Below are 53,468 nucleotides of genomic sequence, written 5' to 3' on the forward strand. Positions count from 1 at the left end.
GGCTGATCGCGGCGACGGCGCCCTCAGGACCCGCCTCGCCGCCCGGACACGGCTGACCCCTGTCACGGCCCCAGCGCGGCAGAAACGTTTCTTCGGCGTACCCGAACGCCGCCCCACGCCGCACGCGCCGCACCCTGCGGCCCGTGCCCCGCGGCCCGTGCCCGCGACCCCTCAGCGGGCGGCCGCCAGCGACAGCTGGTCCAGCGTGGCCGCCACCGCCGGGACCTGCGCCAGGTCGGGCAGGGTCAGCGCGACGATCTCGCGCTCGATGGCCGGCTCCACGGTGACGGTCAGGGCGCCCCTCGGGCGTACCGACTCGATCGCCAGCGCCGGCAGCACGGCCACCCCGAGGCCGGCGCCGACCAGGCCGATCACGGCGGGGTAGTCATCGGTGGCGAAGTCGATCCGGGGGGTGAAGCCGGACTCCTCGCAGACCTCCACCAGTTGCCTGCGACAGCGCGGGCAGCCCGCGATCCACGGTTCATCGGCGAGTTCGGCGATGCCCACCGCCGGCCGGCCCGCCAGGTGGTGGCCGGCGGGCAGCAGGCCGACCAGGCGGTCGGTGAGCAGCGGACGCACCACCAGGTCGTCCCACTCGGCGCCCTGCGTGCCGTACCGGAAGGCGAGGGCGATGTCGCAGTCGCCGTCACGCAGCATCTCCACCGAGCGGGGCGGCTCGGCCTCGACCAGGGAGACCCGGGTGCCGGGGTGGGCGGCCCGCAGCGCCGCGAGGGCGCCGGGGACCAGGGTGGAGCTGCCGCTCGGGAAGGACACCAGCCGGACCCGGCCGGCCCGCAGACCGGCGATCGCGGCGACCTCCTCCTCGGCGGCGGTGAGCCCGGCGAGGATGCCCGAGGCGTGCCGTACGAGCGCCTGACCGGCCTGCGTCAGCCGCATCTCGCGTCCGGTCCGGATGAGCAGCGTGGTCCCGGCGGAGGACTCCAGTGCCTTCATCTGCTGACTCACCGCAGGCTGCGTACAGCCCAGCTCGCGGGCGGCGGCGGAGAAGGAGCCGGTGGTGGACACGGCTCGCAGGACGCGGAGATGACGGGCTTCGATCACCCTTTGACTATAAGCGGCTCTTGGGTCAGGTGCGAATTGTTCGCGTGTGACTTTGGGCCGGAATGCGTTCGGCAGCCGCTCGGGGCGTCGGTAGCGTGCGGGGATGAGTGCGATGAGGGTGCTGACCGTGAACACGGGCCGGCCCGTGGCGGTGCCGTACACCGACTCCCCGGACGGGGTGACCGGGATCGACAAGCGTCCGGCCGACGGCCCGGTGCGGGTCACCGACCCCGGCCCCGAGGGCACCGGCGGCAGCGGTCTGGCCGGGGACGCGGTCTGCGACCTGCGCTTCCACGGCGGCTCCGACCAGGCGGTGTACGCCTTCGCCCGCGAGGAGCTGGACCGCTGGGAGGAGGCGCTGGGGCGCCCGCTGCCCAACGGGGCCTTCGGCGAGAACCTGACCACGGACGGCGTCGACGTCAGGGGCGCGCTGATCGGCGAGCGCTGGCGGGTCGGCCCCGATCTGCTCCTGGAGATCACCTCGGGCCGCATCCCGTGCCGTACGTTCGCCGGTCACCTCGACGAGCGGCAGTGGGTCAGGCGCTACACCCGGGCGGCCACCCCCGGCGCGTATCTGCGGGTGCTCACGCCCGGCTCGATCCGGGCCGGCGACCCGGTGGAGATCGTGCACCGGCCGGACCACGACGTCACGGTGGAGCTCCAGTTCCGGGCCGTGACGACCCGGCGGGAGCTGCTGCCGCTGCTGCTCCCGGCCGCGGAGGCGCTGCACCCCGAGCCGCTGAGGCAGGCGCGGGAGTACGCGGCCCGGCAGCGGTGAGCGCAGGGCGCCGGGCGGCGCGTCAGGGGGCCCGCGCGGGGCACTAACGTGCCGCGTATGACGACTGCACTGATTACGGGCGCCACCGCGGGCATCGGGGCCGCGTTCGCGCGGCGGCTCGCGGCCGAGGGGCACAACCTGGTCCTGGTGGCCCGCGACACCGAGCGGCTGCGCGAGCAGGCCACCGAGTTGCACGACCGGCACGGCATCGAGGCCGAGGTGCTGCCCGCCGACCTGTCGGCGGACGAGGGGATCGCGGCGGTCGAGGCCCGCCTGGGCGACCGCCTGCAGTCCGTCGATCTGCTGGTCAACAACGCCGGGTTCGGCAACAAGGGCAGCTATCTGGATGTCCCCATGGCCGACGAGCTGGCCATGCTGAAGGTGCACTGCGAGGCGGTCCTGCGGCTGACCTCGGCGGCCGCGGCCGGGATGCGGGAGCGCGGCAGGGGCGGAGTCGTCAACGTGGCCTCGGTGGCGGCGTTCGTGCCGCGCGGTACGTACGGGGCGTCCAAGGCGTGGGTCGTGCAGTTCACCCAGGGCGCGGCCAAGGACCTGGCGGGCTCGGGAGTGCGGCTGATGGCGCTCTGCCCCGGCTTCGTACGGACGGAGTTCCACCAGCGGGCCGGCATGGGCACCGGCAACATCCCGGGCTGGATGTGGCTGGACGCCGACAAGCTGGTGGCCTCGGCCCTGGCCGACCTGGCGCGCGGCAAGTCGGTCTCGATCCCCGATCCCCGGTACAAGGCGCTCATGGGGCTGGTGAAGGTGACCCCGCGCAGCCTGCTCGGGGGCGTCACCTCCAGGACGGGCCGGAAGTACGGACCCCGCTGACGGCCGGTCCCCCGGCACCGTGACGCCCCCGGCCGATTGTGATCGAATGATCAGAACAGCACATCGTTCGATCATCCACTATCGCCTGAGGGGCTGCCACCGTGCGCGAAGGTGCCACTGAACGTCATGACCGACTGCTGAACCTGGTACGCGAACGAGGCACCGCCCGGGTCTCGGACCTCGCGGACCGGCTCGGCGTCTCCCCGGTGACGGCACGCCGCGATGTCGAGGCACTGGCGGCACGGGGACTGCTCGACCGGGTGCACGGTTCGGTCTCCTGGCCCGCCGAACGCGGACCGGCCGGCACCCCGGCGGGCGGCGGCCCGGTCATCGGGATGCTGGCCCCGGCCGCCGTCTACTACTTCGCCGAGGTGATCCGGGGCGCCCACGAGGCCGCGGCCCGGCTCGGCGCGCGGCTGATCCTGCGGGTCACCGACTACCACCCCGAGGACGACGCGGCGCATGCCGCCGGGCTCCTCGCGGCCGGGGCGCAGGGGCTGCTGCTGGCCCCGAGCTGGACGGAGCCGGGCCACCCGGCCGCCTACAGCGGCTGGCTCGCCCAGCTGCCGGTGGAGCGGGTCCTGGTGGAGCGGACCGGGGTGCCGGGCGGGCCGCTGGACGGCCTCGACCGGGTCGGCTCGGACCACGCGCACGGGGTGCTGCTCGCCGTCCGGCACCTGCTGGAGCTGGGCCACGGCGCGGCGTTGCTGGTCGCGCGGGCGGACAGCCCGACGGCGCAGGCGGTCCGGGCGGGGTACGCGCGGGCTCTGTCGGTGCTGGGGCTGCGCGCGCCGGGCCCGGTGATCGAGTCGTCTTCGGACGAGCGCGATCCGGTGCTGTTCGAGCAGGCCGCGCTCCAGCTGCGGGACGCGGTGCGGCGCGGGCGGGCGACCGCGGCCCTGATGCACAACGACGAGGACGCCATCCGGATGATGCGGCGGCTGGCCGAGCTCGGCGTCCGGGTGCCCGACGATCTGTCGCTGGTCACGTACGACGACGAGGTGGCGGCGCTGGCCGACACCCCGCTCACCGCGGTCGCGCCGCCCAAGCGGGAGGTCGGACGCAGTGCGGCGGAACTGCTGGTCGAGCGGTTGTCGGGGGACCGTTACGGGGTCCCGTCCGAGCTGGCGCCGAGGCGCCACATCGCCCTGCTGCCGACCCTCCGGGTGCGGGACTCGTGCGCCCGGCCGTCGAACCGGCCGGTGGACCCGGAACCGTCCGGCACCTGACCCGGGCGGCCCGGGGCCCGTAGCCCGTAGCCGTAGCCCGTGGTCGTAGAAGGTATCCACCGCAGAAGGCACCCACCGCACGTCCCGTTCGCGGCAATTCAGCCCATTCACCGCCTCCCCGTTCGATCATTTTTCGATCATTCAATCTTTCGCTCTTGACTTCGCTCACCGCAGATCGAAACATCACGGCGAATGCCTGTTCCCGCACGTACAGGAGCTGTTCCCGTGAGCCGCAGTTGGTCCCGTCCCATCCATGCACTGGTCGGCGCTGCCACCGCCCTCGCCGTCCTGACGGCGTGCGGCAGCGCCGACGACTCCCCCGCCCGTGGCACCGCCGAGCACCCCGTGACCGTCTCCTTCTGGGCATGGACCAAGGGCTCGCAGGAGGTCGTGGACGCGTTCAACGCGACCCACGACACGATCAAGGTCGAGTTCGAGGAGATACCGTCCGGCGGTCTCGGCGGCTATCCGAAGATCGCCAACGCGGTGAAGGCGGGCATCGCCCCCGACCTGCTCTCGATCGAGTACCCGCAGCTCTCCGCGTTCGTCAGCCAGGGCTCGCTGCAGGACATCAGCGGCTACCTCACCGACGACATCAAGAAGAAGTTCCTGCCGCAGACCATCGAGATGACGACGCTCGGCGGCAAGAACTGGGCGGTGCCGTTCGACGCGGCGCCCCAGGTCTTCTACTACCGCAAGGACTTCTTCACCGAGCACCACATCGCGCTGCCGAAGACCTGGGACGACTTCCGGGCCGCGGCCGCCGACGTCAAGAAGGCCTCGCCGAAGACCAGGATCGCCACGTTCTTCCCGGACGACCCGACGTTCTTCCAGGCGATGGCCTGGCAGGCCGGCGCCCAGTGGTTCAGCGCCGGCAAGGACGCCTGGAAGATCGACACCACCGACCCCGCGTCGAAGCGGACCGCCGAGTACTGGCAGGGGCTCATCGACGACGGCCTGGTGAGCACCGCCTCCTCGTTCAGCCCGGAGTGGACCAGCTCCCTGAAGCAGGGCAACACGGTCGGCTACCTCGGCGCCTCCTGGAGCGCCGGCGTGCTCGCGGGCATCGTCCCCGAGGAGAAGGGCAAGTGGGCGGCCCTGCCGCTGCCCAGCTGGGAGGCCGACAAGCCCGCCAGCGGGATGATCGGCGGCTCCACCTTCGCCGTGAGCAAGAACAGTCACAAGGCGGCGGCCGCCGTCGAGTTCGCGCTGTGGATGTCCACCCACGAGGACGCCATCAGGGCCCGGATCGGCGCGAGCACGTCGAGCGCGCTGCCCGCGTCCCCGGCCATGGTGCCGATCGCCCGCAAGGCCTTCGACACCAGCTTCTACGGGGGCCAGGACCTGTACGGCCTGTTCACCGAGGCGGGTGCCTCGATCGGGCCCGACTGGGTGTGGGGCCCCAGCCCCGGTGCCACCAACTCCGCACTCGGCGACGAACTCGGTGAGGTCGTCGGCGGCAGCTCCACCCTGCCGCAAGCGATCAAGACCGCCCATGACGCCACTGTCGCCGATCTCAAGAAGCGCGGCCTGAAGGTCGAGGAGCCCTCATGAGCACGCCTCCCACGTCCGGTGCCCGCCCCGGCGGGCTGAGCGCGAAGGCCCGTACCCGGATCGCGGCCGGTACCTTCCTCACGCCGTTCTTCGTCCTGTTCACCGCCGCGATGATCATCCCGGTCTGTTACGCGCTCTGGCTGAGCCTGTTCACCGAGAAGCAGTCCGGGCTCGGCTTCGACGGCCCCCGCACGGTCTTCGACGGGCTCGGCAACTACGCCTCCGCCCTCGGGGACCAGGCGTTCCGCGACGGCTTCTGGGTGCTCCTGGGCTACTGCGCCTTCTACATCCCGCTGATGGCCGGCGGCGCGATCGTGCTGGCGCTGCTGCTGGACACCGCGCTGGCCCGCGCCCGGCGCTTCTTCCAGCTGGCGTTCTTCCTGCCGCACGCCATCCCCGGGCTGATCGCCGCGCTGATCTGGATCTACCTGTACACGCCGCAGCTCAGCCCCGTCGTCAAGGCGATGGAGTCGGGCGGCATCGGCTTCGACTTCTTCTCGTCCCAGGGCACGCTGCCCTCCATCGTCAACATCGCGCTGTGGGAGTGGCTCGGCTACAACGTGGTGATCTTCTACGCCGCGCTGCAGGCCGTCGACCGCTCCCTGCTGGAGGCCGCGACCGTGGACGGCGCGGGGAACTGGCGGATCGCCTTCTCCATCAAGCTCCCGCTGATCCGCTCCTCGCTGGTGATGGTGCTCCTCTTCACGATCATCGGCTCGCTCCAGCTGTTCACCGAGCCGCTGATCCTCAACCGGGGCTCCGGCTCGGCCGTCACCAGCACCTGGACCCCGAACATGTACGCCTACAGCGCCGCGTTCGAGCGCAACGACTACGGCCTCGCCGCGGCGGCCTCCGTGCTCATCGCCCTCGTCGCCGCCGTCCTCTCCTTCGTCGTCACCCGCTTCACCAACAACCGCAAGGAGGCACGGGCATGACCTCCCCCGTCATGGTCGATCCGGCCGCCCCGACCCGCACCCCCGCTCGCGCCGAGGGCCGTGCCCCCGTCGCCGCGGGCGGGGCCCGGTCCAGCCGCTGGCTGTCGAAGGGCGCGGTCAACGGCGTGCTGGTCATCGCCGCCGTGTACACGCTGTTCCCGCTGATCTGGCTGGTCACCGCGGCCACCAAGGACGCCGGGAACCTGCTGGGCGGTGACGTCTTCTCCTTCGAGGGCTTCAACCTCGGCGGCAACCTCTCCGCCCTTTCCACCTACCAGGACGGCGTCTACTTCCGCTGGTACGGCAACTCCCTGCTGTACGCGGGGATCGGGGCGCTCGGCTGCTCGCTGATCAGCGTCGCCGCGGGGTACGCCTTCGACAAGTACCGCTTCCGCGGCAAGGAGAAGCTGTTCGCGCTCGTCCTGCTGGGCGTGCTGCTGCCCTCGACCGCGCTCTCCCTGCCGCTCTACCTGCTGGCCGTGAAGACCGGGACCGTCAACACCTACTGGGCGGTGCTGATCCCGTCCCTGGTCAACCCCTTCGGTGTCTATCTCGCCCGGATCTTCAGCGCGGGCTACATACCGGACGAGGTCCTGGAGGCCGCCCGGATCGACGGGGCGGGCGAGATGCGCACCTTCTGGTCGGTGGGTCTGCGCATGGTCATGCCGGGGTTCGTGACCGTGTTCCTCTTCCAGTTCACCGCGATCTGGAACAACTTCTTCCTCCCCCTGGTCATGCTCTCGGACAAGAAGCTCTATCCGCTGAGCCTCGGCCTCTACAACTGGCACAGCACCGCCAACGCCGACCCCACCTTCTATCCGATGGTCGTCACCGGATCCCTCCTCGCCGTCGCTCCGCTGATCATCGCCTTCATCACCCTGCAACGTCACTGGAAGGCCGGTCTCACCGCCGGCAGCGTCAAGTGACATCCGAGGAGCCCGAGTTCCACCATGCACCACACCACTGACACCCGGCCCGCCGCACTCCTGGCGATGGGGTCCGGCATCGTCGAACGGCTGCTCACGCCCGGTCAGCGGGACCGGCTGACCGGCCTCGTCCGCATCGATCCGGATCTCGTCGCCCACCAGCTGCCCGACGCCTCCCCGCAGGTCGCCGCCGCGCTGGCCGAGGCCGAGGTCCTGTTCACCTGCTGGGGCGCGCCCCGGCTCACCGAGGAGGTCCTGGCGGCCGCGCCCCGGCTGCGCGCGGTCGTCCACGCCGCCGGCAGCGTCAAGCACCACATCACCGACGCGTGCTGGGAGCGCGGCATCCAGGTCACCTCGGTGGCGGCCGCGAACGCCCGGCCGGTGGCCGAGTACACGCTGGCCGCGATCCTCTTCGCGGGCAAGAACGTGCTGGGCAGCGCCCGCCGCTACCGGGAGCTGCGGGCCGCGCACGACTGGCGCGAGGAGCTCGACGGCTGGGGCAACCACGGCCGCACGGTGGGCATCGTCGGCGCGTCCCGGACCGGGCGCCGCGTCATCGAGCTGCTGCGGCCGTTCGACTTCGAGGTCCTGCTGTACGACCCGTACCTGGAACCGGCGGCGGCCACCCGGCTCGGCGTGGAGCCGGTCCCGCTCGACGAGCTCTGCGCCCGCAGCGGGATCGTCTCCGTCCACGCGCCGGAGCTCCCGGCCACCCGCAGGCTGATCGGCGCCGCCCAGCTGGCGGCCATGCCGGACGGCTCGACCCTGATCAACACCGCACGCGGTTCGCTCATCGACGAGCCCGCGCTGGTGACGGAACTGGTACGGGGACGGCTGCACGCCGTCCTGGATGTGACGGCCCCCGACCTGCCGCCGGAGACCTCGCCGCTCTACGACCTGCCGAACGTGCTGCTGACCCCGCACATCGCGGGCTCGCTCGGCAATGAGCTGCACCGGATGGCGGACCAGGCCCTGGACGAGCTGGAACGCTTCGCCGCCGGCCGCCCGTTCGCGGACCCGGTCCACGGGGACGCGCTCCCGCGCTCGGCGTAGTCGACCACGCTCGGGCCCCTCCGACGCGTTCGGGATCGCCGGGCAAGATCCAGCCCCTCCGGCGATTGAGGAGCGGGGGGCCGGGGGCAGCGTCCCCGGGGCTCCGCCCCGGACCCCGCGCCTCAAACGCCGGCGAGGCTGGATCTTGCCCGCCCGAGAGGCCGGTTTCGCCGACCCGAGCCGGAAGAAGCCACCGGCAGTGCCGGTTTCGCCGACCGGGGCCGGGCACGCAGCCGCAAGGCTGGATCTTGCCCCGGACACGCGAAAGGCCCGGCCCCCTCAGGGGACCGGGCCTCACCGCTTGCGCGGAGAGCTACGCGCTAGTGCGAGTGACCGTGGCCGTGACCGGCCTCGGCCTCTTCCTCGGCCGGCTTCTCGACGACCAGGGTCTCGGTCGTGAGCAGCAGCGACGCGATGGACGCGGCGTTCTCCAGGGCGGAGCGGGTGACCTTGACCGGGTCGATGACGCCGGCCTTGACCAGGTCGCCGTACTCGCCGGTCGCGGCGTTGAAGCCCTGGCCCTTGTCGAGCTCGGCGACCTTCGAGGTGATGACGTAGCCCTCGAGGCCCGCGTTCTCCGCGATCCAGCGGAGCGGCTCGACGGCGGCGCGGCGCACGACCGCGACACCAGTGGCCTCGTCGCCGGTCTTGTCGAGGTTGCCCTCGAGGACCTTGACGGCGTGGACGAGAGCGGAGCCACCACCGGAGACGATGCCCTCCTCGACCGCGGCGCGGGTCGCGGAGATGGCGTCCTCCAGACGGTGCTTCTTCTCCTTGAGCTCCACCTCGGTGGCCGCACCGACGCGGATCACGCAGACCCCGCCGGCCAGCTTCGCCAGGCGCTCCTGGAGCTTCTCGCGGTCCCAGTCCGAGTCCGTGGACTCGATCTCGGCCTTGATCTGGTTGACGCGGCCGGTGACCTCGTCGGACTTGCCGCCACCGTCGACGATGGTGGTGTCGTCCTTGGAGACGGTCACGCGGCGGGCGGTGCCCAGCACGTCCAGACCGGCCTGGTCGAGCTTGAGGCCGACCTCCTCGGCGATGACGGTCGCACCGGTGAGGGTGGCGATGTCGCCGAGCATGGCCTTGCGGCGGTCACCGAAGCCCGGGGCCTTCACCGCGACGGCGTTGAAGGTGCCGCGGATCTTGTTGACGACCAGGGTCGACAGGGCCTCGCCCTCGACGTCCTCGGCGATGATCAGCAGCGGCTTGGAGGCACCGGCCTGGATGACCTTCTCCAGGAGCGGCAGCAGCTCCTGGATCGAGCCGATCTTGCCCTGGTGGATCAGGATGTACGGGTCGTCGAGGACGGCCTCCATACGCTCCTGGTCGGTCACCATGTACGGGGACAGGTAGCCCTTGTCGAAGGCCATGCCCTCGGTGAACTCAAGGTCCAGACCGAAGGTGTTGGACTCCTCGACGGTGATGACACCGTCCTTGCCGACCTTGTCCATCGCGTCCGCGATGAGGTCGCCGACCTGGCTGTCCTGCGCGGAGAGCGCGGCCACGGCGGCGATGTCGGACTTGTCGTCGATCGGGCGGGCGGTCGCGAGGAGCTCCTCGGACACGGCCTTGACCGCGGCGTCGATGCCCTTCTTCAGGGCGGCCGGGGACGCGCCCGCGGCCACGTTGCGCAGGCCCTCGCGGACGAGCGCCTGGGCGAGGACGGTGGCGGTGGTCGTACCGTCACCCGCTACGTCGTTGGTCTTGGTCGCCACCTCCTTCACCAGCTGGGCACCGAGGTTCTCGTACGGGTCGTCCAGCTCGACCTCGCGCGCGATGGTGACACCGTCGTTGGTGATGGTGGGCGCACCGAACTTCTTGTCGATGACGACGTTGCGGCCCTTGGGGCCGATCGTCACCTTCACCGTGTCGGCAAGCTTGTTGACGCCGCGCTCGAGGGCGCGACGGGCGTCCTCGTCGAACTTCAGGATCTTCGCCATGGAGCTGAACTGTCCTCTCAAAAACACGAACTGCGCCCCTCGCCGCCCGGCTAGTTATTTCGCAGGGGGCCAGGGGCGCAGAACATAAGCAAACGTCGGGTGAATTACTTCTCGATGATCGCGAGCACGTCGCGGGCCGAGAGGACGAGGTACTCCTCGCCGTTGTACTTCACCTCGGTGCCGCCGTACTTGCTGTACAGAACGACATCGCCGGTCTTGACGTCGAGCGGAAGACGCTCGCCGTTCTCGAAGCGGCCCGGCCCCACGGCCAGGACGACGCCCTCCTGGGGCTTCTCCTTGGCGGTGTCCGGGATGACCAGGCCGGAGGCCGTGGTCTGCTCGGCATCGAGCGGCTGGACCACAATGCGGTCCTCGAGCGGCTTGATCGCAACCTTGGTGCTGGTCGACACGATCCGGTCTCCCCCTTCGGAGATCTCACGGGGTTAACAGTCTTTGGGTGGCGACCAGATGGGCCCGTCGTCGCGGGTGCCGGACCTGCCGGTCGCACAGTACTGCTGGCACTCTCCAGTGGGGAGTGCCAGCACTGAGACTATGGCCGCGATTAGCACTCGGTCAAGCGGAGTGCCAATTCACGCCCCTCGTGGCGTCCATGACGGACGACGCCGCGCCCCGGACCGGCCGGAACCGCGCCCTCCCGCAGGACAACGCTCCGCCCGCCCGTACCGTTCCGGCCCTCTCCCCCGGGCGGCCCCGCCGCCCGCCCGCAGGAGACGACGACCAGCGCCCCGGGCGCCCCGTGGTCGCCCCGCACCGCCGCGGCGCGCGACCCCGCCGGTCGCGCGGCCGGCCGGCTCGGCGGCGGGTTCACCCGCTGCGCGGCCTTGCGGCCGAGCCGTTCGATCGGGTCCACCGACTGCGCACAGCCGGTGGAGGCGGTCAGGAGCGCACCGGCGGCCAGCAGTCCGGCCAGCAGCCGGTGCGCCCCTCTCATACGTAGTCCTCCAGCCGGGCCACGGCGTATCCCTTGTCCGTGATGACCTTCATGACGGCCCTGACCAGGTCGGGCATGGAGCCCTTCCAGTCCTTCTCGCCGCGGAAGTGCGTGAGGATGATGTCTCCGGGGTGCAGGTCCTGGTCCTCCTCCCGCCACTCCATGTGGTCGGGGAAGGCCTCCTCCGACCACAGGGGCACGGCGGTGATGCCGCAGGACTTGGCGATCCGCAGGGTGTCGCCGTTGTAGTTGCCGTACGGCGGCCGGAAGAGCCGGGGGCGCTCGCCGAACTGCTTCTCGATGATGTCCTGCTGGTCGCAGATCTCCTGCTTCTGCTCGTCGTAGGAGAGACCGGGCAGATAGCGGTGGTTGAGCGTGTGGTTGCTGAGGGTGACGCCACGGGCCTGCGCGTCCTTGAAGTACCCGTAGTCGTCGCGCACCAGGTAGTCGCTGAGGAAGGCGCTGTACGGGATGTTCAGGTCCGACATCATCCGCAGCAGCTCGGGGTCCTTGTCGTCCCCGTCGTCCATCGTCAGGAAGACGATCTTCTCCTTGGTCGGGACGTTGGTGAAGACCGGCGGCAGCGAGTCGTCACCGCCCTCGACCTCGAAGCCCTTGCGGGTGGTGATGTGCGGCTTCACCGCGGGCGGGAGGGGCGCAGCCAGCGGAGTGCCCGCCAGGCCCCACTTCTTGGCGGCGACCGCGCGGGCCGCCTGGGCGAGGCGCGCCTTCTCGGCCTGGGCGGCGCGGGTGCCCGCCGCGCCCGCGTTGCCGGCCGGGCCGCCCGGCTGCCCGGCGAGGGCCTTGGTCCCCTGCTCCGGGGCCCCGGCGGTGGTGCGGCTGTCGGTGCCGGCCGCGCAGCCGGAGCCGACCGCGGCGACCAGGAGTGCGGCCAGGACCGCGTAGCCGGGCCGGCGCCGCAGGTATCCCCGCCCGCGCCCGGCCGCGCCCCGTCGCTGCTCCTGCTGACCCTGCGTCGCCTGTACCGGTCTGCGCCTGTTCATAGTAGATTCTTCCTTTTGTCGTACAAGCTGCATGGCGCCGCATACTGCCAGTACGTGATCGGGCTCCCGGGCCGACACCGCCGCCGGACCCGCCCGGTCCCCCGGCTGGCTCACAATGGGGCAGGTGAACGCTCTCGCCCCGACCGGCCCGCCCGACGACCCCGGCCAGCCCGACGCGTCCGGCACGTCCGGCGCCCCCGACCCGTCCGGCCCCCTCGCCGGCTTCCTGGCCCTGCGCACCCCCGAGGGCGCCGAGCTGCTGGCCGGGCTGCGCGCGTACGACCCCGCCACCGAACTCGCCACCGCCACCCGGCTGCGCCGCACCCACCCGGCCGGCCTCGTCTCGGCGGCGCTGGGGCAGGCCCGGCTGCGGCAGCGGGCCGTGGCGAAGTTCGGCGCCGAGGACGCGCACCGGATGTTCTTCACGCCCGACGGGGTGGAGCAGGCGACCCGCTCCTCGGTGGCGGCCCACCGCGCCGCACGGTTCGCGGGCACCGGCGTGCGCAGCGTCGCCGACCTCTGCTGCGGGATCGGCAGCGACGCCATCGCGCTGGCCCGTGCCGGGATCCGCGTCCTCGCCGTGGACCGCGACCCGCTGACCGCCGAGGTGGCGAGGGCCAACGCGGCCGCGCTCGGCCTGGGCGCGCTGATCGAGGTGCGGTGCGCCGATGTCACGGAGATCGACGCCTCGCCCTACGACGCGGTGTTCGTCGACCCGGCCCGCCGGGGCGGCCGGGGCCGGATCTTCGACCCGGAGGCCTACTCCCCGCCGCTGTCCTGGGCGACCGCCGCCGCGCTGAGGGCCCCGAGGGCGGCGCTGAAGATCGCCCCCGGCGTTCCGCACGAGGCGATCGGCCCGCAGGCGGAGGCCGAGTGGATCTCGGACGGCGGCGACGTGAAGGAGACGGTGCTCTGGTTCGGCGAGGGCTTCGAGGCCGGCTCGTACCGCGCCACCCTGCTCCCGTCGGGCGCCACCCTGTCGGCCCCGGCCGCACTGCCCGCCCCGCCGGTCGGGCCGGTGGGCCGGTACCTGTACGAGCCGGACGGCGCGGTGATCCGGGCCCATCTGGTCGCGGACATCGTGCAACGGTGCGGCGGCCGGCTGATCGACGGGATGATCGCGTACGTCACGAGCGACGAGCTGTACGACTCCCCGTACACCGCCGGGTACGAGATCACCGATCAGCTGCCGTTCAACATGAAGCGGCTGAAGGCGCTGCTGCGGGAGCGGAAGGTCGGCGTCCTGACGGTCAAGAAGCGCGGCTCGCCGGTCGAACCGGAGGAGCTGCGAAAGAAGATGAAGCTCCAGGGCCCGAACCGGGCCACCGTCTTCCTGACCCGGGTCGCGGACGCCCCGACGATGCTGATCGGCCACCCCGTGACCGGCCCGGAGGCAGGCCTGGCCTGACGGCGGGTGCCGCCGGCGGCCCCCCGCCAGGCGGCCCTATCCGAGGTCGGTCAGCTCGTCGGCGTACACCTGCGAAAGCGGCTGCGGGCCCACGTACTGCTGGCAGTTGCACTGCCCCGACTCGAAGCGGACCGGCTTCTTCTGCTCGTCCCAGGCGGTCGGCACCTCGACCAGCTCATGGCACTTGCCCTGCTTGTCGTGCTTGGCGAGGTGGTGCGTGCAGCCGCAGACCGGCTCCGGCGGCTTGTGCGCCGCCTCGACGGCCAGCCGTTCCCGCTTGCCGGCCTCCAGCAGTTCCAGCCTGCGCTCGTGCCGATTGCGCAGCGCCGTACGGGCGTTGTCGGCCAGCCAGCCGAATCCGCCCGTCCAGAAGATGATCAGCAGCCACCAGTACCACTCCATGACACGCCCTCCCCCTGAGTCCTGCGCACACGCGCCGTTCTCGTGTACGCGCCAAGGATAGGACCGGAGTCAGCGGTGCGCCCCGCCTCCGGAGGAGACCAGCGTGGCGGGCGCGGGCGCCCCGATCAGCACCCTGATCACCCAACGCCGGTGCAGGAGCGCCTTGGTGACGCCGATCAGGCCGATGAGCCAGCCGACGAGGCCGAGTCCCATGATGAGGGCCATCAGGCCGTAGGTGTCGTGGCCCCGGACCGCTCCGGCCGGAACGGCGACGCACGCGTACAGCCCGCACGCGCAGAGCAGGAAGGAGACCAGCAGCCAGACCAGGCTGGTCCCGGGCAGCCGGAGCGCGCGGTCGGCCGCCGGCTCACGGTCCAACTCGCCCCACTGCGCCAGCAGTCGGCGGATCAGTACGTCACGGCGCAGCCCGACGACGACCAGGATGACGGCCGGCACCAGGCAGCACACGCCCAGGACGAGGAGGACCAGGCCGATGATGGCGCTGATGACGTCGTAGGACTCCTCGAAGGTGATGAACGCCGTGCTGATCAGCGACCAGCCGAGGGCGCCGAGCGCACCCCAGAGCCACAGCAGCCCGAGCCGCCCGGGGCCCAGGTGCATCTTCACCAACTCGCCCAGAAGCAGGGCCCGGTCGGCGAGCAGCGCTCCCCGGTCGGGCCAGGTGCGTATCTCCACGGGCGGCGGGGGCGGGGGCAGCGCTGAACGGCGGGACATGGGCGAGACCCTACCGAGTCCGCCGGGTTCCGCGGGCCCGGACCGCCGCCCCCGTGCCGGCCGGCTCAGGCGTTGCGCAGGGCCTCGATGTCGAGCCGCTTCATGCCGAGCATCGCCTTCATCGCGCGGGCCGCCTTCTCCGGGTCCGGGTCGGTCAGGGCGTCACCGAGGCCGGGCGGGATGATCTGCCAGGAGACGCCGAACCGGTCCTTGAGCCAGCCGCACTGGCTCTCCTGTCCGCCGTCCGCGGTGAGCTTGTCCCACAGCTCGTCCGCCTCCTCCTGCGAGGCGCATTCCACGGAGAGGGACACGGCCTCGTTGAAGGGGAACTCGGGGCCGCCGTTGAACGCGATGTACTCGGTGCCCTCCAGCTGGAAGCGCACGGTCATCACGGCGCCCGCCTCGCCGGGTGCCGACGCCGTCCAGCGGGTCACGTCCAGGACCCGGGAGTCGCCGCCGATGACCGAGATGTAGTGGTCGGCGGCCTCCTCGGCCTGGTTGTGGTCGAACCACAGGAACGTGGTGATCTTCTGCATGGTCCTTCTCCTCACGCGGTGGTGCGGACGGTCGTGCAGGGTAGACCGGCCGCGGGGCCGGAACTCATCGGCCGCCGCGGTCCAGGTGTGCCGCCCGGTCCAGCAGCATCGCCCGTTCCCGTTGGTTACGGGTCAGCTCCGCCGCCCGTACGAACTCGGCGCGCGCCTCGTCCGTACGCCCCACCCTGACCAGCAGATCCCCCCGGACGCTCGGCAGCAAGTGGTACGCCTTGAGGGCCGGGTCGGCGGCCAGGGCGTCGGCCAGGGCCAGACCGGCCGCCGGGCCCTCGGCCATGGAGACGGCGACGGCGCGGTTGAGCTCGACGACGGGTGACGGGGTCAGGGCGGCGAGGCGGTCGTAGAGCGCCGCGATGGCGGCCCAGTCGGTGTCCTCGTACCGGGCCGCGCGGGCGTGGCAGGCGGCGATCGCGGCCTGCAGCGCGTACGGGCCCAGCGCCTGCCCCGCCGTGGCCGCCCCGGTGCCCGCGTTCCGGTCCGCCGCCCGGTTCGCGGTCTCGCTCGCCCGGAGCAGCGCGGCGAGGCCGCGGCGGATCAGCAGCCGGTCCCAGCGGGCCCGGTTCTGGTCGGCGAGCAGCACCGGCGCCCCGTCCGGCCCGGTCCTGGCGGTGGTGCGCGAGGCCTGGAGCTCCAGCAGCGCGGCCAGTCCGTGCACCTCGGGCTCCTGCGGCATCAGGCCGGCCAGCACCCGGGCCAGGCACAGCGCGTCCTCGCAGAGTCCCGGGCGCAGCCAGTCGTCCCCGGCGGTCGCGGCGTAGCCCTCGTTGAAGACGAGGTAGATGACCTCCAGCACCGATCCGAGCCGGGCCGCCCGCTCGGGGCCGTACGGCACCTCGAAGGGGACGGCGGCCCGGCCGAGCGTCCGTTTGGCCCGGACGATCCTCTGGGCGACGGCCGGCTCGGTGGCGAGGAAGGCGCGGGCGATCTCCTCGGTGGTGAGGCCGCCCAGCAGCCGCAGGGTGAGGGCGATCCGCGCCTCGGTGGAGAGCACCGGATGGCAGGAGGTGAAGATCAGCCGGAGCAGGTCGTCGTCGATGTCGTCCGGGTCGGCCGGGACGGGTTCCGGGGCGTGGCCCGGCCCGTCCGGGTCGCGGCCCATCTCGGCCAGCTTGCGGGCGTACGTCTCGCGGCGGCGCACCAGGTCGACGGCGCGGTGCCTGGCGGTGGCCATGAGCCAGGCTCCCGGGTTGTCCGGGACACCCGACTCCGGCCACTGCTCCAGCGCGGCGACCAGGGCGTCCTGCGCGAGCTCCTCCGCGATGCCGACGTCCCGCACGATCCGGGCGACTCCCGCGATGATCCGCGCGGACTCCATCCTGAACACCGTCTCAACCGCGCTCGCTGCCGTCACGGCCACCCATCAGAGCAGCCGCACCGGACCCCGGCAACCGAGGCCGGGCCGGTGGGGGGCGGTCGCTCAGGGTTCGTCGATGGCGCGGACCTCGCACGTGACGTTCCAGCTCTCCGGGTGGACCCGCAGGAAGCGCCGGGCCCATTCCAGCGCCTCCTCCTTGTCCTTGCACTGGAGGATGGCGTATCCGCCGACGACCTCCTTGGTCTCGGTGAACGGCCCGTCGGTGTAGCTGAGGGCGCCCCCGGACCAGTGGACGCGGGTGGACCCGGCGGTCGGGGCGAGCCCGGCGGTGTCCAGCATCACCCCGGCCTTGTTGATCTCCTCGAACAGGGCGGACACCCGTTCGTCGAAGCCGGGGTCGGGCTCGAATCCGGCGGCGGCCTGTTCGTCGAGACGGATGAGGGACATGAAGCGCGGCATGGTGGCTCCTCGGTCGGGAGGACGGGGGCTCTCCCCGGCTCTCACCCCTGCGTCGAACGGGACACGGCCGGATCGACACCTCCCGCGAAATTCTTCTGAGAATTCTCCGCAGCCGCCACCGGGATGCTCGAACCGCCCGCCCGTAACGCCGCCGCCCCCGCCCGGTCCTTCGGGTTCGGCCTCCGGGGCCGGGCGGGGACAATGGCCGGGTGCCAGGGACAGAGAAGAATCCGCCGGGGCCGAAGCGGTCCGTGGGGCGTCCGCGCCGGCTCGACCCGGACGCCATGGTCGCCACCGCGCGCCGCATCATCGAGGACGAGGGCCTGAGCGCCCTGAGCATGCGGCGGGTGGCGAAGGAGCTCGGCTCCACCCCGATGGCGCTCTACCACTACGTCCAGGACAAGGACGAGCTGCTGATGCTCACCCTGTCCGGGACGGCCGCCGCCTTCCCGCGCCCCGAGCTGCCCGCCGACCCGCGCGAGCGGCTGACCGCGGTCGCCGCGCACATGCACGGGATCCTCTCGCGGATCCCCTGGGTGCTCGACGTCCTGGCGCTGGGCGAGCTGACCGACCGCAACGCGCTGTGGATGGTCGAGGAGATCATCGACTGCGCGCTCGCCTGCGGCCTCTCCCCCGGGCGGGCGGTGCGCCTCTACCGGACGGTCTGGAGCTATGTCTACGGCGACCTGGTCTTCCGCCGGGCGGCCGCCAGGCGCGCCGAGCACCCGCCGGTCAAGAGGTACTTCCCCGACATGGTCACCGAGGAGGACGCGGCGGAGCTGCCCCGGCTCACCCAGATCAAGGACGACTGGCGCGCGTACGCCGCCGACTACGACGTGGTGGACGAACTCGACGCGATCATCACCGGTCTGCTGACCCGAGGGACTCGAAGCGCCAGCGGTGCACCGGCCGGGTGACGGTCCCCGCGTCCGGCTCGGGCAGCTCCGGCAGCTCGTCGCCGTACGCGCCCTCCCACCAGGTGATGACCAGGACCCGGTCCTGCGGGGCGCGCAGCAGCTCGCTGCGCAGCGGGGGCCGGGCCAGCTCGCCCGCACGGGCACGCGCCCACTCCAGCAGCTCCGCGCCCCGGCCTTCGGTCGCGCGGGCCTCCCACATCAGGGCGACGGTCGCGGCACTCATGAGTAGAGGTTGTCCTTGCTGATCTCGTGCACGTGATCGTGGGTGTGGCCGTGGCCGTGGGCGGTGCCCGGTACGTGGGGCTCGGTCACCGGCAGCGAGGAGTCGGCCGACAGCTCCAGGTCGGAGGGCGGCCGGTTGCGGGCCACCATCTCCGCGCCCAGGGCGGCGACCATCGCGCCGTTGTCGGTGCACAGGCCGGGGCGCGGCACCCGCAGCCGGATGCCGGCGCGCTCGCAGCGCTCCTGGGCGAGTGCCCGCAGCCGCGAGTTGGCCGCGACCCCGCCGCCGATCATCAGGTGGTCGACGCCCTCGTCCTTGCAGGCGCGGACGGCCTTGCGGGTGAGCACGTCCACCACGGCCTCCTGGAAGGACGCCGCCACGTCCCGTACCGGCACCTCCTCGCCGGCCGCGCGCTTCGCCTCGATCCACCGGGCGACGGAGGTCTTCAGGCCGGAGAAGGAGAAGTCGTACGCGGGGTCGCGCGAGCCGGTCAGACCGCGCGGGAACGCGATGGCCGCCGGGTCGCCCTCCCTCGCCAGGCGGTCGATGACCGGACCGCCGGGGAAGCCCAGGTGCAGCACCCGGGCGATCTTGTCGAAGGCCTCGCCCGCGGCGTCGTCGATGGTCGCGCCGAGCGGCCGTACGTCGTTGGTGATGTCGGGCGCCAGCAGCAGCGAGGAGTGCCCGCCGCTGACCAGCAGTGCCATCGTCGGCTCGGGCAGCGGGCCGTGCTCCAGCTGGTCGACGCAGATGTGCGAGGCGAGGTGGTTGACCCCGTACAGCGGCTTGTTCAGCGCGTACGCGTACGCCTTGGCCGCCGAGACGCCGACGAGCAGGGCGCCGGCCAGTCCGGGGCCCGCGGTGACGGAGATGCCGTCGAGGTCGCGGCCGCTGACCCCGGCCTCCTTCAGGGCGCGCTCGATGGTCGGGACCATCGCCTCCAGGTGCGCGCGGGAGGCGATCTCGGGGACGACGCCGCCGAAGCGGGCGTGCGTGTCGACGCTGGAGGCGACGGCGTCGGCGAGCAGCGTCGTCCCTCGGACGATGCCGACGCCGGTCTCGTCGCAGGAGGTCTCGATACCGAGTACGAGGGGTTCGTCAGCCATCAGTCAGATCTCTGTTTCCTGTGCGTGCCCCGGTACGTCTTCGTGTACGTGGAGGCGCATGACGAGTGCGTCGATGTTGCCCGGCTGGTAGTAGCCGCGGCGGAAGCCGATCGGTTCGAAGCCGAAGCGTTCGTACAGCTTCTGCGCCCGGGTGTTGTCGACCCGGACCTCGAGGAGCACCTCGGCGCACTCGAAGGCCGTGGCGTGCTTCAGCAGATCGGTCAGCAGCTCGGAGCCGAGGCCGCCGCCCCAGTGGTCGCGGGAGACGGCGATCGTCTGTACGTCCGCGAGGTCACCGGCCGCCGCCAGGCCCGCGTACCCGACGATCCGGCCGGTCGCCGGGTCCTCCGCGACCACGTAGCGGCGGGTCGCCTGCGGGCCGCGGGCGTGGGCCAGCTCGGACCAGAACATGCCGGGCGACCAGGCGTCGTCCGGGAACAGCTCGTGTTCGAGGTCGAGCACCGGGTCGATGTCCCACCAGCGCATCTCGCGCAGTGCAGCGGTCACGGCGCTCACTTCGGCGTGACCACCTTGTAGTTCTTCGGGACCTGCGCGTCGGGCCTGCGGAGGTAGAGCGGCCGGGGCGGCAGCATCCCGGCGCCCGAGGCGAGCCGTTCGGCGGCGAGGGCGGCCAGGGCGCCAGCCGCGAGGTGCTCGGGGCCGCGCGCGTCCGGGAACGCCTCGGGGTAGAGCACGGCGCCCGCGCCGACCACCGGAAGGCCCGCGAGCTGCCCGGCGATGTCGGCGGGCCGGTCGACGGCGGGTTCGCCGGTCCGGGTGCGGGGGTCCTCGTACCGCGCCCAGTAGACCTCCTTGCGGCGGGCGTCCGTCGCGACGGCGAACGGGCCCTCGATGCCGGCCTGTCCGGCGGCGTACGCGAGGCCGTCCAGGGTGCAGAGTCCGTGCACGGGCACGGAGAGCACCGATCCGAACGTCGCGGCCGTCACCAGGCCTACCCGCAGGCCGGTGTACGGGCCGGGGCCGACGCCCACGACCACGTCCGTGACGGCGTCGAGTTTCACCCCGGCCTCGGCGAGGACCCGGTCGACGGCGGGCAGCAGCAGCTCCCCGTGCCTCCGGGCGTCGACCTGAGCGGACTCGGCGACGACACGGGTCCCGTCGTGCAGGGCGACGGTGACGGCGGGGGTGGCGGTATCCATAGCGAGCAAGAGCACGCAAACAGCCTACGGCTCCGGCGCGGGGGCGACCGCGCCCCGTACGGCGTCCCGGCCCGGGGGGCCACGGCTGCTACCGTCACCGGGTATACGCGGAGTACGTGTAAACGCTTGTACGACAACCAACAGCGAAAGAGGCGCGCACGGTGTCAAGGGGCAGCTCGGGAATCGTGGTCGCGCTCACCGCGGCGGCCGTGGCCGCGGTGAGCTTCCTGGCCTACCAGGCGTCGGCGAACGCCCCCGACACCGTCGCCCCGAAGCCGAAGGCGTCCAGCAGTTCCCCGGCCGCCGGCCACGCCGAGCCGAAGCCGAAGAAGGACCCGCTCGCGGTGCCGGGCTCGTCGGGCACCGGGATGCGCGTGGTCTACGCGCTGGCCGACCGGCGGGTGTGGCTGGTGGACGCGAAGGGCAAGGCCTCGCGGACCTTCAAGGTCATGCCGAGCGCGGTCAGCGCGCTCCCCGGGACGTACCGGGTCACCTCGCGCTCCAACAGCGTGACCGGCTCCGACGGGGTACCGATCGAACACGTGGTGCGGTTCGCGACGACCAACGACGTGGCCATCGGCTTCAGCGCCGCGCAGGACGGCTCGATGGAGAGCCCGGACCCGACGCTGAAGGCGGGCGGTGTACGGATGTCCCGTGCGGACGGCGACGCGGTGTGGACGTTCGCCACGGTCGGCGCGAAGGTCGTCGTGATCCCGTAACCGGCTCAGCCGGCCGCTCCGGGCCGCGTCCGGTCACTCCTGGGCCGGCCGGGGATGGAGGACGTCCTCGCGCGCGCCCCAAACCGGCGCCCGGCTGACGTCCTCAGACGCCGGACGGCCCTGCGGTACCGGTCGGGCCGGACGTCCCCTGGTCGTCCGACGGGGCGGAAGCGGGACAGGCCGCCCCCGGGCGTTCCGCGTCCGGCGGTGTGGACACCGCGTTCGCCGCCGCCCCCGCCGCCAGCAGATCACTCATCGTTACCGCCCGCGGGGGCCGCACGTCACTCTCGGATGTCGGCATGGACGCCTCCTGGGCTCCGGTGGAAGGCACGGTTAGGCAGACCTAACCTGCTCTCGCCCTCCATGTCACCACGCATGCCCCGCCCCGCGCAACAATTTGCCGACACCGCGTCGGAAAGAGGCGTCGCTCAGGCCCCGGAAGGCTCGTCGTCCCCGTCCGTCACCCACGGTTCCCACGGCGCGAGACGCAGCCCCGCCCAGCGCGCGCCCACGCCCACCAGCGTCACCGCGCGCCGCTCGTCGTCCGTGTCGCCGACCGCGCGGTCGATCAGCACCTGGAGCCGGTCGTCCGCCAGCTCCTCGACCTTGCCGTCGCCCCACTCGACGACGACCACCGATTCCGGCAGCGACACATCGAGGTCCAGGTCCTCCATCTCGTCGAGCCCGCCGCCCAGCCGGTACGCGTCGACGTGGACCAGAGCCGGGCCGTCCCCCAGTGGCGGGTGGACGCGGGCGATCACGAACGTCGGGGACGTGACGGCGCCGCGCACCCCGAGGCCCTCACCGAGGCCGCGGGTCAGGGTGGTCTTGCCGGCTCCGAGTTCGCCGGTGAGCATCACGAGGTCGCCGGGGCGCAGCACGCCGGAGATCCGGCGGCCCAGGGCCTGCATCTGTTCGGGGGACTCGACGGCCAGCGTCACGCTGACGGTGCCGGACGCGTTCGCGGCGGTCTCAGCGGCCGCCGGGCTGTTGTGCGGTGCTTCCATGCCCGCCAACGTTAGAGGATTCCGGTACGGCTCCGGCCCGCACCAGCAGGTCGGCCAGCCGGTCGGTGACCGTCTCCGGGTGCTCCAGCATCACCAGGTGCCCGGCGTCCGGGACGATGACCAGCTCCGCGTCGGGCAGCCGGTCCGCGATCGCCTCGCTGTGCGAGCTGGGGGTCACCAGGTCCTTGTCCCCCGCCAGGATCAGCACCGGGACGTCCAGGAACAGGGGCAGTGCGGCGCTCTTGTCGTGCTCGGTGAAGGCCGGGTAGAACTCCGCGACCACATCGATCGGCGTGGACTCGATGAGGCGCTCGGCGAACCGCTCGACCGCCGGGTCCACGTCCCGTGAACCGAACGAGTACCGCTTGATGAGCCCCGCGAACAGGTCTGCGGTCGCCCGCCTGCCCCGCTCCACCAGCTCCGCCTGCGAGCCGAGCGCCTTCAGCACCCCGGGCAGCACCCGCCGCACCGCGTTCACGCCCGCCACCGGCAGCCCGAAGTTGACCTCCCCGAGCTTCCCGCTCGACGTGCCGACGAAGGCCACGGCGGCGACCCGGTCGCGCATCAGGGCCGGGTACTGGTCGGCGAACGCCATGATCGTCATGCCGCCCATCGAGTGCCCGACCAGCACCACGGGGCCCTCGGGCGCGGCCGCGTCGATGACGGCCTTGAGGTCGCGGCCGAGCTGGTCGATGCCGACGTGGACGCCCTGGGCCTGGGCCCGGCCGCGCTCCGAGCGGCCGTGGCTGCGCTGGTCCCAGTGGACGGTGCGCACCAGGCCGCGCAGGGCCGCGCGCTGGAAGTGCCAGGAGTCCTGGCTGAGGCAGTAGCCGTGGCTGAAGACGACCGTGACCGGGGCGGGGGCCTTGCGCCCGAAGAGGCGGCGCCTGCGCGGACCGGTGGCGTTGCCGGGGGGCGTGCCGCCGCTGCCGCCGCCGGGTTCGACCTCGTCGATCTCGTAGTACAGCTCGGTGCCGTCGTCGGCGGTCGCCCGGCCCGGCAGCCCGCGCAGCGAGCCGTACGGCCCGGTGGCGTCCAGCGCCAGCCGGGCCCGCTTGCGCATCCCCCGGCCGACCGTCAGGCGCTCGACCGCGACACCGGCGGCGGCGCCCGCCGCGATCACGCCTATGGCGGCCCCGGCGACCCCCGCCCGGCGCCAGCCGACCGTCGAAGCGGCCGTCGCCATCGCGTCCCCCGCGCTGATCTCGCTCACCGTGCCGCGCTCCTCGTGGGTCGTGTCGTTCGGGTCAGGGCCGGCCCGTTCACATCCGCTCCGATCACACCAGCTGCGTTCACATCAGCTGCGATCACATCAGCTCCGACCGGATCAGCCCCGGTCCAATCTGCTCCGATCCGATCAGACCGAATCTGATCGTGCCCGGTCAGGAACGCTTCCTCGGTCAGGACCCGGCCGACTTGCCGTCCGCCGTCGCGTCCCGGTAGACGCGCGGCACCCGGCCGCCGATCCGGGTGACGATCTCGTACGCGATCGTGTCCGCCGCCCGCGCCCAGTCCTCGGCGCTCGGCTCGCCCCGGTCCCCCGGGCCGAACAGCACCGCCTCGCTGCCCTCCGCGACCACGTCCCCGCCGAGGTCGACGACGAACTGGTCCATGGCCACCCGGCCCGCGACCGTCCGCCGGACACCGCCGACCAGGACCGGGCCCCGGCCCGACGCGTGGCGCGGAATGCCGTCCGCGTACCCCACCGGCACCAGGCCCAGCGTGGTCTCGGCGGACGTCGTGTAGTGGTGCCCGTAGCTGATGCCGTGCCCGGCCGGCACCTGCTTGACCAGGGCGACCGAGGCGGCGAGCGTCATCACCGGACGGAGTCCGAAATCGGCCGGGGTGCCGAGTTCGGGGCTGGGCGAGATGCCGTACATGGCGATCCCGGTCCGCACCAGGTCGAAGTGCGACTCGGGGACGGTCAGCGTCGCCGGGGAGTTGGCGATGTGCCGCACCTCGGGCTCCACACCGGCCTTCTCGGCGTACGCCACCATGTCGCGGAACACGTCCAGCTGGGCGGCGATGGAGGGGTGGCCGGGCTCGTCGGCGCAGGCGAAGTGGGACCAGAGGCCGGTGATCCGGACGGTGCCGGCCTGCTCGGCGGTGCGGGCGGCGGCGACCAGCTCGGGCCAGTCGGCGGGCTGGCAGCCGTTACGTCCGAGGCCGGTGTCGGCCTTGAGCTGGATCCGGGCGGGGCGGCCCGCCTCCGCAGCCGCCGCGGTGACCTCGCGCAGCGCCCACATGCCGCTGACCGAGACGTCGACATCGGCCTCGATCGCCTCGCGCCAGGGCCCGCCGGGCGTCCACAGCCAGCACATCACCCGGCCGCCGAGCCCCGCCGCGCGCAGCGCCAGCGCCTCCTGCGGCGTCGCGGTGCCCAGCCAGGCCGCCCCGGCTTCGAGCGCGGCGCGGGCGCAGGGCACCGCGCCGTGTCCGTAGGCGTCGGATTTGACGACGGCCATGAGCTGCGCGCCGGACGCCCGTGCGCGCAGAGCGCGCACGTTGGCGCGGAGTGCGGCGAGGTCGATCTCGGCACGGGCTCTCAAGGACGCTGTCTCGTTCATCGCGCCCAGTGTCTCAGAGCCGTGCGGTGCGGCCCCCGGGCGCCGCCTGGCGCGCCGGATGTCCGGGGTCAGTCGCGGTGCAGCTCGTGCTCCAGGTGGTCGACGAGGACCGGTACGTGGCTGTGCGGGACGTCCTTGACCGCCGTGACGAGGGTCACCGGGCCGCCGTCGCGGACCAGTGCGACGAGTTCACCGACGGCCTCGGTGTGTACGGGGTCGGCCAGTTCGGCCCGGTAGCGGTCGACGAAGTCGTCGTAGCGGGTGCCGGAGCGGTCCTCGTGGTACCAGGAGCGCAGTTCCTTCGACGGGGTGAGGTCCTTGAGCCACCTGTCGATCGCGGCGCGCTCCTTGGCCACCCCGCGCGGCCAGAGCCGGTCGACCAGCACGCGGGTGCCGTCGCCGTCCTCCTGCGGGTCGTACACCCGGCGCACCCGCACGTCACCGCTGCCGCCCACGCCGATCACTCCCTCGCTCGGTTCTCCCACCATCGCTCAGGCCCGTACGTCCCGCCAGGCCGCCCGGACGGCCTCCGCGACGTCCTGGGCGGCGACCGGGGAGCCGTCCGAGGCGTGCCGGGCCGCGAGGCCGTGGAGGTGGGCGCCGACGGACGCCGCGTCGCGCGGGGCGAGGCCGGCGGCGAGCAGCGACCCGGTCAGTCCGGAGAGCACGTCGCCGCTGCCCGCGGTGGCGAGCCAGGACGTGCCGGTGGGGTTGACCCGCACGGGGGCGCCCGGGTCGTCGGTGGCGATCAGCGTCGTCGAACCCTTGAGCAGGACCGTGGCGCGGAACCGGGAGGCGAGTTCGCGTACGGCGTCGAGCCGCCCCGCCTCGACCCGGTCGCGCGGGACGCCGAGCAGCGCCGCGGCCTCCCCGGCGTGCGGGGTCAGGACGGTGGGGGCGGTGCGCGCCCGCACGGCGGCGGCGTCCAGCAGCCGCAGCCCGTCCGCGTCGACCAGCACCGGGACGTCCGCGGCCAGCACGTCGGAGACCGCCTCGACGGCGTCCGTCCCGTCGCCCAGGCCCGGACCGACGACCCAGGCCTGCACCCGGCCGGCCTTCGACGGCGGTCCCGCGTGGACCAGGGTCTCCGGATGCCGCGCGATGACCGCGTCGGCCCCCGGTCCGACGTAGCGCACCGCACCGGCCCCGCCGCGCAGCGCCCCGGAGACGGCCAGCACCGCAGCGCCGGGATAGCGCGCCGATCCGGCGGCGATGCCGACGACGCCGCGCCGGTACTTGTCGCTCTCGGCGCCCGGTACGGGCAGCAGCGCGGCCACGTCCGCGTACTGGAGCGCCTCCAGGTCGGGCACCTCCGGCAGTTCGGCGCCGAGCCCGATGTCGACGAGGTGCAGCGCCCCGGCCCGTTCGGCGGCCGGGTCGATGAGCAGCCCCGGCTTGTACGCCCCGAAGGTGACGGTCGCGTCCGCGCGGACGGCGTCCCCCAGCACCTCGCCGGTGTCGGCCTCGACGCCGCTGGGCAGGTCGACGGCGAGGACGGGTGCGTGGTGCGCCGTGTAGCGGGCGACGAGCTCGGCGGCGCCGGGCCGCAGTCCCCCGCGTCCACCGATGCCGGTGACGGCGTCGACGACGAGGTCGACGCGCCCCGCCCAGTCCCGGTGCCGGCTCGTCGCCGGGAGATCGGCGCCGTCCACCACCCGGCCGCCCGCCGCGAGCAGCGCCCGGCTGCCGCCCTCGTGGGCCCGGCCCGGGGAGACCCGCACGGCCAGCACTCCGGCCCCGCGCCGGGCGAGCCGGGCGCCCGCGTACAGCGCGTCGCCCCCGTTGTCGCCGCTGCCGACGAGGAGGACGACCCGGGAGCCGTAGACCCGGCCGCCGCGCCGCAGCAGGTCGGCGCAGGCGGCGGCGAGCCCGGCGGCGGCGCGCTGCATCAGCGTGCCCTCCGGGAGCCGTGCCATGAGGGCTTGTTCGGCAGCTCGTACGGTCGAGACGCTGTAGGCGGTACGCATGGCTCCAACGTACGCAGGAATCGCCCGCCACGCCCCGGCTCAGCCCTCCGCGATCACCACGGCGGACGCCACCCCCGCGTCATGGCTGAGCGATACGTGCCACTGCCGTACGCCCAGTTCGGCGGCGCGCGCGGCGACCGTGCCGCTCACCCGCAGCCGGGGCTGCCCGCTCTCCTCGACGTACACCTCGGCGTCCGTCCAGAGCAGCCCGCCGGGGGCGCCGAGCGCCTTGGCGAGCGCCTCCTTCGCGGCGAACCGCGCGGCCAGCGAGGCGACCCCGCGCCGCTCGCCGTCCGGCAGCAGCAACTCACTTTCCAGGAAAAGGCGTTGGGCCAAATTCGGCGTACGCCGTATCGCCGTGTCGAACCGCTCGATCTCCGCCACATCGATCCCGACCCCGATGATCACGTAACCGCCCCACTCACTTCATCGCACTCATTCCACGGTGACGGACTTCGCCAGATTGCGCGGCTGGTCCACTTCGTTGCCCCGGGCCGTCGCCAGCTCGCAGGCGAAGACCTGGAGCGGAACGGTGGCGACCAGCGGCTGGAGCAGCGTAGGCGTTGCGGGAATCCGGATGAGGTGGTCGGCGTACGGGACGACCGCCTCGTCGCCCTCCTCGGCGATGACGACGGTGAGCGCGCCGCGGGCCCGGATCTCCTGGATGTTCGACACGATCTTGCCGTGCAGCACCGAGCGGCCGCGCGGCGACGGCACCACCACGACGACCGGCAGGCCGTCCTCGATCAGCGCGATCGGCCCGTGCTTGAGCTCACCGGCGGCGAACCCCTCGGCATGCATGTACGCGAGTTCCTTCAGCTTCAACGCGCCTTCCAGGGCGACCGGGTAGCCGACGTGCCGGCCGACGAAGAGCACCGTGTCGTGGCCGGCCAGCGAACGCGCCAGCGCCCGCACCGGCTCCATGGTGCCCAGGACCCGCCGGACCCCGCCGGAGATCTCGGAGAGCTGGCGGATGACGGTACGGATCTCGTCGCCCCACTTGGTCCCCCGGACCTGGCCGAGGTACAGCGCGACGAGGTAGCAGGCGACGAGCTGGGTGAGGAACGCCTTGGTGGAGGCGACGGCGACCTCGGGCCCGGCGTGCGTGTACAGGACGGCGTCGGACTCGCGCGGGATGGTGGACCCGTTGGTGTTGCAGATGGCGAGGACCTTCGCGCCCTGCTCGCGGGCGTGCCGCAGCGCCATCAGGGTGTCCATCGTCTCGCCGGACTGCGAGATGGCGATGACGAGGGTGCGCTGGTCCAGGATCGGGTCCCGGTAGCGGAACTCGCTGGCCAGCTCGGTCTCGCAGGGGATGCGGGTCCAGTGCTCGATGGCGTACTTGGCGATCATCCCGGCGTGGAACGCGGTCCCGCAGGCGACGATCACCACCTTGTCGACCTCGCGCAGCTCGCTCCGGGTGATCCGCACCTCGTCGAGGTGGAGGGTGCCCTCCGGGTCGATCCGGCCGAGGAGGGTGTCCGTGACGGCCTTCGGCTGCTCGGCGATCTCCTTGAGCATGAAGGAGGGGTAGCCGCCCTTCTCGGCGGCGGAGGCGTCCCAGTCCACGTGGTACGGGAGGACCTCGGCGGGCCGCCCGTCGAACCCGGTGACGACGACGCCCTCCCGGCGCAGCTCCACCACCTGGTCCTGGCCCAGCTCGATCGCGGACCGGGTGTGCGCGATGAACGCGGCGACGTCGGAGGCGAGGAAGGCCTCGCCCTCCCCCACACCCACCACGAGCGGCGAGTTCCGCCGGGCCCCGACCACGACGTCGGGCGCGTCGGTGAACACGGCGACGAGGGTGAACGCGCCTTCGAGCCGCCGGCAGACCCGGCGCATCGCCCCGGCCGGGTCGGGGTCGTCCGCGTACGCCTCGGCGAGGAGGTGGGCGACGGCCTCGGTGTCGGTCTCGGAGACCAGCTCGTGGCCGCGCCCGGTCAGTTCGGAGCGCAGGGCGGCGAAGTTCTCGATGATCCCGTTGTGCACGACGGCGACGCGTCCCGCGTTGTCCAGGTGCGGGTGTGCGTTGGCGTCGGTGGGCCCGCCGTGGGTGGCCCAGCGGGTGTGGCCGATCCCGGCGCTCCCGGCCGGCAACGGCCGCTCGACCAGCAGCTTCTCCAGATTGACGAGCTTCCCGGCCCGCTTGGCGGCAGCCAGCCCGCCATCGGCGAGGACGGCGATCCCGGCGGAGTCGTACCCCCGGTACTCCAGCCGCTTGAGGCCCGCGACGACGACGTCCTGCGCCGACTGCCCACCGACGTATCCGACGATTCCGCACATAACGGTCCCTTCATGGTCATCTGGTTACGTTCCCCGCATAGTCGCAGAAGGTCCCGCCATTTCAGGCCCACGTCGGCCACATCGAGCCCGTCCGGTCGCCCCACTCCCGCACCGCGCCGAGCAGCCGGTGTACCGGCCGCTTCCACGGGTAGGTGGAACAGCGACCCGAGCAGCGAAGTGGGAGCCACTCGTACGTTGAGTGGCTCCCACTTCGCTGTCTGCCTCACGAGAGCCGGTGGCCTCCGGGGCCGCTCCGATCCTCAGCAACCAGGGCCGGCGGTCACACCGGCACGCCCTCGGCCGGACCGGCCGGGCGCAGGAAGGTGCGGTCGTAGCGTCGGATGCAGCGGGTCTCCGCGCCGAGACGCAGGAGACGCTGGGCCTCGGGGTCGTCGCGGATCGCGGTGCGGTAGACCTCGTACGCGGCCAGGCTGGAGAAGGAGAAGAGGGCGTAGGCGATGTCGCTGGCGCCTTCGTGCGGCAGGAAGCAGCCGTGGTGCGTGCCGCCGAGGCGGGTGATGACGGGGACCCAGCCGGTGACGTAGGCCTCGAAGTCGTCGATGCGGGCAGGGTCGATCTCGTAGCGGAGGTGGCAGGTGACCACGGGTGGGGCCTCTCGTGTCGTAGTCGCAGGGGAACGGATTCAGTGGTCGGTGGGCGGCCATTCGGTGGCGAGGAGGGACCACACCTGCTTGTCGTACCGCTTGCCGGCGTAGGGCCAGGCCTCACGGCGGACGCCCTCCAGGGACATGCCCAGGCGCTTGGCCACCGCGGCGCTGCGGTGGTTGTCGGCGCGGCAGTGCCACTCGGCCCGGTGCAGCCCGCGTTTCCGGAACGTCCAGTCCAGGAGGGCGGTGCAGGCGGGTGTGACCAGGCCCCTGCCTTCAGCGGAGGGCTCCAGCCAGCAGCCGAGTTCGCAGCAGCCCGCGGCGGCCTGGAAGTCGGTGAACATCACGCCGCCCACCAGCACTCCCTGCGACCAGATGCCGAACAGGCGGGCGCCGTCGTGCGCCTGCTTTTCGGCGTACCTGACGAGGGTGGACCGTGCGCCCTCGACGTCGTCGGTGACGAAGGCCGGGCCCACCCAGGGACGGATGTGGTCGCGGGCGCGGTCGAGGTGGCCGGCGAACTCGCCGGCGTGCCAGACCTCCAGCGGGGCGATACGGGCGTCATCGCTCAGCGGCAGCGAGAACATGGATGCCTCCCTGATTACATAACAAGTGTTGTGTGAATGTAGCGTAGGAGGATGCCGCGTTCCAAGGGAGATCACGAAAGCCGCCGCCGCGAGGTCTCGGAAGCGGTGTGGCGGGTCATGTCCACCGGTGGCTTCACCGGCCTGTCAATGCGTGCCGTCGCCGGCGAACTCGGCTCGACGACAGGCTTGTTGACCCACTACTTCGCCAGCAAGCGCGCGCTGGTGAAATACGCGCTCGACCTGCTGGAGCAGCGCACTGCCGCCCGTCCGCGCCGCGAGGCGGGCGGCGGCCTGGACGGCCTGCGGGCAGCCCTGCTGGACATCCTGCCGCTGAACGCGGACGCCGTGGCAGGCAGCCGCATCTGGGTGTCCTCGTGGGACTCAGCGCTCGCCGACCCGCAGCTGTGCGGTGACCACGCGCGCAGATACGCCGACGGCCGAGGCGTGCTGGCCGCGCGGGTGGCCGAGGCGCAGGACGCGGGCGAGCTGCCCCCGGGCGACCCGGGCCGGATCGCCGCATCGGCGCAGTCGTTCGCACTCGGCCTGGTGGTGCAGGCACTACTGGACCCGGCCGCGTTCCCTCCGGATCACCAGACCGCGTTGCTCGACGACTACCTGACCGCACTCGCCCGCGGTCCCGCCGGGCCACTCGCCCCTCCCGCGTGAGCCACGGGCGCGGAACAGCCCGGCACCGGTCCACGCCGGGGCCCGCGTCGGCCCCGAGGGGCCTGCCATAGGCTCACCCGGACGCCGAAGGGCGGAACGCGTGGAGGCGGGGACAGCCTCCACGGATGACGGGGCCCATGGGCTCCGTGTCAGAAACGGGGGAACATGTCCTACCACACGCCGCCCGGGGACCCGGGCGCCGCGAATCCGTACAACCAGCAGCCCCAGCCGACCGGTTGGCAGCAGCCGCCGGCACAGGGCGCACCTGGACAGGGATACCAGGGGCATCAGGGGAGTCAGGGGAGTCAGGGGTACCAGGGGAATCAGGGGTACCAGGGGAATCAGGGGTACCAGGGGAATCAGGGGTACCAGGGGTATCCGGCCCATCAGGGGTATCAGCCCCCGCAGCCTCCCCCCGTACCTCAGCAGCAGATACCGTACGGCGCACCCACCCCTCCCGGGGCCTCCGGCCGTGGCGGCAGCACCGCCCTGCGCGCCGTCCTCGGCGTCGTCGGTGCCCTGCTCCTGATCGGCGGCGGCGCACTGGCCGCACACGCCTACAGCAACAGCCGGCAAGAGATCGACAACACCGCCTACGGCGAGGACCTCTGGCGCAACGAGGCGGCCGACACCGTACTGCCGGACACCATCGGGGTCCGCTCGGGGGCATACGACGGCGCGCTCACCACTCCCCGGAATGCCCAGTGGCGGCGGCTCGGCCTCTCCTCGGACACCTCCTGTGCCGCAGGCCTGTCCGGCAAGACCCGTGCCAAAGCAGCAGAGTTGGACTGCGAGGCGGTTCTGCGTGCCACCTACGTGGACCCGACAGGCAACCAGCTGGCGACAGTCGTCATCGTCGTCCTCCCCCTCGCGGGCGGAGACGGGGACACGTCCGCCAAGAAGCAGCTCGGCGCGTTCTTCACGAGCCGGGACGGGATCGAGGGGGCGGTGAACGTGCTCCCCGTAAAAGGCACCTTGGCGGCTCGCTGGACCAATGACGCACGCAACGCCGCAGCGCTCGAACCGGTCAGCGGCGACAGCATGCACTACGCCATCGGCGTGACCCTCGGTGCGGTGGACGGCCTGTGGGCCGGGCACCTGCCCGGCACCTTCGGCGAGGACGACAGCGACGGGCGCTCGGACCGCAATGCGTGGCAGGGCGACGCGGAGGGCCTCGTCAGCACCTTCAACGCCCACCTCTCGGACCTGCAGCTGAGTGGAGTGAAGTGACCGTGACTATGAGGCGTACACATACGACGAAGGCACGGGCCGCGGTCCTGTGCACGGCGCTCTCCGCCCTCCTGTGCACACTGGCCACGGCCCCCGCATCCGCCGCGCAGAGCACCCCGGCGGGCTGGGAGTCCATCGCCCTCAGGGTCGACTCGGCGCAACGTCTGAGCAAGGGCAAGGCGATCACCGTCGCCGTCCTGGACACGGGTGTCCAGGCGGACCACCCCTCGCTCAAGGGCCACGTCACCACCGGCCCCGACTTCTTCGACGACGGCGCGAGCGAGGACAGCGACAACTGGGGCCGCCACGGCACCGCCATGGCCTCGGCCGTCCTCAAGGTCGCGCCGGAGGCCGGCATCCTCTCCGTGCGCGTTCTCGACGAGTCGAAGAAGAGGGACAGAACCGTGTCGAGGGGCACGAGCCCGATCGCCAAGGGCATCGAGTACGCGGTCGATCACCACGCCGACGTCATCTCGCTCTCCCTGGGAGACGCGGGGAACTTCGTGCAGGACTACAGCGCCGACGAGGCCTACGCCATCGGCCGGGCGGTCAGCCGCGGTGTCACCGTGCTCGCCAGCGCGGGCAACAGCGGTGACGAGGACAACTCCGGCTCGTACCCGGCGGGTTATCCCAGCGTGATCTCGGTGGCGGCCACGGGACGGGACGGTGCGCGTGCCCCCTTCTCCACGGTGCGCTCGCACAACGCGGTGGCCGCGCCGGGGGTGGGCATCACCATGGCCAAGAAGTCCGGCGGTTTCACCACGGAGGACGGAACGTCCCCGGCCTGCGCCCTCACCGCCGGTGTCGTCGCGCTCATGCTCTCCCACAACCCGAAGCTGACCCCCGCCCAGGTCCGCTCGGCCCTCACCACAACGGCCCACCATCCCGAGGGCGGCCGCGACGCCCTGGTCGGCTACGGCCTGATCAACGCTCCGGCCGCGGTCCTGGCCGCCGCCACCCCGGCCAAGGACAGGACGACCCCGGTCAAGTACACGGGGAAGGAACACTTCGGAACCCCGACGGGCACATCGAAGGTGACCCATCCCGCCATGGAACAGGGCATCTGGCTGTCGGGCCTCGGCGCGGCAGGAGGCGGCCTGGTGCTCGTCCTGGTCGCGATCCTCATGGGCCGTCGACGGAGGACGGGTCCGCGAGGCTGACCGTTGGCCCGCATACCGGTGGGCGCTCGCATCGGAGTTCGATGCGACGCCCGCCGGTCGGCCGGCACATGGTGGGCCGACGACCTGTCTACCGGCAGCCCCGCCGCCGGAACCGGACAGACACCTCTGGTCATCCAGGGCAGTACAGCACTGATCCGCGAGGGGGCAGCCATGCAGGTTTCCGGTACGGGTTCGAAGGCACCCTCCGGAGCGGGTGCCACGCGGCCCATGCGGGCCGGTAACCAGCTGTGGGTCGCCGCCGCCGCCAACCTCGGCATCGGGCTGTGCGCCATCGTCCCCGCCCTGTGTATCCGGTGGATCTTCAGGGACTACCTGCCGATGGACTGTGCGCCCCACGCGTCCGTCCACACCGCGGACTGCGACAGGGAGACGTACGAGGACGGGCCCCTCTACATGTTCGGCGCCGCGCTCAGTGGCCTCTTCGTCCTCGGGATAGCCGTCGTGGTCGACATCCTCATGCCGCTCCAGGAGCGCTGGCGGATCGACATCTGGCTCCCGATGGCCCTGCTCGTACCCGTCCCGTTCTTCGCCGGTCAGGCGCTCGGCCGGTTCTGACCGGAGGCACGGCCCCGCCCTCTCACGCGCCGAGGGCCTGCCGCGCGCGGGTGTGCGTGGCAGGCCCTCGGGGGCGGCGATGGCCGCGTGCCGGCGCTCAGTCGATCGACGCGTACGAGACGAACTCGGCCCAGGTGCCCGGGGCGAAGCCGAGTTCGGGGCCGGAGATGTTCTTCGAGTCCCGGACGTGGATGGTGGTGGGGGCGGTCGCGACCTCTACGCATGAGGGACCGTCGTTGGTGCTGTAGCTGCTTTTGACCCACGTCAGGTCGGATGTGCGTCCGGCCGAGGGCTTGGCGCTCATGTCTCTCCCAGCAGTTTCTCGATGAAGGTCCGTGAGAGCCGAGGCGTGAGCGCCTGGGCCCGGATCATGCCGTAGCGCATCTCAAGGATCTGCACTTCCCTCGGATCGCTGATCAGCCGAGGGGTGAGTTGAACCTCGCTGTAGCCCACAGTCGTACCGGCACTCAGCTCAAGCACCCGGTGAGAGCCGCCCAAGCCCGCGTGCTCCTCGGTCTCGGTCGGCATCACCTGGATCTCGACATGCCTCAACATGCTCAGTTCTAGCAGGCGTTCGAGCTGCCGGCGCAACACGTTCTTGCCGCCCGCGGGCCGCCTGAGAGTCGCTTCCTCCTGTACGAAGGTGAGCAGGGGTCCGGGCGCGGGCTGCTCCTCGTCGAGGCGCTGGCCACGCGCTGGGGCGTACGGCAGGGCCCGTTCCCGCGCAAGACGGTCTGGGCGGAGATCGATCTGAGCTGACCGCGACAACGGGCACGGGGCGACGGAATGCCGGCCGCCGGACGTCGGTCCGGCCTCACTTCCGCCAGAACAGGTGGTGCGTCACGCCGCTCGGGCTGGGCACGACGTCCAGGTGGAACCGGTCGCGCAGCTCGTCGGGGGACTCCCACAGCCGGGCTCCCGAACCCAGCTTCGTCGGGAGGACCGCCACATGCAGGGTGTCGACGAGGTCGGCATCAAGGAACTGCCGGATGGTCGTGGCCCCGCCGCCGAGCCGGACGTCCTGGCCCTGCGCCGCCTCCTTCGCCTGGGCGAGCACCGCAGCCGGGTCGCCGTCGACGAAATTGAACGTGGTGTCGGTGAGCGTGAACGACGGGCGCTTGTGGTGCGTCATGACGAACACCGGCGTGTGGAAGGGGGGCTCGTCACCCCACCAGCCCTGCCACTCGTAGTCCTGCCAGGGCCCGCGTTGCGGACTGAACTTGTTACGGCCCATGATCTCGGCGCCGATGTTGCGGGCGTAGTCCCGCGTGAAGTAGTCGTCCAGACCTCGGCTGCCACCGGGTTCGGAACGCTTGACGGGCGGGTGCTCAGTGGCACTGGCCCAGGCGAACATGCTCCTCGGATCGGCATGGCCGAACGGCTTCTCAAGGCTCTGGCCCTCGCCGGCGCCGAACCCGTCGGCCGAGACGGTGAAGTTCTGGACCCGCAACAGCTGGCTCATACCGCTCCTCCTGCTTCGCGCCTCTGATCACTTGACGAGTGATCACTTGACGCACGGTAGACGGGCCGGGCCGGGAAAACTCATCGCCGCATCATGCAGTGCCCATCGAGTTCCCGCGAGGACCGGAACGCGGGCGTTCGGTCAGCGCAGCGTGCGGGCCCGTTCGATCACCTCGGCAGGGGCCTTGGCCACCGAACCGGTGTCGAAGGGGGGCTCCGGGTCGTACTCGGTGTACAGCTGGATCGCCTGGGCGGTCACCTCGTCGGTGAGCAGGGCGGCCGGCCGGACGGCCATGTCGATGCCGGACGAGACGCCGGCCGAGGTGATCACCCGGTCGTGCCTGACCACTCGATCGGCGGTGTAGGTGGCTCCGTACGCAGCCAGTTCGCCGGCCGCGTCCCAGTGCGTGGTGGCGGTCAGTCCGTCCAGCAGGCCGGCCGCTCCGAGCACCAGCGACCCGGTGCAGACCGAGGTGGTGAAGCGGGTACCGGCATGCATCCGGCGCACCCAGTCGAGGAATTCGGGGTCGTCCACCATCGCCAGGAAGCTGCCGCCGCCGGGGATCAGCAGGACATCGCACCGTTCGACCTCGGAGTACCGGGTCGCGACGTGCACCGGCAGGGAACCGAACGTGTCCCGTACCGGGCCGGGTTCGGCCGTCACGAACCGCACGGTGGCGCCGGGGACGTACGCGAGGATCTCGTAAGGCCCGATCGCGTCGAGCGGCTCGAACTGGTCGAAAAGCGGGATCACGATGTCCATGCGCCGCAGCGTAGCGACACAAACCCATTGGTCCAGACCTATCGGCCGGATCGCAGATACCACGATCCGGTGCACGGCGATCCGGTGGACGACGACTCGGCCGGCCGAGTCGCGGCGGCCCACGACGTAAAGGGCTTTTAAGTACTTGGGAAGAAGAAATCCAACCAAACCAAACCCACCCGGGTGGACCTCAGCAGGCCCCCCGCGCGCGTTCGCAACGCGCCCTCGCGCGGCGCGCCCTCGCCGGTTCGGCGCGCGTCACTCACACGGGTGACGTTGGCCAACTGAGCTGGATTTCGCACGGGTTGCCTGGCATATGCTCGCGAAACCAACTTCAGACATGAGACGGCCCCCGCCGGGATTGCAATCCCGTACGAGGGCCTGACCAACGAGGAAGCAGCAGATCTTCCCGATGGATAGCCAGCAGATTATCGCGCCCTCGCGCGCCCCGTCAGACGGCCTGTCAGACGCCCAGTCGCACGCCCCGTCACGTGCTGCCCGCCCGCGCGGCCGGTCCGGTGGCGTCTTACACGTCAACGTGCGCCACACCAGCCACTTCACGGTCGTGGGCAACCACCTCGCCCAGCACCAGGAACTGTCGCTGGTCGCGATCGGGCTCGCCGTACACATCCAGTCGCTGCACGACGGGGCGAAGATCGGCATCAAGTTCCTGGTCGAGCGCTTCCCGGAGAGCGAGTACCGCATCGCCGCGGCCCTGCGCGAGCTGGAAGCCAAGGGCTATCTGCGGCGCACCCGCGAACGCCTGAGCACCGGCCGCATGATCACCCGGACGACCTCGTACAACCAGCCGTGCGCGCAGTCCGCAGGTCCGCCGGTCCCCCTCCCGAACCGCACCGGCCGCACCGACCGTGCCCCAGCCCCGCCCCCGGTTACCGCACCCGCCCCCGTCGAGGCTCCGGCTCCAACGCCGACTCCGGTTCCCGCACCGACCCGCGCCCCCGTACTCGCGCAGCGACCGCCCCGGCCGCAGACGCCGCCCGGACCGGCTCCGCACGGAGCCGCCTCGGCGCTGCTCCTCGGGCTGCGGCGCGAGGCCGCCGTGCTCGTGCTCTCCGAGAGCGACATCCGCAGCCTCACCCCCGCCGTCACCACCTGGCTCGAACGCGGCGCCAGCCCCGCATCCGTCACCCGGGTACTGACCACCGACCTGCCCGCGCCCCTGAAGTACCCGGCCAAGCTGCTCGCGCACCGGCTGAGCACCCAGCTCCCGGCCCCGGTCCCGGCCGCCCGCGTCTGCCCACCCCCGGTGCCGCTCCAGAACTGCGACGACTGCGACCGCGCCTTCAGAGCACCCGAGCCCGGCAGCTGCGGCGAGTGCCGGTCGGAGCTGTCCGCCACCGCGTAGGCGATCCGCCCGGCTCCGGAAGCGATGGCCCCGCACACGAACGGGCCGGCGACTTGCCCGGGTCGCTCCGGCTCCAGGCAGCCGGGCCCGTGCAGAATCTGGCGGGTGGGCTCCGCGGGCCCAGGAGCCCCGGGAACCCGTGGTGCGGGAAGGCCGGGCGGTCAGTGTGATCCATTTCGTTCTGCTCATCGTGTGCGCGGTGGCCATCTACCTCTCGTGCGAGTGGTTCGTCAACGCGGTGGAGTGGCTGGGCCAGCGCCTCGACGTCGGGAAGATGGCGGTCGGGACGATTCTGGCCGCGTTCGGCACCGCGCTGCCGGAGTCGGTCGTCACGCTCGTCGCGGTCACCACGGGCGCCGACGAGGAGGCCAAGAACATCGGCGTCGGCGCGGCGATGGGCGGGCCGCTCGCGCTGTCCACGATCGCCTACGGCGTGACCGGCGCGATGCTGCTCCTCAAGCGCCGCAGGGAGCGCGAACCGGAGCCCGCCGGAACCGACGGAACCGACGGCCGGGTCCGGGCCCGGCCGCTCGGTGACGAGAAGGACATGAGGCGGCTGGCCAAGGACCAGACGTGGTTCCTGCCCATCTTCGTCGTCAAGGTCGCCCTCGGCCTGGTCGCGTTCGCGTTCAAGCCCGTCCTCGGCGTGCTGTTCTTCGCCGCCTACGCCGTCTACTTCTGGCGCGAGATCCGCAGCGGCGACGACGGCGGGGAGGACGAGGAGCTGGAGCCGCTGAAGCTCCGGCCCGGGGCCGCCGTCCCGGAGACCTGGGCCGTCGTGGTCCAGACCCTGGCGACGCTCGCCGTCATCTTCTTCGCGTCCCAGCTGTTCGTGAGGCAGCTCGACGCGATCGGCCCGATGCTCGGGCTCTCGTCCGCCGTCACCGCGCTGCTCCTGTCGCCGGTCGCGACGGAACTGCCCGAGGTCATGAACGCGATCATCTGGGTCCGGCAGGGCAAGACCCAGCTCGCGCTGGCCAACATCTCCGGCGCCATGATGATCCAGGCGACCGTCCCCAGCGGCCTGGGCCTGCTGTTCACCAGCTGGAAGTTCGACGGCGCCCTGCTCTGGTCCGGGCTGATCACCATGGCCGCGATCGTCTACCTCCTGCTGACGATGCGCGCCCACCGGCTCACCCCCGGACGGCTGGCCGTGGCGGCGCTGTTCTACGCCGTCTTCGGGCTGGGGCTCATCCCGATCCTGAGCTGATGCCCCGCCCGCGATGGCCCGCCCGCGACCAGCCGCCGTACCGTGCCGTGCCGTGCCGTGCTGTGCCGTGCCGTCAGGCGGCTTTGAGCTGGGTGAAGCGGAGGCGGTTGCCGAAGGGGTCGCGCAGTCCGCAGTCGATTCCGTAGTCGCGGTCGGTGGGCTCCTCGGTGAACTCGACGCCCTTGGCGAGCAGCGTCTCGTACGTCTTGCGGCAGTCGTCCGTGGTGAGGATGAGCCAGCCGCCCATCGCGCCCTTGGTGACCAGTTCGCGTACCTGCTCCGCCGTCTCCTGCGACATCGCGGGGGCGCCCGGCCGCTCCAGCAGGATCTGGCGCTCGGGGTGGCCGGGGACGCTGACGGCGAGCCAGCGCATGAAGCCCATGTCGACATCGGCGGCGACCTCCAGGCCGAGCTTGCCGACGTAGAAGTCGAGGGCCTGGTCCTGGTCGAGGACGTAGATCTGTGAGTGTGTGATCGCGTTGAACATGTGCTCAACGCTACGGCGGGCGGGGCGGGAAAACTTATCCGTAACTGCTCAGTCGCCGGGCCTCAACCGCTCAGTCGCTGGGCCTCGTCCACGCCATCGTGAAGCACGTGGGTACGCCCGTCGGCACGGATTCCTTGCGGTACGCCCTCGGCGTGCGGCCGACGATCGCGCTGAAGGTGCGGCTGAACGTGCCGGTGCTGCCGAAGCCGACCTCGTAGCAGATGTCCGTCACGCTGCGGCGGGTCTCCCGCAGCAGGAACATCGCGCGCTCCACCCGGCGGCGTTGCAGGTAGCGGTGTGGTGTCTCGCCGAACGTGGCCCGGAAGGTGCGCGAGAAGTGCGCCGGGGAGACGTGCGCGACGCGGGCCAGGGCGGGTACGTCCAGCGGCTGCGCGTACGCGCGGTCCATCGCGTCCCGGGCCCGGAGCATCCGGCGGTTCGACTCCTCTGCGGCGCGGCTCACCCCGCCATCACACCATGCCCGCCCCCGCTCACCGCCCGGCACCGCCCGGGGACCGCAGCCAGCCACCGGCGCGGGCGGTCTCGGTGGCGGTACGGAGCAGTTGCGCGACCACGGGGCGGGCCGTGCGGCCCCGGGTCAGCAGGTGCAGCTCGATCGCCGCGCCCCCGGCCAGCGGCAGCCACACCAGACCGGCGGGCAGCCCGGCCGCGACCGACCGGCCGACCACGCAGACCGCTGCGCCACGGGCCACCGGGGTGTGACCGGCGTCGAACGACAGCGGGCGCAGCATCAGCTTCGGGCTGATGCCCGCGCGGTCGAGGAGAGCGGTGATCGCGTCGTAGTGGCCCGGGTTGGCCTCGCGCGGGTGGATGAGGAGGGTCTCGGCCGCCAGTTCGGCGGTGTCGACGCCGGTGCCGGCCGCCAGCCGGTGGTCCGCCGCCATCAGGACACCCTGCGGCTCCAGCCGCAGGAGGGTGCGGACGAGCTCCGGGGTGGGCGGCGGGCAGCGCACCAGGCCCGCGTCCAGCGTGCCGTCGGCGACCCCGGCCAGGATCTCGGCGGTGGACAGCGGACGCGTGGTGGTCGTGAGGCCGGGCAGGCGTTCGGCCAGGGCGGCGAGGAGCGCGGGGGCCGTCTCGTAGCTCGTGCTCATGCTGTACCCGAGGGCCAGGGTGCCGTGCTCGCCGCCGGCGAATCCGCGCACATCGCGCCAGAGCCGGTCGGCCTCCTCGCAGAGCACCGCGCCCCGCTCGGACAACACCGCTCCCGCTTCGGTGACTTCCACGGTGTGGGTGTTGCGGTCCAGGAGCCGGACGCCCAACTCCTTCTCCAGTTCGCGTATCTGCCGGCTCAGGGCCGGCTGGGCGATGTGCAGCCGCTCGGCGGCCCGGGTGAAGTTACGTTCCTCGGCCACGGCCAAGAAGTAGCGCAGGCGCCGCAGATCTGACATACGCAACAGCATACGAGCGGCTCTGAGCTGCGACCCTGAGCTGCGGCTCTGAGCTGCGACCCTGAGCTGCGGCTCTGAGCTGCGGCCCTGAACTGCGGCTCTGAGCTGCGGTGATGCCGAACCGTTCTGAGCTGATCGGAGACAGGTCTTTCCCTGCCGGCACGGTCTCTCCATAGCCTTCGGAGGCCGGAACACACCGGTGGAGAGACCGCACGAAAGGCCGTACGCAACCATGAGCCTCACCGCCACGAGCAACATCACGGACACCGAGGTCACCCCCAAGGCGGTCGTCCTCGACTACATGGACGCGCTCGCCGCAGGCGACCTGGACCGGCTGCGCGCCTTCTTCGATCCCGAGGCCACCTGGACGCTCGCCGGTGACCTTCCGGTGTCGGGCACCTGGACCGGGCCCGACGAGATCTTCGGCTCGTTCGTGGCCCGGATGGTGGAGCGACTGGTCCCGGAATCAATGGAGTTCGAGTTCGTCGGCGTGATCGCGGAGGGCGAGCGGGTCCTGGCGGAGTGGAAGACCCGGGCGCGGGCCCGAGCGGGCGGGCGCTACGACCAGCACTGCCTGGCCGTGTTCACCGTGCGTGACGGCCGGATCGCCGCCGTCCGCGAGCACTTCGACACGCTCCACGCCCACACCGTCGTCTTCGCCTGACCCCGCTCCTGCCCTATCCCTTCGTTCCACGACACCCCTTCGTTCCACGACGAGTTGGAGAGACCCGATGCGAGCCATGCTTCCCGACGCCGATGGATCGGTCCTGACCGGTGAGGCTCCGGAGCCCGAACCCGCCGACGACGAGGTGCTGATAGCGGTCGAGGCGTACTCCGTGAACCGGGGCGAGACGTTCCAGCTCGACGGCCGGCTCGACCGCCGCCGGCCCGGCTGGCGCCCCGGCAAGGACGTCGCCGGGACGGTCGTACGGGCCGCCGCCGACGGCACCGGCCCGGCGGCCGGAACCCGCGTGGTCGCCCATCCGCCCGCGTCCGGCTGGGCCGAGCGCGTCGCCGTCCCGGTGCACAGCGTCGCCGCGCTCCCGGACGCCGTCGACGCGGTGACCGCCGCCGCTCTCCCGCTCGCCGGGATCACGGCCCTCCGGCTCCTCCGGGCGGCCGGACCGGTCGCCGGCCGACGGCTGCTGATCACCGGCGCGAGCGGCGGGGTCGGCCACTACGTCACCGAGCTGGCGGCGTCCTCGGGCGCGGCCGTGACGGCGGTCAGCTCGACGCCGGAGCGCGGCGCCCGGCTGCTGGAGCTGGGAGCGGCGGGCATCGTGACCTCACCGGCCGACGCCGAGGGCCCGTACGACGTCGTACTCGAATCGGTGGGCGGTACCTCGCTGCCCGCCGCCCTGGCCCGGCTCGCCCCGGGCGGGCTGCTGGTCTGGTTCGGTCAGGCGAGCCGGACCCCGGTCACCCTGGACTTCTTCGACTTCTTCAAGGGCCCGGCCCAGTCCCGTATCGCCCACTTCGACTACACCCGCGCCGACACGACGTACGCCGCCGAGCTCGCCACCCTGATCCGGCTGGTCGCCGGGGGCCGGCTCCACCCGGAGATCGGCACGGTCCGCGACTGGTCCCGCACCGCCGAGGTCATCGAGGACATCCGGGGCCGGCGGGTGCGGGGGAACGCGGTGCTGACGGTGGGGTGACCGGCGAAGCCCGCGGCGCCGGTCCCGCGCCCGGTCCGCCGTCCGCACCGGGGCGTGCTCCGGCGCCTGCTCGGGGTGGGAACCGCGCTGAGCAGGGAACATCGGCGTGCAGTGACAGCGGCCAGTCCCGATTCCCCACGGACGGGCGGTCGAGACGTCACGTTCCGTGACGCATACCTTGGGCCCAGAGGTCACTCACCCGTCAGGGGGAGGGAGATCATTCCGGCGGCTGACGCCGCCCCGCCGCGGTCGATGGACCGTTGGGAACATGACCGGTGATGAACGGACATTGAACGCGCTCCGGAGCGCCTGGTGGCAGCGATGGCCGCGCAGGGTGGCCTGGGTAACGATGCTGTGGGCGGTGCTGTACGCCGGCTTCGGCCTGGCGTGCGTGCTGAGCGGGACCTCCTTGCTCTACCACGGCGGCGACTCAGGTGCCTCCGGGCTGGGTTGGGCGGTCGTGGCGGTGGGTGTGCTGACGACGTCGGTCTGCGGAGCGGTGGTGCTGTACGGGCTGCGGCCAGGGTTACGGGTGATGCTCTGGGTGGCCTGCGGGCTGGCCGGGATCACCGCGTTCAGCCTGCTGATGGATGTGATCACGCTGATGCTCGGTCAGGGAGTGGACAGCTGGGCCTCCGCTGCGAACAAGGCCCTGGCGGCGGTCGGGGCGGCCCTGCTCGCGGCCACGGCCCGGTCCGGCCGCCGGCCCGCCGGTACTGCCGTACGGGCGCCGTCCGCTGCACCGCAGTTCGTCCAAGTCGCTGCCTGGGCAGGGTCACTGGCCTTTGTCCCGTACGCGGCGATGAAGCTGGTCTGGGCGTCCGGCGAAACGTTCGCGGGGATCACCGGTGAGGAGATGCTCGCGGTCTCGGAGCGGAACGGCGCCTCGGGGCTCTTCCTCACCCTGGAGTCCTGGGGCCTGGACCCCACCGCGCTACTGGCAGTGCTCGGCGTTTTCCTGCTCTGGGGGCTGGTCCGCCCGTGGGGGCAGGTCTTCCCGCGCTGGACGCTGTTCCTTCACGGCCGACGCGTGCCGCGCTGGCTCCCGCTCGCCCCGGCCCTGCTCGGCGCCGCCACGCTCGCCCCGTACGGCGTTGTGGGGGTCGGATACCTGGCCCTGGCCACGGCCGGCGTAGTGACGATGCGGCGCGGCGACTTCCACTCCTCGGGCGACGCGCTGCTGGTCAGCTGGATTGGGATGGTCGCCTTCGCCGTTTACGGCATCGCCCTGACGATCGCGGCCCGCTCGTACTGGCTCCGGACGCGGCCCGCCACGTGACCGACCCCACCCCCCGCCCCGTTCGAACTCCTGTCGAACTCCCGCGACAATGAACCCGTGATCACTTCGCCGACACGGAGCACGAACCGACGCGCCGAGCACGCCGCGACGCCGTACGTCGACCTCTCCCGAGCGGAGTGGAGCGCCCTGCGGGACAAGACACCGCTGCCGCTGACCGCCGAGGAGGTGGAACGGCTGCGCGGGCTCGGGGACGTCATCGACCTGGACGAGGTGCGCGACGTCTACCTGCCGCTCTCCCGGCTCCTCAACCTGTACGTGCAGGCCACCTCCGGGCTGCGCGGCGCGCTGAACACCTTCCTGGGGGACGCGGGAAACGGGCACGGGGCGCAGCGCGGGACGCCGTTCGTCATAGGGGTCGCGGGCAGCGTCGCGGTGGGCAAGTCCACCAGTGCCCGTATCCTCCAGGCGCTGCTGGCCCGCTGGCCGGAGCACCCCCGGGTGGAGCTGGTGACCACGGACGGGTTCCTGCTGCCGATGAAAGAGCTCCACGCGCGCGGGCTGATGTCGCGCAAGGGCTTCCCGGAGTCCTACGACCGGCGCGCCCTGACCCGCTTCGTCGCGGACATCAAGGCCGGCAAGGACGAGGTGACCGCCCCCGTCTACTCGCACCTGATCTACGACATCGTGCCCGGCGAGCGGCTCACGGTCCGGCGCCCCGACATCCTCATCGTCGAGGGGCTGAACGTGCTCCAGCCCGCGCTGCCCGGCAAGGACGGCCGCACCAGGGTCGGGCTGGCGGACTACTTCGACTTCAGCGTGTACGTGGACGCGCGGCCCGAGGACATCGAGACCTGGTACCTCAACCGCTTCCGCAAGCTGCGCGCGACGGCGTTCCAGGACCCGTCCTCGTACTTCCGCAAGTACACCCAGGTCTCCGAAGCGGAGGCGATGGAGTACGCCGCGACGATGTGGCGGACCATCAACAAACCGAATCTGGTCGAGAACGTCGCACCGACCCGGGGCCGTGCCACCCTGGTGCTCCGCAAGGGCCCCGATCACAAGGTCCAGCGGCTGTCGCTGCGCAAACTCTGAGCGCAGGATCCATCCCCGAGGAGCCCCGTGCTGCATCTGCGTCTCATCGTGCCCACCGGCCGCACGGACGAAGTGACGGACCTGCTGGAGCGAACCGTCGGGACCGCTCATCTTGTGGTGCTGCCGGGGGTCGCGCGTGATCCGGTCGGCGACGTCGTGCTGTGCGACGTGGCGCGGGAGGCGGGCGACGAGCTGATCGGAGCACTGCGGGAGCTCGGGGTCGACACATACGGGTCGATCACCGTCGAGAACATGGATCTGACGCTGTCCGCACGCGCCGAGCGGGCCGAGGAGGACGCACCGGGCGAGGGCGCGGACGCGGTGCTGTGGGAGGAGCTGTCGGAGGCGACCCACGAGGAGTCGACGTTCAGCGTCACCTACGTGGCGTTCCTCGCGGTCGCGACGATGCTCGCCGCCTGCGGTGTGATGCTCGACAACGCGATCCTGATCGTGGGCGCGATGGCGGTGGGCCCGGAGTTCGGGCCGCTGGCCGGGATCTCCACCGCCCTGGTGCAGCGGGCGCCGCGGCTGGTGTGGCGCTCACTGCTGGCGCTGGTCGGCGGTTTCGCCGCCGCGATGGTGCTGACGGCCGGTTTCGCCTGGCTGATGGACGTACTCGGGCTGTTCACGGAGGCGATGATCGAGGCGGACCGGCCCAATACGGCGTTCGTCTGGCAGCCGGACTGGATGTCGTTCGTGGTGGCGTTCCTGGCGGGCATCGCCGGGACGCTCTCCCTCACCTCGGCCAAGTCCGGGGCGCTGATCGGCGTCGCGATCTCGGTGACGACCGTGCCGGCCGCGGCCAACGCGGCGGTGGCGTTCAGCTACAGCGACTACGGCCAGATGACCGGCTCCACGAAACAGCTGCTGGCCAACCTCGGAGGGATCGTGCTGGCGGGGACCCTGACGCTGCTGGTGCAGAAGGCCCTGTGGCGGCTGGCCCGCGACCGGGGTGCGCGCGTGGCGCCCACGACCACCCGGGTGAGCTGACACGGCGACGGGGCCGGACCTGCGGATCTCCCCGCCGGTCCAGCCCCGTCCCAGGCCCCGTACAAGGCCCCGTCGCGGGGCCCGTCGCTGCCGCTCAGCCCAGCGCGGACTTCACCACGTCGGCCAGCCGGCCCGCCACCGCGCGCGCCTGCTCGATGTCGGCCGCCTCGACCATGACCCGGACCAGCGGCTCCGTGCCCGACTGGCGCAGCAGCACCCGTCCGGTGGCGCCCAGCTCGCGCTCGGCCTCGGCCACCGCCGTGGCCAGCTCCGGGGAGGTGGCCACGCGGGACTTGTCGACGTCCGGCACGTTGATGAGGACCTGCGGCAGGCGCTCCATCACACCGGCCAGCTCGGCGAGCGTACGGCCGGTGGCGGCGACCCGGGCCGCCAGCATCAGGCCGGTCAGCGTGCCGTCGCCGGTCGTGGCGTGGTCCAGGACGATGACGTGGCCGGACTGCTCGCCGCCCAGCGCGTAGCCCTTGTCCTTCATCGACTCCAGGACGTAGCGGTCGCCCACCGCGGTCTGGACGAGCTCGATGCCCTCCCGCTCCATGGCGATCTTGAAGCCGAGGTTCGACATCACGGTGCCGACCACGGTGCCCTTGCGGAGCTGCCCGGCGTCGCGCATCGCGAGGGCGAGGACGGCCAGGATCTGGTCGCCGTCGATCTCCTCGCCCGAGGCGTCCACGGCCAGGCAGCGGTCGGCGTCGCCGTCGTGCGCGATGCCGAGGTCGGCGCCGTGCTCGACGACGGCGGCGCGGAGCAGCTCCAGGTGCGTGGAGCCGCAGCCGTCGTTGATGTTCAGGCCGTCCGGGTCGGCGCCGATCGTGACGATCTCGGCCCCGGCGCGGGCGAAGGCCTCGGGCGAGACGCGGGCCGCGGCACCGTGCGCCTCGTCGAGTACGACCTTCAGGCCGTCGAGCCGGTTGGGCAGTACGCCGATGAGGTGAGCGACGTAACGGTCGAAGCCCTCCGCGTAGTCGTTGATCCGGCCGACTCCGGCGCCGGTGGGGCGGGCCCACGGCTCGCCGGTGCGGTGCTGCTCGTAGACCGTCTCGATGCGGTCCTCCAGCTCGTCGGCGAGCTTGTGGCCGCCCCGGGCGAAGAACTTGATGCCGTTGTCCGGCATGGCGTTGTGGCTGGCGGAGAGCATCACGCCGATGTCGGCGCCCAGCGCCCCGGTGAGGTAAGCCACGGCGGGGGTCGGCAGGACGCCGACCCGCAGGACGTCGACGCCGGCGCTGGCGAGGCCCGCCACCACGGCGGCCTCCAGGAACTCTCCGGAGGCGCGGGGGTCTCTGCCGACCACGGCCGTCGGCCGGTGGCCCTCGAAGGTGCCCACCTCGCCCAGTACGTGCGCCGCAGCGACCGAGAGGCCGAGCGCGAGCTCGGCCGTCAGGTCCGCATTGGCGACACCGCGCACGCCGTCCGTGCCGAAGAGTCGTCCCACTGGTGTCCTCCGAAGGTGCTCCGAAACGCAAAAAAACAGACCAGGCAGTCCACGGGCGTATGAACGTCTTATGCCGTTATATGCCCGAGGCTGTCAATAAACGAACGCCCCGGCAGCACGAGGTGTGCCGCCGGGGCGAACGAGTAACGCTGATGAGCAGGCGGTTTAGCGCTTGCTGTACTGCGGGGCCTTACGGGCCTTCTTGAGACCGGCCTTCTTGCGCTCGACCGCACGGTCGTCGCGGGAGAGGAAGCCGGCCTTCTTCAGCGTGGCGCGGTTGTTGTCCTCGTCCGCCTCGTTCAGCGAACGGGCGACACCGAGGCGCAGGGCACCGGCCTGGCCGGAGACGCCGCCACCCGAGATGCGGGCGATGACGTCGTAGCGGCCGTCGAGCTCGAGCACCTTGAAGGGCTCGTTGACTTCCTGCTGGTGCACCTTGTTGGGGAAGTAGTCCTCAAGGGTGCGACCGTTGATCTTCCACTTGCCGGTGCCCGGGATGATCCGGACGCGGGCGATGGCGTTCTTGCGACGGCCCAGGCCGGCCGCGGGCTGCGGGTCGCCGAAGCGGCCCACGAGCGACTCCGAGGTGTACTCGCCCTCGACGGGCACCTCGGACTCGAAGGTGGTCACCTCGGCGAAGGTCTCTTCGCCCTCGGTGACCTCGGTGCCCTCGACGGGCGTCTCTGCAGTGGTCTCGGCCACGATTCTCCTCAGATCTTTCTGTACGTCTTAGGGGGAGGCCGGAACTACTGCGCGACCTGGGTGATCTCGAACGGGACCGGCTGCTGAGCAGCGTGCGGGTGCTGGTCGCCCGCGTAGACCTTGAGCTTCGAGATCATCTGGCGGCCCAGAGTGTTCTTGGGGATCATGCCCTTGATGGCCTTCTCGACAGCCTTCTCGGGGTTCTTCGCGAGAAGCTCGTCGTAGCGCACGGAGCGCAGACCGCCCGGGAACCCGGAGTGGCGGTACGCCATCTTCTGGGTCTTCTTGTTGCCGGAGAGGTGAACCTTCTCGGCGTTGATGATGATGACGAAGTCGCCCATGTCCATGTGGGGGGCGTAGATCGCCTTGTGCTTGCCTCGGAGGAGGTTCGCGGCCGTGGTGGCCAGACGGCCCAGGACGATGTCCTCGGCGTCAATGATGTGCCACTGGCGAGTGACATCGCCGGGCTTGGGGCTGTACGTACGCACTTCGTAGCCTTCGCTTCTTCAGTGGATGGGGTCCATACACACGACACACCTCTGAAGCGATCATGCAGCTGGGGCTCACAATGCCGGGAACGACGCCCGTATGCGAGCCACTGGTAACTGCTCCAGAGAACCTACGTAGGGGCGGTCCTTCGTGCGAGAACGACGCGGCCCATACGTATAACAAACCTCGACACTACCCGCCGCGCCCCGGACCGGTCAAAACGCCCCGGCCCGCCCAGGCCGCTACCGGGCCCGCTCCACCCGCCGCTCGTCCCAGACCGGCTCCGCCGTCTCCCGTACGACCCCGTCGGAGCCGAAGACCAGGTACCGGTCGAAGGACTTCGCGAACCAGCGGTCGTGGGTGACGGCCATCACCGTGCCGTCGTAGACCTCGAGGCCGTCCTGGAGCGCCTCGGCCGACTCCAGGTCCAGGTTGTCGGTCGGCTCGTCCAGCAGCAGCGCCGTCGTACCGGCCAGCTCCAGGAGCAGGATCTGGAAGCGGGCCTGCTGGCCGCCGGACAGCTTCTCGAAGGGCTGGTCCCCCTGCCGCTCCAGCTCGTACCGCCGCAGCACGGACATCGCGCCGCCCCGGTCCTTGGCCTGCTCCGTCCACAGGATCTCGACGAGCGTCTTGCCGAGCAGCTCCGGGTGGGCGTGGGTCTGCGCGAAGTGGCCGGCCACCACCCTCGCCCCGAGCTTCCACTCCCCCGTGTGCGCCACCGTCTCGCCGGCCAGCAGCCGCAGGAAGTGCGATTTGCCCGACCCGTTCGATCCGAGGACGGCGACCCTCTCCCCGTAGAAGATCTCCAGGTCGAACGGCTTCATCAGGCCGGTCAGCTCCAGGTTCTTGCAGGTCACCGCCCGCATCCCGGTCCGGCCGCCACGCAGCCGCATCCGGATGTCCTGCTCCCGGGGCGGCTCCGGCGGCGGTCCGGCGTCCTCGAACTTCTTGAAGCGGGTCTGCATCGCGTGGTAGCGGTTCGCCATGTCGGGGCTGTTCGCCGCCTGCTGCCGCATCCGCAGGACGAGCGCCTTCAGCCGGGCGTGCTCCTCCTCCCAGCGCCGCAGCAGCTCCTCGAAGCGCGCGAACCGCTCCTTGCGGGCCTGGTGGTACGTGGCGAAGCCGCCACCGTGCACCCACACGTCGCTGCCGGCCGCGCTGGGCTCCACGCTGACGATCTTCTCGGCGGCCCGGGACAGCAGCTCCCGGTCGTGGGAGACGAAGAGGACCGTCTTACGGGTCTCCTTCAGCTTCTCCTCCAGCCAGCGCTTCCCGGGGACGTCCAGATAGTTGTCCGGCTCGTCGAGCAGCAGCACCTCGTCCGGGCCGCGCAGCAGCGCCTCCAGCACCAGCCGCTTCTGCTCACCGCCGGAGAGCGTGCGCACCTCGCGCCACTGCGCCTTCTCGTACGGGACGCCGAGCGCCGCCGTCGTGCACATGTCCCAGACGGTCTCGGCCTCGTACCCGCGCGCCTCGGCCCAGTCGCTCAGCGCCTGCGCGTACGCCATCTGCGCGGCCTCGTCGTCCACGGTGAGGATCTTCTCCTCGGCCCGGTCGACGGCCTGCGCGGCCTCCCGGATACGGGGCTGGGCGACGGAGACCAGCAGGTCGCGCACCGTGCGCTCGTCGCGCACCGAGCCGACGAACTGCTGCATCACGCCGAGCCCGCCACTCACCGAGACCGAGCCGCCGTGCGGCTGGAGCTCACCGGCGAGCAGCCGCAGCAGCGTGGTCTTCCCGGCGCCGTTCGCCCCGACGAGGGCGACCACCGCCCCGTCCGCCACCCGGAACGAAGCATCGCCGAGCAGCACCCGCCCGTCCGGTAGGTAGTACTCCAGATGGCCTGCTTCAAGATGTCCCATGCAGAGCATTGTCACGGCCCGCCAGGCTCTGGCCCAACCGGTTTCGCGCGGCGCTAGGATTCGCCGCATGAGCTTTGGGCAAGGGGGGCCCTCCTGGGGGCCAGGGGAGAGCGGGACTCCGGACTGGGCGGCTCTGGCCGATCAGTCCGCGTCACGGACCAGGCGCAAGCGGTGGCTGATGATCGGCGGGGGCGCGCTCGCCACCGCCGCCGTCGCGGCGATCGTGGCGACGGCGGTCATCAAGACCGACAAGGACGACACCAGCGCTTCCGGGGGGAAGAACGCGAGCCAGCTGCCGTCGGCGACGGACCTGCCGAGCCAGACCGCCGAGCCCGAGCCGTCCTTCTCCGCGGTGCAGCCGCCGCCCCCGCCGGATCCCAAGGACTACATATCCGACGTGAAGAAGGACCGGGCTCCCGTCAGCGCCGACGCCTTCTTCCCCGGCAAGCAGCTGAAGATGGGCGACCGGGGCTACGCCAAGGGCGCCACCAATCAGACCGCCACATGCGCCGCCACCACTCAGGGCGCGCTCGGTTCGATCCTCGCCGGCAACGGCTGCGACCAGGTCATCCGGGCCACGTACAGCCGAGGCGGGGTGGCCGTGACCATCGGGCTGGCGGTCTTCGAGACCGAGGCCCAGGCCAAGAAGGCCGCCCAGCAGGCCTCCGGCAGCATCGCGTCACTCAGCGGCGCGGGGGTGCCAACCTTCTGCCGGGGCGGCGCCGTCTGCCGCCGCACCGCCAACTCCTACGGCCGGTACGCCTACTTCGCGATCAGCGGCTTCACCAACGGCAAGAGCGTCACCAAGGCCGACAAGAACGTCTTCACCGCCGGGAACGACCTGACGGACTTCACCTTCCGCCAGATCCGCCACCGCGGCGAGGTCCAGGCCTCGGCGGCCGCCACCGCGCCCGCCACCTGACCCCGCCGCCCGACGCGACCGCACGAGAGCCGTCCTGGGGCCGTCCGCTCAGCAGCAGCCGGCCCCCGGCAGCGTCCGCACGTTACGGGCCTCGACAGCCCTCGCGGCCAGCAACTCATCGGCCGGGTAAGCGACTTCCTCCAGCGTCAGTCCGTGCGGCCGCACCACGTGCACGCCGGGGTCCCGCACCCGGGCCGCGAGCACCTCGGCCGGCCAGGCCGCCGGCCGCCGCCCGTCTCCCACGAACAGCGCGGCCCCGATCAGCGCCCGCACCATGTTGTGGCAGAACGCGTCGGCCTGCACGGTCGCCGTCATCACGCCCGACGCCTCGTCACGCGCCCAACTCAGCTTCTGCAGCGTCCGGATGGTCGTCGCACCCTCGCGCTTCTTGCAGTACGCCGCGAAGTCGTGCTCCCCGGTCATCAGCGCCGCCGCCTCGTTCATCGCGTCGACGTCCAACGGCCGGTCGTGCCACAGCACATGACCCCGGATCAGCGGGTCCACACCGCCCGGCCGGTCCGCGACCCGGTAGGCGTACCTGCGCCACAGCGCCGAGAAGCGCGCGTTGAACCCCGCCGGCGCCTCCGCGATCCGCATGATCCGCACATCGGGCGCCATCCGCCCGGCCATGCGACGCAGCAGCTTGTCCGCGTGCTCGGCCCACACCCCGTCCGGCAGGTCCACGTGCGCGACCTGGCCGCGCGCGTGCACCCCGGCGTCGGTGCGCCCGGCCACGGTCAGGTCGTACGTCCGCGAGGAGCGCGTCACGGTACGCAGGGCGTCCTCGATCTCGCCCTGGACGGTGCGCCGGCTCGTCTGCTTCGCCCAGCCCGAGAAGTCCTTGCCGTCGTACGCCAGGTCCAGCCGCACCCGTACGAAACCGGGCTCCACTACGTCACTCACCAGCGATCCTCTCAAGATCCGTACACACCACACGGCACACAGCAGAACGGGCCCGCACCGCCCCGAAGGGTGATGCGGGCCCGTTCCGTGGTCTCAGAACGCTCAGGCGTCCTTGGACTCCGCGTCGGCGTCGGCCGGCTTGGCGTCCTCGACGGACTCGACCGGGGTCTCGTCCTTCTTCTGGGCGTCTTCCTTGACCGCGCGCTTCGTGGCGGCCTCGGCCTCACCGGTGGCAGCCTGCGCCACGGTCAGGGCCTCGACCAGCTCGATGACGGCCATCGGGGCGTTGTCGCCACGACGGTTGCCGATCTTGGTGATGCGGGTGTAACCACCGGGGCGGTTCTCGTACCGCGGGGCGATCTCGGTGAAGAGCGTGTGCACGATGCCCTTGTCCGTGATCGACTGCAGCACCAGGCGACGGTTGTGGATGTCGCCCTTCTTCGCCTTGGTGATGAAACGCTCGGCGACCGGACGCAGGCGGCGGGCCTTGGCCTCGGTCGTGGTGATGCGGCCGTGCTCGAACAGCGACTTCGCGAGGTTGTTGAGAAGAAGCTTCTCGTGCGCAGCGCTGCCGCCCAGACGGGCGCCCTTGGCGGGCTGAGGCATGGTATTTCTCCTTGTGTGCTGCACCGGCCGTATCAGGTACCGGTGTCAGTTCCCGCGCGGCGGACGCCACGCGGAAGTTCAGGTGCCGGAGGGCCCGAGCGAACTCAAGCCCGTCCGGCGATTGAGGACAAAACCCTCGCGTACGAGCCCAAAATCAAGCCCGTCCGGCGATTGAGGACAGAGCCCTCGCCCGGCCCGGGGCACGCATCAAAGACACGCACCCCAGCCGGAGGCGACTCAGTACTGCTCGGTCTCCACGAAACCGGCATCCGCGTCGTCGTCCGCACCGAACGCGTCGGCGGCGGCGGTCGGGTCGAAGCCGGGAGGCGAGTCCTTCAGCGCCAGGCCCATACCGGCCAGCTTCGCCTTGACCTCGTCGATCGACTTCGCACCGAAGTTGCGGATGTCGAGCAGGTCCGCCTCGGAGCGGGCCACGAGCTCGCCCACCGAGTGGATGCCCTCGCGCTTGAGGCAGTTGTACGAGCGGACCGTGAGCTCCAGCTCCTCGATCGGCAGCGCCAGATCGGCGGCGAGCGCGGCGTCCGTCGGCGAGGGGCCCATGTCGATGCCCTCGGCGTCGATGTTGAGCTCGCGCGCCAGACCGAACAGCTCGACCAGGGTCTTACCGGCCGACGCCATGGCGTCACGGGGACGCATGGCCTGCTTGGTCTCGACGTCGACGATCAGCTTGTCGAAGTCGGTGCGCTGCTCGACACGGGTCGCCTCGACCTTGTACGTGACCTTGAGCACCGGCGAGTAGATGGAGTCGACCGGGATCCGGCCGATCTCCTGGCCCACCTGCTTGTTCTGGACGGCGGAGACGTAGCCGCGACCGCGCTCGACGGTCAGCTCCATCTCCAGCTTGCCCTTGCCGTTCAGGGTGGCCATGACGAGGTCCGGGTTGTGGACCTCGACACCGGCCGGCGGGGCGATGTC

60 protein-coding genes and 2 pseudogenes (2 of these 62 only partly in view) are annotated in these 53,468 nt (G+C 71.8%); 24 read left to right on the forward strand and 38 right to left on the reverse strand.

Annotated elements, in window-relative coordinates:
• A protein-coding gene (locus tag EDD93_RS05645; RefSeq protein WP_123524134.1) for a WhiB family transcriptional regulator crosses the window boundary here: on the forward strand, positions 1–56 show its 3' portion. The gene continues 280 nt to the left of window position 1, outside the view; only the last 56 of its 336 coding nucleotides appear in the window; the start codon falls outside the window, past its left edge; the stop codon is at positions 54–56.
• A gap of 115 nt (positions 57–171) precedes the next feature.
• Here the strand turns inward: EDD93_RS05645 and EDD93_RS05650 are convergent, their stop codons facing one another.
• Positions 172–1,062: a LysR family transcriptional regulator gene (locus EDD93_RS05650; protein ID WP_123524135.1), complete on the reverse strand. Its 891-nt coding sequence runs from the start codon at positions 1,060–1,062 to the stop codon at positions 172–174.
• A gap of 112 nt (positions 1,063–1,174) precedes the next feature.
• Here EDD93_RS05650 and EDD93_RS05655 point away from each other — a divergent pair, with 112 nt between their 5' ends.
• The 7 genes from EDD93_RS05655 to EDD93_RS05685 all read left to right on the forward strand — a co-directional run bounded on the left by EDD93_RS05655 (position 1,175) and on the right by EDD93_RS05685 (position 8,368).
• Positions 1,175–1,840 carry an MOSC domain-containing protein gene (locus tag EDD93_RS05655; RefSeq protein ID WP_185092457.1) on the forward strand — a complete coding sequence of 222 codons (666 nt, stop codon included), beginning with the start codon at positions 1,175–1,177 and terminating at the stop codon, positions 1,838–1,840.
• A 57-nt stretch (positions 1,841–1,897) separates the two neighbouring features.
• The gene (locus EDD93_RS05660; protein WP_123524137.1) at positions 1,898–2,671 is read left to right on the forward strand and encodes an SDR family oxidoreductase; all 774 of its coding nucleotides are present in this window, start codon (positions 1,898–1,900) and stop codon (positions 2,669–2,671) included.
• A 101-nt stretch (positions 2,672–2,772) separates the two neighbouring features.
• Positions 2,773–3,900: a substrate-binding domain-containing protein gene (locus tag EDD93_RS05665; RefSeq protein ID WP_123524138.1), complete on the forward strand. Its 1,128-nt coding sequence runs from the start codon at positions 2,773–2,775 to the stop codon at positions 3,898–3,900.
• A gap of 225 nt (positions 3,901–4,125) precedes the next feature.
• Positions 4,126–5,454: an ABC transporter substrate-binding protein gene (locus EDD93_RS05670; protein ID WP_123524139.1), complete on the forward strand. Its 1,329-nt coding sequence runs from the start codon at positions 4,126–4,128 to the stop codon at positions 5,452–5,454.
• Entirely contained in the window at positions 5,451–6,389 is a 939-nt protein-coding gene (locus EDD93_RS05675; protein ID WP_123524140.1) for a carbohydrate ABC transporter permease, read from the forward strand. Before EDD93_RS05670 ends, EDD93_RS05675 begins: the two co-directional genes overlap by 4 nt.
• The gene (locus EDD93_RS05680; RefSeq protein WP_398902947.1) at positions 6,386–7,315 is read left to right on the forward strand and encodes a carbohydrate ABC transporter permease; all 930 of its coding nucleotides are present in this window, start codon (positions 6,386–6,388) and stop codon (positions 7,313–7,315) included. Before EDD93_RS05675 ends, EDD93_RS05680 begins: the two co-directional genes overlap by 4 nt.
• A gap of 24 nt (positions 7,316–7,339) precedes the next feature.
• Positions 7,340–8,368, forward strand: coding sequence for a hydroxyacid dehydrogenase (locus EDD93_RS05685; protein ID WP_123524141.1), 1,029 nt, complete (start codon positions 7,340–7,342; stop codon positions 8,366–8,368).
• A 320-nt stretch (positions 8,369–8,688) separates the two neighbouring features.
• On the opposite strand, the gene groL is transcribed toward EDD93_RS05685, so the two are convergent.
• The 4 genes from groL to EDD93_RS05705 all read right to left on the reverse strand — a co-directional run bounded on the left by groL (position 8,689) and on the right by EDD93_RS05705 (position 12,267).
• Positions 8,689–10,311, reverse strand: coding sequence for a chaperonin GroEL (groL, locus tag EDD93_RS05690; protein WP_123524142.1), 1,623 nt, complete (start codon positions 10,309–10,311; stop codon positions 8,689–8,691).
• A gap of 104 nt (positions 10,312–10,415) precedes the next feature.
• Complete coding sequence (groES, locus tag EDD93_RS05695) at positions 10,416–10,724, reverse strand: co-chaperone GroES (protein WP_024490209.1); 309 nt, start codon at positions 10,722–10,724, stop codon at positions 10,416–10,418.
• Positions 10,725–10,873: 149 nt separating this feature from the next.
• Positions 10,874–11,263, reverse strand: coding sequence for a hypothetical protein (locus tag EDD93_RS40100; protein WP_260255954.1), 390 nt, complete (start codon positions 11,261–11,263; stop codon positions 10,874–10,876).
• Positions 11,260–12,267 (reverse strand): polysaccharide deacetylase family protein, encoded by a 1,008-nt coding sequence (locus EDD93_RS05705; RefSeq protein WP_123524143.1) that lies wholly within the window; start codon positions 12,265–12,267, stop codon positions 11,260–11,262. The genes EDD93_RS40100 and EDD93_RS05705 overlap by 4 nt, the downstream gene beginning before the upstream one ends.
• Positions 12,268–12,382: 115 nt before the next feature.
• Between EDD93_RS05705 and EDD93_RS05710 the strand changes: the two genes are divergently transcribed.
• Complete coding sequence (locus tag EDD93_RS05710) at positions 12,383–13,675, forward strand: THUMP-like domain-containing protein (RefSeq protein ID WP_123524144.1); 1,293 nt, start codon at positions 12,383–12,385, stop codon at positions 13,673–13,675.
• Positions 13,676–13,711: 36 nt separating this feature from the next.
• On the opposite strand, the gene EDD93_RS05715 is transcribed toward EDD93_RS05710, so the two are convergent.
• From EDD93_RS05715 to EDD93_RS05735, 5 genes are all read right to left on the reverse strand, one after another.
• Entirely contained in the window at positions 13,712–14,077 is a 366-nt protein-coding gene (locus EDD93_RS05715; protein ID WP_123524145.1) for a hypothetical protein, read from the reverse strand.
• 69 nt (positions 14,078–14,146) lie between these two features.
• Positions 14,147–14,812: a hypothetical protein gene (locus tag EDD93_RS05720; RefSeq protein WP_123524146.1), complete on the reverse strand. Its 666-nt coding sequence runs from the start codon at positions 14,810–14,812 to the stop codon at positions 14,147–14,149.
• Positions 14,813–14,877: 65 nt separating this feature from the next.
• On the reverse strand, positions 14,878–15,348 hold the full coding sequence (locus EDD93_RS05725; RefSeq protein ID WP_123524147.1) for a VOC family protein: 471 nt from the start codon (positions 15,346–15,348) through the stop codon (positions 14,878–14,880).
• 64 nt (positions 15,349–15,412) lie between these two features.
• Complete coding sequence (locus EDD93_RS05730) at positions 15,413–16,681, reverse strand: RNA polymerase sigma factor (RefSeq protein WP_123524148.1); 1,269 nt, start codon at positions 16,679–16,681, stop codon at positions 15,413–15,415.
• A 102-nt stretch (positions 16,682–16,783) separates the two neighbouring features.
• A complete protein-coding gene (locus tag EDD93_RS05735) occupies positions 16,784–17,140 on the reverse strand; it encodes a YciI family protein (protein ID WP_123524149.1) in 357 nt (118 codons plus the stop codon).
• 209 nt (positions 17,141–17,349) lie between these two features.
• On the opposite strand from EDD93_RS05735, the gene EDD93_RS05740 reads away from it, so the two are divergent.
• Positions 17,350–18,057, forward strand: a complete 708-nt coding sequence (locus tag EDD93_RS05740) for a TetR/AcrR family transcriptional regulator (RefSeq protein ID WP_260255632.1) — start codon at positions 17,350–17,352, stop codon at positions 18,055–18,057.
• On the opposite strand, the gene EDD93_RS05745 is transcribed toward EDD93_RS05740, so the two are convergent.
• Genes EDD93_RS05745 through tsaB form a run of 4 tightly spaced genes read right to left on the reverse strand, consistent with a single transcriptional unit; the run spans position 18,002 to position 20,546 of the window.
• A complete protein-coding gene (locus EDD93_RS05745; protein ID WP_123524150.1) occupies positions 18,002–18,280 on the reverse strand; it encodes a hypothetical protein in 279 nt (92 codons plus the stop codon). The genes EDD93_RS05740 and EDD93_RS05745 overlap by 56 nt on opposite strands.
• A complete protein-coding gene (gene tsaD / locus EDD93_RS05750; protein ID WP_123524151.1) occupies positions 18,277–19,386 on the reverse strand; it encodes a tRNA (adenosine(37)-N6)-threonylcarbamoyltransferase complex transferase subunit TsaD in 1,110 nt (369 codons plus the stop codon). The genes EDD93_RS05745 and tsaD overlap by 4 nt, the downstream gene beginning before the upstream one ends.
• 3 nt (positions 19,387–19,389) lie before the next feature.
• Entirely contained in the window at positions 19,390–19,902 is a 513-nt protein-coding gene (gene rimI / locus EDD93_RS05755) for a ribosomal protein S18-alanine N-acetyltransferase (RefSeq protein WP_123524152.1), read from the reverse strand.
• Entirely contained in the window at positions 19,899–20,546 is a 648-nt protein-coding gene (tsaB, locus tag EDD93_RS05760; RefSeq protein WP_123524153.1) for a tRNA (adenosine(37)-N6)-threonylcarbamoyltransferase complex dimerization subunit type 1 TsaB, read from the reverse strand. Before tsaB ends, rimI begins: the two co-directional genes overlap by 4 nt.
• 185 nt (positions 20,547–20,731) lie before the next feature.
• Between tsaB and EDD93_RS05765 the strand changes: the two genes are divergently transcribed.
• Positions 20,732–21,265: a L,D-transpeptidase gene (locus EDD93_RS05765; protein WP_123524154.1), complete on the forward strand. Its 534-nt coding sequence runs from the start codon at positions 20,732–20,734 to the stop codon at positions 21,263–21,265.
• Between the two features lie 103 nt (positions 21,266–21,368).
• Here the strand turns inward: EDD93_RS05765 and EDD93_RS05770 are convergent, their stop codons facing one another.
• The 10 genes from EDD93_RS05770 to EDD93_RS05815 form a co-directional block, all read right to left on the reverse strand.
• Positions 21,369–21,566, reverse strand: a complete 198-nt coding sequence (locus EDD93_RS05770) for a hypothetical protein (RefSeq protein WP_123524155.1) — start codon at positions 21,564–21,566, stop codon at positions 21,369–21,371.
• 127 nt (positions 21,567–21,693) lie between these two features.
• On the reverse strand, positions 21,694–22,272 hold the full coding sequence (gene tsaE / locus EDD93_RS05775) for a tRNA (adenosine(37)-N6)-threonylcarbamoyltransferase complex ATPase subunit type 1 TsaE (RefSeq protein ID WP_123524156.1): 579 nt from the start codon (positions 22,270–22,272) through the stop codon (positions 21,694–21,696).
• Positions 22,238–23,485 (reverse strand): alpha/beta fold hydrolase, encoded by a 1,248-nt coding sequence (locus tag EDD93_RS05780; RefSeq protein ID WP_123524157.1) that lies wholly within the window; start codon positions 23,483–23,485, stop codon positions 22,238–22,240. The genes tsaE and EDD93_RS05780 overlap by 35 nt, the downstream gene beginning before the upstream one ends.
• Positions 23,486–23,672: 187 nt before the next feature.
• A complete protein-coding gene (alr, locus tag EDD93_RS05785; RefSeq protein ID WP_123524158.1) occupies positions 23,673–24,839 on the reverse strand; it encodes an alanine racemase in 1,167 nt (388 codons plus the stop codon).
• 68 nt (positions 24,840–24,907) lie between these two features.
• Entirely contained in the window at positions 24,908–25,294 is a 387-nt protein-coding gene (locus tag EDD93_RS05790; protein WP_123527601.1) for a DUF488 domain-containing protein, read from the reverse strand.
• 36 nt (positions 25,295–25,330) lie between these two features.
• The gene (locus EDD93_RS05795; RefSeq protein WP_123524159.1) at positions 25,331–26,806 is read right to left on the reverse strand and encodes an NAD(P)H-hydrate dehydratase; all 1,476 of its coding nucleotides are present in this window, start codon (positions 26,804–26,806) and stop codon (positions 25,331–25,333) included.
• A gap of 39 nt (positions 26,807–26,845) precedes the next feature.
• Positions 26,846–27,214: a holo-ACP synthase gene (locus EDD93_RS05800; RefSeq protein ID WP_123524160.1), complete on the reverse strand. Its 369-nt coding sequence runs from the start codon at positions 27,212–27,214 to the stop codon at positions 26,846–26,848.
• Positions 27,215–27,241: 27 nt separating this feature from the next.
• Complete coding sequence (gene glmS, locus EDD93_RS05805; protein ID WP_123524161.1) at positions 27,242–29,089, reverse strand: glutamine--fructose-6-phosphate transaminase (isomerizing); 1,848 nt, start codon at positions 29,087–29,089, stop codon at positions 27,242–27,244.
• A gap of 280 nt (positions 29,090–29,369) precedes the next feature.
• The gene (locus EDD93_RS05810; protein WP_123524162.1) at positions 29,370–29,693 is read right to left on the reverse strand and encodes an NIPSNAP family protein; all 324 of its coding nucleotides are present in this window, start codon (positions 29,691–29,693) and stop codon (positions 29,370–29,372) included.
• Between the two features lie 39 nt (positions 29,694–29,732).
• Positions 29,733–30,284: a GNAT family N-acetyltransferase gene (locus EDD93_RS05815; RefSeq protein WP_123524163.1), complete on the reverse strand. Its 552-nt coding sequence runs from the start codon at positions 30,282–30,284 to the stop codon at positions 29,733–29,735.
• A gap of 51 nt (positions 30,285–30,335) precedes the next feature.
• Here EDD93_RS05815 and EDD93_RS05820 point away from each other — a divergent pair, with 51 nt between their 5' ends.
• The 4 genes from EDD93_RS05820 to EDD93_RS05835 all read left to right on the forward strand — a co-directional run bounded on the left by EDD93_RS05820 (position 30,336) and on the right by EDD93_RS05835 (position 33,916).
• Positions 30,336–30,950: a TetR/AcrR family transcriptional regulator gene (locus tag EDD93_RS05820; protein WP_123524164.1), complete on the forward strand. Its 615-nt coding sequence runs from the start codon at positions 30,336–30,338 to the stop codon at positions 30,948–30,950.
• 165 nt (positions 30,951–31,115) lie between these two features.
• Positions 31,116–32,180, forward strand: a complete 1,065-nt coding sequence (locus EDD93_RS05825) for a hypothetical protein (protein ID WP_123524165.1) — start codon at positions 31,116–31,118, stop codon at positions 32,178–32,180.
• Positions 32,181–32,188: 8 nt separating this feature from the next.
• Positions 32,189–33,340: a S8 family serine peptidase gene (locus tag EDD93_RS05830; RefSeq protein WP_123524166.1), complete on the forward strand. Its 1,152-nt coding sequence runs from the start codon at positions 32,189–32,191 to the stop codon at positions 33,338–33,340.
• Positions 33,341–33,568: 228 nt separating this feature from the next.
• The gene (locus tag EDD93_RS05835) at positions 33,569–33,916 is read left to right on the forward strand and encodes a hypothetical protein (RefSeq protein WP_123524167.1); all 348 of its coding nucleotides are present in this window, start codon (positions 33,569–33,571) and stop codon (positions 33,914–33,916) included.
• Between the two features lie 97 nt (positions 33,917–34,013).
• Here EDD93_RS05835 and EDD93_RS05840 read toward each other — a convergent pair whose 3' ends face one another.
• The gene (locus EDD93_RS05840; RefSeq protein WP_123524168.1) at positions 34,014–34,220 is read right to left on the reverse strand and encodes a DUF397 domain-containing protein; all 207 of its coding nucleotides are present in this window, start codon (positions 34,218–34,220) and stop codon (positions 34,014–34,016) included.
• Positions 34,217–34,576: pseudogene (locus EDD93_RS05845) on the reverse strand (DUF5753 domain-containing protein); the annotation flags it as partial. The gene EDD93_RS05840 and the pseudogene EDD93_RS05845, both read right to left, overlap by 4 nt.
• Here EDD93_RS05845 and EDD93_RS40105 point away from each other — a divergent pair.
• A pseudogene (locus tag EDD93_RS40105) lies at positions 34,571–34,675 on the forward strand (ATP-binding protein); the annotation flags it as partial. The pseudogenes EDD93_RS05845 and EDD93_RS40105 sit on opposite strands and share 6 nt — an antisense overlap.
• Positions 34,676–34,730: 55 nt before the next feature.
• Here EDD93_RS40105 and EDD93_RS05855 read toward each other — a convergent pair.
• Positions 34,731–35,378 carry a dihydrofolate reductase family protein gene (locus EDD93_RS05855; protein WP_123524169.1) on the reverse strand — a complete coding sequence of 216 codons (648 nt, stop codon included), beginning with the start codon at positions 35,376–35,378 and terminating at the stop codon, positions 34,731–34,733.
• Between the two features lie 141 nt (positions 35,379–35,519).
• Complete coding sequence (locus EDD93_RS05860; RefSeq protein WP_123524170.1) at positions 35,520–36,140, reverse strand: DJ-1/PfpI family protein; 621 nt, start codon at positions 36,138–36,140, stop codon at positions 35,520–35,522.
• A 412-nt stretch (positions 36,141–36,552) separates the two neighbouring features.
• Here EDD93_RS05860 and EDD93_RS05865 point away from each other — a divergent pair, with 412 nt between their 5' ends.
• The gene (locus EDD93_RS05865) at positions 36,553–37,506 is read left to right on the forward strand and encodes a helix-turn-helix domain-containing protein (protein ID WP_123524171.1); all 954 of its coding nucleotides are present in this window, start codon (positions 36,553–36,555) and stop codon (positions 37,504–37,506) included.
• Positions 37,507–37,672: 166 nt separating this feature from the next.
• Positions 37,673–38,716, forward strand: a complete 1,044-nt coding sequence (locus EDD93_RS05870) for a sodium:calcium antiporter (RefSeq protein WP_123527602.1) — start codon at positions 37,673–37,675, stop codon at positions 38,714–38,716.
• A gap of 73 nt (positions 38,717–38,789) precedes the next feature.
• On the opposite strand, the gene EDD93_RS05875 is transcribed toward EDD93_RS05870, so the two are convergent.
• The 3 genes from EDD93_RS05875 to EDD93_RS05885 all read right to left on the reverse strand — a co-directional run bounded on the left by EDD93_RS05875 (position 38,790) and on the right by EDD93_RS05885 (position 40,615).
• Entirely contained in the window at positions 38,790–39,203 is a 414-nt protein-coding gene (locus tag EDD93_RS05875) for a VOC family protein (RefSeq protein ID WP_123524172.1), read from the reverse strand.
• A gap of 70 nt (positions 39,204–39,273) precedes the next feature.
• On the reverse strand, positions 39,274–39,666 hold the full coding sequence (locus tag EDD93_RS05880) for a helix-turn-helix domain-containing protein (RefSeq protein ID WP_185092221.1): 393 nt from the start codon (positions 39,664–39,666) through the stop codon (positions 39,274–39,276).
• 28 nt (positions 39,667–39,694) lie between these two features.
• Entirely contained in the window at positions 39,695–40,615 is a 921-nt protein-coding gene (locus EDD93_RS05885; RefSeq protein WP_260255633.1) for a LysR family transcriptional regulator, read from the reverse strand.
• A gap of 232 nt (positions 40,616–40,847) precedes the next feature.
• Here EDD93_RS05885 and EDD93_RS05890 point away from each other — a divergent pair, with 232 nt between their 5' ends.
• The 5 genes from EDD93_RS05890 to EDD93_RS05910 all read left to right on the forward strand — a co-directional run bounded on the left by EDD93_RS05890 (position 40,848) and on the right by EDD93_RS05910 (position 45,595).
• Positions 40,848–41,279, forward strand: a complete 432-nt coding sequence (locus EDD93_RS05890) for a nuclear transport factor 2 family protein (protein ID WP_123524175.1) — start codon at positions 40,848–40,850, stop codon at positions 41,277–41,279.
• Between the two features lie 67 nt (positions 41,280–41,346).
• Positions 41,347–42,273, forward strand: a complete 927-nt coding sequence (locus tag EDD93_RS05895; RefSeq protein ID WP_123524176.1) for a zinc-binding dehydrogenase — start codon at positions 41,347–41,349, stop codon at positions 42,271–42,273.
• Positions 42,274–42,541: 268 nt separating this feature from the next.
• Positions 42,542–43,552, forward strand: a complete 1,011-nt coding sequence (locus tag EDD93_RS39520; RefSeq protein ID WP_260255634.1) for a hypothetical protein — start codon at positions 42,542–42,544, stop codon at positions 43,550–43,552.
• 57 nt (positions 43,553–43,609) lie between these two features.
• On the forward strand, positions 43,610–44,605 hold the full coding sequence (gene coaA, locus EDD93_RS05905; RefSeq protein WP_123461081.1) for a type I pantothenate kinase: 996 nt from the start codon (positions 43,610–43,612) through the stop codon (positions 44,603–44,605).
• A 27-nt stretch (positions 44,606–44,632) separates the two neighbouring features.
• The gene (locus EDD93_RS05910; RefSeq protein WP_123524177.1) at positions 44,633–45,595 is read left to right on the forward strand and encodes a DUF389 domain-containing protein; all 963 of its coding nucleotides are present in this window, start codon (positions 44,633–44,635) and stop codon (positions 45,593–45,595) included.
• A gap of 94 nt (positions 45,596–45,689) precedes the next feature.
• Here the strand turns inward: EDD93_RS05910 and glmM are convergent, their stop codons facing one another.
• The 4 genes from glmM to EDD93_RS05930 all read right to left on the reverse strand — a co-directional run bounded on the left by glmM (position 45,690) and on the right by EDD93_RS05930 (position 50,101).
• Entirely contained in the window at positions 45,690–47,048 is a 1,359-nt protein-coding gene (gene glmM / locus EDD93_RS05915) for a phosphoglucosamine mutase (protein ID WP_123524178.1), read from the reverse strand.
• 165 nt (positions 47,049–47,213) lie between these two features.
• On the reverse strand, positions 47,214–47,750 hold the full coding sequence (rpsI, locus tag EDD93_RS05920) for a 30S ribosomal protein S9 (protein WP_024490228.1): 537 nt from the start codon (positions 47,748–47,750) through the stop codon (positions 47,214–47,216).
• A 44-nt stretch (positions 47,751–47,794) separates the two neighbouring features.
• Positions 47,795–48,238: a 50S ribosomal protein L13 gene (gene rplM / locus EDD93_RS05925; RefSeq protein WP_024490227.1), complete on the reverse strand. Its 444-nt coding sequence runs from the start codon at positions 48,236–48,238 to the stop codon at positions 47,795–47,797.
• 243 nt (positions 48,239–48,481) lie between these two features.
• Positions 48,482–50,101, reverse strand: a complete 1,620-nt coding sequence (locus EDD93_RS05930) for an ABC-F family ATP-binding cassette domain-containing protein (protein ID WP_123527604.1) — start codon at positions 50,099–50,101, stop codon at positions 48,482–48,484.
• A 67-nt stretch (positions 50,102–50,168) separates the two neighbouring features.
• Between EDD93_RS05930 and EDD93_RS05935 the strand changes: the two genes are divergently transcribed.
• A complete protein-coding gene (locus tag EDD93_RS05935) occupies positions 50,169–51,023 on the forward strand; it encodes a hypothetical protein (protein WP_123524179.1) in 855 nt (284 codons plus the stop codon).
• 48 nt (positions 51,024–51,071) lie between these two features.
• On the opposite strand, the gene truA is transcribed toward EDD93_RS05935, so the two are convergent.
• The 3 genes from truA to EDD93_RS05950 form a co-directional block, all read right to left on the reverse strand.
• Positions 51,072–51,926 carry a tRNA pseudouridine(38-40) synthase TruA gene (truA, locus tag EDD93_RS05940; protein ID WP_123524180.1) on the reverse strand — a complete coding sequence of 285 codons (855 nt, stop codon included), beginning with the start codon at positions 51,924–51,926 and terminating at the stop codon, positions 51,072–51,074.
• 102 nt (positions 51,927–52,028) lie between these two features.
• Positions 52,029–52,532, reverse strand: a complete 504-nt coding sequence (rplQ, locus tag EDD93_RS05945) for a 50S ribosomal protein L17 (RefSeq protein WP_123524181.1) — start codon at positions 52,530–52,532, stop codon at positions 52,029–52,031.
• A 237-nt stretch (positions 52,533–52,769) separates the two neighbouring features.
• Positions 52,770–53,468, reverse strand: the 3' portion of a protein-coding gene (locus tag EDD93_RS05950; RefSeq protein ID WP_024491600.1) for a DNA-directed RNA polymerase subunit alpha. It continues 324 nt past the right edge of the window; the window shows 699 of its 1,023 coding nt (coding positions 325–1,023); the start codon falls outside the window, past its right edge; it ends in the stop codon at positions 52,770–52,772.

Source organism: Streptomyces sp. 840.1, from assembly GCF_003751445.1.
Taxonomy (GTDB): domain Bacteria; phylum Actinomycetota; class Actinomycetes; order Streptomycetales; family Streptomycetaceae; genus Streptomyces.

What these genes read in the sequence shown, in the direction of transcription:
- EDD93_RS05735 (WP_123524149.1), bottom strand. Translation starts at nt 17,140, where the DNA reads ATGCCGCGCTTCATGTCCCTCATCCGTCTCGACGAACAGGCCGCCGCC.
- EDD93_RS05830 (WP_123524166.1), top strand. Translation starts at nt 32,189, where the DNA reads ATGAGGCGTACACATACGACGAAGGCACGGGCCGCGGTCCTGTGCACG.
- glmS (WP_123524161.1), bottom strand. Translation starts at nt 29,089, where the DNA reads ATGTGCGGAATCGTCGGATACGTCGGTGGGCAGTCGGCGCAGGACGTC.
- EDD93_RS05710 (WP_123524144.1), top strand. Translation starts at nt 12,383, where the DNA reads ATGGGGCAGGTGAACGCTCTCGCCCCGACCGGCCCGCCCGACGACCCC.
- EDD93_RS05685 (WP_123524141.1), top strand. Translation starts at nt 7,340, where the DNA reads ATGCACCACACCACTGACACCCGGCCCGCCGCACTCCTGGCGATGGGG.
- EDD93_RS05825 (WP_123524165.1), top strand. Translation starts at nt 31,116, where the DNA reads ATGTCCTACCACACGCCGCCCGGGGACCCGGGCGCCGCGAATCCGTAC.
- EDD93_RS05860 (WP_123524170.1), bottom strand. Translation starts at nt 36,140, where the DNA reads ATGGACATCGTGATCCCGCTTTTCGACCAGTTCGAGCCGCTCGACGCG.
- EDD93_RS05705 (WP_123524143.1), bottom strand. Translation starts at nt 12,267, where the DNA reads ATGAACAGGCGCAGACCGGTACAGGCGACGCAGGGTCAGCAGGAGCAG.
- EDD93_RS05885 (WP_260255633.1), bottom strand. Translation starts at nt 40,615, where the DNA reads ATGTCAGATCTGCGGCGCCTGCGCTACTTCTTGGCCGTGGCCGAGGAA.
- EDD93_RS05840 (WP_123524168.1), bottom strand. Translation starts at nt 34,220, where the DNA reads ATGAGCGCCAAGCCCTCGGCCGGACGCACATCCGACCTGACGTGGGTC.
- EDD93_RS05890 (WP_123524175.1), top strand. Translation starts at nt 40,848, where the DNA reads ATGAGCCTCACCGCCACGAGCAACATCACGGACACCGAGGTCACCCCC.
- EDD93_RS05715 (WP_123524145.1), bottom strand. Translation starts at nt 14,077, where the DNA reads ATGGAGTGGTACTGGTGGCTGCTGATCATCTTCTGGACGGGCGGATTC.
- EDD93_RS05895 (WP_123524176.1), top strand. Translation starts at nt 41,347, where the DNA reads ATGCGAGCCATGCTTCCCGACGCCGATGGATCGGTCCTGACCGGTGAG.
- EDD93_RS05770 (WP_123524155.1), bottom strand. Translation starts at nt 21,566, where the DNA reads ATGCCGACATCCGAGAGTGACGTGCGGCCCCCGCGGGCGGTAACGATG.
- EDD93_RS05820 (WP_123524164.1), top strand. Translation starts at nt 30,336, where the DNA reads ATGCCGCGTTCCAAGGGAGATCACGAAAGCCGCCGCCGCGAGGTCTCG.
- EDD93_RS05795 (WP_123524159.1), bottom strand. Translation starts at nt 26,806, where the DNA reads ATGCGTACCGCCTACAGCGTCTCGACCGTACGAGCTGCCGAACAAGCC.
- EDD93_RS05730 (WP_123524148.1), bottom strand. Translation starts at nt 16,681, where the DNA reads ATGGAGTCCGCGCGGATCATCGCGGGAGTCGCCCGGATCGTGCGGGAC.
- EDD93_RS05725 (WP_123524147.1), bottom strand. Translation starts at nt 15,348, where the DNA reads ATGCAGAAGATCACCACGTTCCTGTGGTTCGACCACAACCAGGCCGAG.
- EDD93_RS05675 (WP_123524140.1), top strand. Translation starts at nt 5,451, where the DNA reads ATGAGCACGCCTCCCACGTCCGGTGCCCGCCCCGGCGGGCTGAGCGCG.
- alr (WP_123524158.1), bottom strand. Translation starts at nt 24,839, where the DNA reads ATGAACGAGACAGCGTCCTTGAGAGCCCGTGCCGAGATCGACCTCGCC.
- EDD93_RS05680 (WP_398902947.1), top strand. Translation starts at nt 6,386, where the DNA reads ATGACCTCCCCCGTCATGGTCGATCCGGCCGCCCCGACCCGCACCCCC.
- EDD93_RS05865 (WP_123524171.1), top strand. Translation starts at nt 36,553, where the DNA reads ATGGATAGCCAGCAGATTATCGCGCCCTCGCGCGCCCCGTCAGACGGC.
- EDD93_RS05930 (WP_123527604.1), bottom strand. Translation starts at nt 50,101, where the DNA reads ATGGGACATCTTGAAGCAGGCCATCTGGAGTACTACCTACCGGACGGG.
- EDD93_RS40100 (WP_260255954.1), bottom strand. Translation starts at nt 11,263, where the DNA reads ATGAGAGGGGCGCACCGGCTGCTGGCCGGACTGCTGGCCGCCGGTGCG.
- EDD93_RS05655 (WP_185092457.1), top strand. Translation starts at nt 1,175, where the DNA reads ATGAGGGTGCTGACCGTGAACACGGGCCGGCCCGTGGCGGTGCCGTAC.
- tsaD (WP_123524151.1), bottom strand. Translation starts at nt 19,386, where the DNA reads ATGGCTGACGAACCCCTCGTACTCGGTATCGAGACCTCCTGCGACGAG.
- EDD93_RS05745 (WP_123524150.1), bottom strand. Translation starts at nt 18,280, where the DNA reads ATGAGTGCCGCGACCGTCGCCCTGATGTGGGAGGCCCGCGCGACCGAA.
- EDD93_RS39520 (WP_260255634.1), top strand. Translation starts at nt 42,542, where the DNA reads ATGACCGGTGATGAACGGACATTGAACGCGCTCCGGAGCGCCTGGTGG.
- EDD93_RS05660 (WP_123524137.1), top strand. Translation starts at nt 1,898, where the DNA reads ATGACGACTGCACTGATTACGGGCGCCACCGCGGGCATCGGGGCCGCG.
- EDD93_RS05720 (WP_123524146.1), bottom strand. Translation starts at nt 14,812, where the DNA reads ATGTCCCGCCGTTCAGCGCTGCCCCCGCCCCCGCCGCCCGTGGAGATA.
- EDD93_RS05935 (WP_123524179.1), top strand. Translation starts at nt 50,169, where the DNA reads ATGAGCTTTGGGCAAGGGGGGCCCTCCTGGGGGCCAGGGGAGAGCGGG.
- tsaE (WP_123524156.1), bottom strand. Translation starts at nt 22,272, where the DNA reads ATGGAAGCACCGCACAACAGCCCGGCGGCCGCTGAGACCGCCGCGAAC.
- EDD93_RS05835 (WP_123524167.1), top strand. Translation starts at nt 33,569, where the DNA reads ATGCGGGCCGGTAACCAGCTGTGGGTCGCCGCCGCCGCCAACCTCGGC.
- tsaB (WP_123524153.1), bottom strand. Translation starts at nt 20,546, where the DNA reads ATGGATACCGCCACCCCCGCCGTCACCGTCGCCCTGCACGACGGGACC.
- groL (WP_123524142.1), bottom strand. Translation starts at nt 10,311, where the DNA reads ATGGCGAAGATCCTGAAGTTCGACGAGGACGCCCGTCGCGCCCTCGAG.
- EDD93_RS05875 (WP_123524172.1), bottom strand. Translation starts at nt 39,203, where the DNA reads ATGTTCAACGCGATCACACACTCACAGATCTACGTCCTCGACCAGGAC.
- rplQ (WP_123524181.1), bottom strand. Translation starts at nt 52,532, where the DNA reads ATGCCTCAGCCCGCCAAGGGCGCCCGTCTGGGCGGCAGCGCTGCGCAC.
- EDD93_RS05815 (WP_123524163.1), bottom strand. Translation starts at nt 30,284, where the DNA reads ATGTTCTCGCTGCCGCTGAGCGATGACGCCCGTATCGCCCCGCTGGAG.
- EDD93_RS05855 (WP_123524169.1), bottom strand. Translation starts at nt 35,378, where the DNA reads ATGAGCCAGCTGTTGCGGGTCCAGAACTTCACCGTCTCGGCCGACGGG.